At 58.7% G+C, this 57,671-nt stretch carries 47 protein-coding genes and 1 riboswitch (1 of these 48 only partly in view); of the genes, 18 read left to right on the top strand and 29 right to left on the bottom strand.

Features of this window, described 5'->3' with window-relative positions; genetic code table 11:
- The first annotated feature begins 117 nt into the window (after positions 1 to 117).
- The 4 genes from VH599_19025 to VH599_19010 all read left to right on the top strand — a co-directional run bounded on the left by VH599_19025 (position 118) and on the right by VH599_19010 (position 6,030).
- On the top strand, positions 118 to 837 hold the full coding sequence (locus tag VH599_19025; GenBank protein HEY7350416.1) for an alanyl-tRNA editing protein: 720 nt from the start codon (positions 118 to 120) through the stop codon (positions 835 to 837).
- Positions 838 to 878: 41 nt separating this feature from the next.
- Entirely contained in the window at positions 879 to 4,184 is a 3,306-nt protein-coding gene (ileS, locus tag VH599_19020) for an isoleucine--tRNA ligase (protein HEY7350415.1), read from the top strand.
- Positions 4,185 to 4,368: 184 nt separating this feature from the next.
- Entirely contained in the window at positions 4,369 to 4,833 is a 465-nt protein-coding gene (locus tag VH599_19015) for a hypothetical protein (protein ID HEY7350414.1), read from the top strand.
- A 66-nt stretch (positions 4,834 to 4,899) separates the two neighbouring features.
- Complete coding sequence (locus VH599_19010) at positions 4,900 to 6,030, top strand: polyprenyl synthetase family protein (protein HEY7350413.1); 1,131 nt, start codon at positions 4,900 to 4,902, stop codon at positions 6,028 to 6,030.
- A gap of 22 nt (positions 6,031 to 6,052) precedes the next feature.
- Here the strand turns inward: VH599_19010 and VH599_19005 are convergent, their stop codons facing one another.
- From VH599_19005 to VH599_18985, 5 genes are all read right to left on the bottom strand, one after another.
- Positions 6,053 to 7,672, bottom strand: a complete 1,620-nt coding sequence (locus tag VH599_19005; GenBank protein ID HEY7350412.1) for a DUF4129 domain-containing protein — start codon at positions 7,670 to 7,672, stop codon at positions 6,053 to 6,055.
- Positions 7,587 to 8,969 carry a DUF58 domain-containing protein gene (locus VH599_19000; GenBank protein HEY7350411.1) on the bottom strand — a complete coding sequence of 461 codons (1,383 nt, stop codon included), beginning with the start codon at positions 8,967 to 8,969 and terminating at the stop codon, positions 7,587 to 7,589. The genes VH599_19005 and VH599_19000 overlap by 86 nt, the downstream gene beginning before the upstream one ends.
- Before the next feature lie 15 nt (positions 8,970 to 8,984).
- Positions 8,985 to 10,019 carry a MoxR family ATPase gene (locus tag VH599_18995; protein HEY7350410.1) on the bottom strand — a complete coding sequence of 345 codons (1,035 nt, stop codon included), beginning with the start codon at positions 10,017 to 10,019 and terminating at the stop codon, positions 8,985 to 8,987.
- 193 nt (positions 10,020 to 10,212) lie between these two features.
- Positions 10,213 to 11,589, bottom strand: coding sequence for an MmgE/PrpD family protein (locus VH599_18990; GenBank protein ID HEY7350409.1), 1,377 nt, complete (start codon positions 11,587 to 11,589; stop codon positions 10,213 to 10,215).
- Positions 11,586 to 12,092: a MaoC family dehydratase gene (locus tag VH599_18985; GenBank protein ID HEY7350408.1), complete on the bottom strand. Its 507-nt coding sequence runs from the start codon at positions 12,090 to 12,092 to the stop codon at positions 11,586 to 11,588. Before VH599_18985 ends, VH599_18990 begins: the two co-directional genes overlap by 4 nt.
- A 204-nt stretch (positions 12,093 to 12,296) precedes the next feature.
- Here VH599_18985 and VH599_18980 point away from each other — a divergent pair, with 204 nt between their 5' ends.
- On the top strand, positions 12,297 to 14,831 hold the full coding sequence (locus VH599_18980; GenBank protein ID HEY7350407.1) for a DNA polymerase domain-containing protein: 2,535 nt from the start codon (positions 12,297 to 12,299) through the stop codon (positions 14,829 to 14,831).
- A gap of 5 nt (positions 14,832 to 14,836) precedes the next feature.
- On the opposite strand, the gene VH599_18975 is transcribed toward VH599_18980, so the two are convergent.
- Both VH599_18975 and VH599_18970 read right to left on the bottom strand, forming a co-directional pair.
- Positions 14,837 to 15,943 (bottom strand): potassium channel family protein, encoded by a 1,107-nt coding sequence (locus tag VH599_18975; protein HEY7350406.1) that lies wholly within the window; start codon positions 15,941 to 15,943, stop codon positions 14,837 to 14,839.
- Positions 15,944 to 16,016: 73 nt separating this feature from the next.
- On the bottom strand, positions 16,017 to 18,467 hold the full coding sequence (locus VH599_18970; GenBank protein HEY7350405.1) for a xanthine dehydrogenase family protein molybdopterin-binding subunit: 2,451 nt from the start codon (positions 18,465 to 18,467) through the stop codon (positions 16,017 to 16,019).
- An 806-nt stretch (positions 18,468 to 19,273) separates the two neighbouring features.
- On the opposite strand from VH599_18970, the gene VH599_18965 reads away from it, so the two are divergent.
- From VH599_18965 to rfbB, 6 genes are all read left to right on the top strand, one after another.
- Positions 19,274 to 19,867: a TetR/AcrR family transcriptional regulator gene (locus VH599_18965; protein HEY7350404.1), complete on the top strand. Its 594-nt coding sequence runs from the start codon at positions 19,274 to 19,276 to the stop codon at positions 19,865 to 19,867.
- A gap of 54 nt (positions 19,868 to 19,921) precedes the next feature.
- On the top strand, positions 19,922 to 20,530 hold the full coding sequence (locus tag VH599_18960; protein HEY7350403.1) for a GNAT family N-acetyltransferase: 609 nt from the start codon (positions 19,922 to 19,924) through the stop codon (positions 20,528 to 20,530).
- Entirely contained in the window at positions 20,527 to 21,030 is a 504-nt protein-coding gene (locus VH599_18955; protein ID HEY7350402.1) for a PaaI family thioesterase, read from the top strand. The genes VH599_18960 and VH599_18955 overlap by 4 nt, the downstream gene beginning before the upstream one ends.
- A 76-nt stretch (positions 21,031 to 21,106) precedes the next feature.
- Positions 21,107 to 24,076, top strand: a complete 2,970-nt coding sequence (locus VH599_18950) for an AAA family ATPase (protein ID HEY7350401.1) — start codon at positions 21,107 to 21,109, stop codon at positions 24,074 to 24,076.
- A gap of 2 nt (positions 24,077 to 24,078) precedes the next feature.
- Positions 24,079 to 25,197, top strand: coding sequence for a glucose-1-phosphate thymidylyltransferase (locus VH599_18945; protein HEY7350400.1), 1,119 nt, complete (start codon positions 24,079 to 24,081; stop codon positions 25,195 to 25,197).
- A gap of 35 nt (positions 25,198 to 25,232) precedes the next feature.
- On the top strand, positions 25,233 to 26,273 hold the full coding sequence (gene rfbB / locus VH599_18940) for a dTDP-glucose 4,6-dehydratase (GenBank protein ID HEY7350399.1): 1,041 nt from the start codon (positions 25,233 to 25,235) through the stop codon (positions 26,271 to 26,273).
- A gap of 125 nt (positions 26,274 to 26,398) precedes the next feature.
- Here rfbB and VH599_18935 read toward each other — a convergent pair whose 3' ends face one another.
- Together VH599_18935 and VH599_18930 are read right to left on the bottom strand one after the other, a co-directional pair.
- Positions 26,399 to 27,769, bottom strand: a complete 1,371-nt coding sequence (locus VH599_18935) for a TrpB-like pyridoxal phosphate-dependent enzyme (protein ID HEY7350398.1) — start codon at positions 27,767 to 27,769, stop codon at positions 26,399 to 26,401.
- Between the two features lie 160 nt (positions 27,770 to 27,929).
- On the bottom strand, positions 27,930 to 28,340 hold the full coding sequence (locus VH599_18930) for a VOC family protein (protein HEY7350397.1): 411 nt from the start codon (positions 28,338 to 28,340) through the stop codon (positions 27,930 to 27,932).
- 279 nt (positions 28,341 to 28,619) lie between these two features.
- Between VH599_18930 and VH599_18925 the strand changes: the two genes are divergently transcribed.
- The 6 genes from VH599_18925 (at position 28,620) to VH599_18900 (ending at position 34,988) form a co-directional block, all read left to right on the top strand.
- Positions 28,620 to 29,495, top strand: a complete 876-nt coding sequence (locus VH599_18925; GenBank protein HEY7350396.1) for a sigma-70 family RNA polymerase sigma factor — start codon at positions 28,620 to 28,622, stop codon at positions 29,493 to 29,495.
- A gap of 242 nt (positions 29,496 to 29,737) precedes the next feature.
- Entirely contained in the window at positions 29,738 to 30,898 is a 1,161-nt protein-coding gene (locus tag VH599_18920; protein ID HEY7350395.1) for an inorganic phosphate transporter, read from the top strand.
- A gap of 146 nt (positions 30,899 to 31,044) precedes the next feature.
- A complete protein-coding gene (locus tag VH599_18915; protein ID HEY7350394.1) occupies positions 31,045 to 32,418 on the top strand; it encodes a M20/M25/M40 family metallo-hydrolase in 1,374 nt (457 codons plus the stop codon).
- A 208-nt stretch (positions 32,419 to 32,626) separates the two neighbouring features.
- Entirely contained in the window at positions 32,627 to 33,445 is an 819-nt protein-coding gene (locus VH599_18910; GenBank protein ID HEY7350393.1) for an MBL fold metallo-hydrolase, read from the top strand.
- 285 nt (positions 33,446 to 33,730) lie between these two features.
- On the top strand, positions 33,731 to 34,126 hold the full coding sequence (locus tag VH599_18905; GenBank protein HEY7350392.1) for a TraR/DksA C4-type zinc finger protein: 396 nt from the start codon (positions 33,731 to 33,733) through the stop codon (positions 34,124 to 34,126).
- Positions 34,127 to 34,460: 334 nt separating this feature from the next.
- Positions 34,461 to 34,988, top strand: a complete 528-nt coding sequence (locus tag VH599_18900; GenBank protein ID HEY7350391.1) for a YbhB/YbcL family Raf kinase inhibitor-like protein — start codon at positions 34,461 to 34,463, stop codon at positions 34,986 to 34,988.
- Between the two features lie 131 nt (positions 34,989 to 35,119).
- Here VH599_18900 and VH599_18895 read toward each other — a convergent pair whose 3' ends face one another.
- The 17 genes from VH599_18895 to purE all read right to left on the bottom strand — a co-directional run bounded on the left by VH599_18895 (position 35,120) and on the right by purE (position 52,047).
- A complete protein-coding gene (locus VH599_18895; GenBank protein HEY7350390.1) occupies positions 35,120 to 35,683 on the bottom strand; it encodes a hypothetical protein in 564 nt (187 codons plus the stop codon).
- Positions 35,661 to 37,139, bottom strand: coding sequence for a hypothetical protein (locus VH599_18890; GenBank protein HEY7350389.1), 1,479 nt, complete (start codon positions 37,137 to 37,139; stop codon positions 35,661 to 35,663). Before VH599_18890 ends, VH599_18895 begins: the two co-directional genes overlap by 23 nt.
- A 161-nt stretch (positions 37,140 to 37,300) precedes the next feature.
- Positions 37,301 to 38,017, bottom strand: coding sequence for an HPP family protein (locus VH599_18885; GenBank protein HEY7350388.1), 717 nt, complete (start codon positions 38,015 to 38,017; stop codon positions 37,301 to 37,303).
- Between the two features lie 24 nt (positions 38,018 to 38,041).
- On the bottom strand, positions 38,042 to 38,458 hold the full coding sequence (locus tag VH599_18880; protein HEY7350387.1) for a hypothetical protein: 417 nt from the start codon (positions 38,456 to 38,458) through the stop codon (positions 38,042 to 38,044).
- The gene (locus tag VH599_18875; protein HEY7350386.1) at positions 38,455 to 38,994 is read right to left on the bottom strand and encodes a Rieske 2Fe-2S domain-containing protein; all 540 of its coding nucleotides are present in this window, start codon (positions 38,992 to 38,994) and stop codon (positions 38,455 to 38,457) included. The genes VH599_18880 and VH599_18875 overlap by 4 nt, the downstream gene beginning before the upstream one ends.
- Before the next feature lie 29 nt (positions 38,995 to 39,023).
- Positions 39,024 to 39,692 (bottom strand): 4Fe-4S dicluster domain-containing protein, encoded by a 669-nt coding sequence (locus tag VH599_18870; GenBank protein ID HEY7350385.1) that lies wholly within the window; start codon positions 39,690 to 39,692, stop codon positions 39,024 to 39,026.
- Between the two features lie 125 nt (positions 39,693 to 39,817).
- Positions 39,818 to 42,100: a formate dehydrogenase subunit alpha gene (gene fdhF / locus VH599_18865; protein ID HEY7350384.1), complete on the bottom strand. Its 2,283-nt coding sequence runs from the start codon at positions 42,098 to 42,100 to the stop codon at positions 39,818 to 39,820.
- A gap of 19 nt (positions 42,101 to 42,119) precedes the next feature.
- Positions 42,120 to 43,301, bottom strand: coding sequence for a hypothetical protein (locus tag VH599_18860; GenBank protein HEY7350383.1), 1,182 nt, complete (start codon positions 43,299 to 43,301; stop codon positions 42,120 to 42,122).
- Positions 43,302 to 43,555: 254 nt separating this feature from the next.
- Positions 43,556 to 43,996 (bottom strand): hypothetical protein, encoded by a 441-nt coding sequence (locus VH599_18855; protein HEY7350382.1) that lies wholly within the window; start codon positions 43,994 to 43,996, stop codon positions 43,556 to 43,558.
- 444 nt (positions 43,997 to 44,440) lie between these two features.
- On the bottom strand, positions 44,441 to 45,031 hold the full coding sequence (gene purN / locus VH599_18850) for a phosphoribosylglycinamide formyltransferase (GenBank protein HEY7350381.1): 591 nt from the start codon (positions 45,029 to 45,031) through the stop codon (positions 44,441 to 44,443).
- A gap of 31 nt (positions 45,032 to 45,062) precedes the next feature.
- The gene (gene purM / locus VH599_18845; GenBank protein HEY7350380.1) at positions 45,063 to 46,115 is read right to left on the bottom strand and encodes a phosphoribosylformylglycinamidine cyclo-ligase; all 1,053 of its coding nucleotides are present in this window, start codon (positions 46,113 to 46,115) and stop codon (positions 45,063 to 45,065) included.
- On the bottom strand, positions 46,112 to 47,557 hold the full coding sequence (purF, locus tag VH599_18840) for an amidophosphoribosyltransferase (protein ID HEY7350379.1): 1,446 nt from the start codon (positions 47,555 to 47,557) through the stop codon (positions 46,112 to 46,114). Before purF ends, purM begins: the two co-directional genes overlap by 4 nt.
- A complete protein-coding gene (purL, locus tag VH599_18835) occupies positions 47,554 to 49,785 on the bottom strand; it encodes a phosphoribosylformylglycinamidine synthase subunit PurL (protein HEY7350378.1) in 2,232 nt (743 codons plus the stop codon). Before purL ends, purF begins: the two co-directional genes overlap by 4 nt.
- Entirely contained in the window at positions 49,778 to 50,458 is a 681-nt protein-coding gene (gene purQ, locus VH599_18830; protein ID HEY7350377.1) for a phosphoribosylformylglycinamidine synthase subunit PurQ, read from the bottom strand. Before purQ ends, purL begins: the two co-directional genes overlap by 8 nt.
- On the bottom strand, positions 50,455 to 50,712 hold the full coding sequence (gene purS / locus VH599_18825; GenBank protein ID HEY7350376.1) for a phosphoribosylformylglycinamidine synthase subunit PurS: 258 nt from the start codon (positions 50,710 to 50,712) through the stop codon (positions 50,455 to 50,457). The genes purQ and purS overlap by 4 nt, the downstream gene beginning before the upstream one ends.
- Complete coding sequence (gene purC / locus VH599_18820; protein ID HEY7350375.1) at positions 50,709 to 51,431, bottom strand: phosphoribosylaminoimidazolesuccinocarboxamide synthase; 723 nt, start codon at positions 51,429 to 51,431, stop codon at positions 50,709 to 50,711. The genes purS and purC overlap by 4 nt, the downstream gene beginning before the upstream one ends.
- A gap of 43 nt (positions 51,432 to 51,474) precedes the next feature.
- The gene (purE, locus tag VH599_18815; GenBank protein ID HEY7350374.1) at positions 51,475 to 52,047 is read right to left on the bottom strand and encodes a 5-(carboxyamino)imidazole ribonucleotide mutase; all 573 of its coding nucleotides are present in this window, start codon (positions 52,045 to 52,047) and stop codon (positions 51,475 to 51,477) included.
- Between the two features lie 145 nt (positions 52,048 to 52,192).
- Positions 52,193 to 52,334, bottom strand: a riboswitch (purine riboswitch).
- 264 nt (positions 52,335 to 52,598) lie between these two features.
- Between purE and purD the strand changes: the two genes are divergently transcribed.
- A complete protein-coding gene (gene purD, locus VH599_18810; protein ID HEY7350373.1) occupies positions 52,599 to 53,912 on the top strand; it encodes a phosphoribosylamine--glycine ligase in 1,314 nt (437 codons plus the stop codon).
- Between the two features lie 27 nt (positions 53,913 to 53,939).
- Here purD and VH599_18805 read toward each other — a convergent pair whose 3' ends face one another.
- The 3 genes in view from VH599_18805 to VH599_18795 are tightly spaced (each overlapping or abutting the next) and all read right to left on the bottom strand, a layout consistent with a single transcriptional unit that may run on beyond the window.
- Entirely contained in the window at positions 53,940 to 55,178 is a 1,239-nt protein-coding gene (locus VH599_18805) for a hybrid sensor histidine kinase/response regulator (protein ID HEY7350372.1), read from the bottom strand.
- On the bottom strand, positions 55,175 to 56,359 hold the full coding sequence (locus VH599_18800) for an ATP-binding protein (GenBank protein HEY7350371.1): 1,185 nt from the start codon (positions 56,357 to 56,359) through the stop codon (positions 55,175 to 55,177). The genes VH599_18805 and VH599_18800 overlap by 4 nt, the downstream gene beginning before the upstream one ends.
- A protein-coding gene (locus tag VH599_18795) for a PAS domain-containing protein (protein ID HEY7350370.1) crosses the window boundary here: on the bottom strand, positions 56,356 to 57,671 show its 3' portion. It continues 1 nt past the right edge of the window; the window shows 1,316 of its 1,317 coding nt (coding positions 2-1,317); its start codon straddles the right edge of the window (only 2 of its three bases are visible, at positions 57,670 to 57,671); its stop codon occupies positions 56,356 to 56,358. The genes VH599_18800 and VH599_18795 overlap by 4 nt, the downstream gene beginning before the upstream one ends.

Genomic DNA, 57,671 nt, shown 5'->3' with positions numbered 1-57,671 from the left:
TTCTCGTAAGCGCGCCAGCGCGGAACGATGCGAATCAGGGTGGTACCGTGGGAATCAATGCCTGCCCCTGGCTGGGGCGGGCTTTTTTATTGGAATGTATCAGGCGAGGAAACCACGATGAACACCGATCTCTTGTATCATACCGACAGTTATACCCGCAATTTCAATGCCAGAGTTCTTGCCCAGCGCGAGAACGCCATCGCCCTTGATCGCACCGCTTTCTTCCCAGGCGGTGGCGGACAGATGGCTGATCGCGGCTTCGTGCGCTGCGAGGGCCGGGAATGCGCCGTCACCAGGCTGTACAAAGGCGAAGACGGTTTGACCATGTGGCATGAACTGGAGGGCGCGCTTCCAGCGGTTAGCGCCGAGGTTGAGGGCGTGCTGGATTGGGAGTTTCGCTATCAAATGATGCGCACCCACACGGCGCTGCACATTCTCTGCGGCCTGATCTTCCGCGATTATGGCGCGCAGGTTACAGGCGGCCAGATGTATCCAGACCGCGCCCGCATGGATTTCGCGCTGGAACAGTTTGACCAGAACACCGTCCGCGCTATCGAGGAGAGCGCCAACGCAGCGATTCAAGCGGCGCTGCCCATCAAGGTGTACACGCTGCCGCGTGAGGAGGCGTTCAAGATACCCGATCTGATTCGCACCAAGATCAACTTGCTGCCGCCCAACATTCCAATGGTGCGCATTGTGGAGATCGTAGGCTTAGACCTTCAAGCCGATGGTGGCACACATGTTCACGATACCTCCGAAGTCAAAGGCATCAAGGTTCTCAAGACCGAGAACAAAGGCAAGATCAATAAACGTCTGGAGATTGGCCTGGTAGATTAAAGAGACCAGAATGATAGTGTAAACACTTTTCGAGGTAGTAGATGGCACAAGCAAAAACAACCCTGTTTCAAGCCGCCCTCCCGGCCAATCGCGTTGATTATCCTGCGCTGGAGCGCGAGGTTCAGGAGTGGTGGGACACGCATGGCACGCTGGAAAAGTACCTCCAGCGCAACGCCAACAGCGACAAGCGCTTCTCGTTTATAGACGGGCCGATCACGGCCAACAACCCGATGGGCGTGCATCACGCCTGGGGCCGAACCTACAAAGACCTCTTTCAACGTTACAAGACCATGCAGGGCTATCGCCAGCGTTACCAGAACGGCTTTGATGCTCAGGGTCTCCACGTCGAGGTTGAGGTCGAAAAAGAGCTGGGTCTGAACAACAAGCGCGAGATCGAAACCTATGGCATCGGCGCCTTTGTCGAACGATGCAAAGAGCGCGTGCTGCGCTTTGCCAAACGTATCACCGTGCAATCCATCCGCCTGGGCCAGTGGGTTGATTGGGACAACTCGTATCTCACCATGTCGGATGAGAACAACTACACCATCTGGCAATTCCTGAAGCTCTGCAATGAAAAGAGCTACATCTACAAAGGCAACGATGTGATGCCCTGGTGTCCTCGCTGCGCCACCGGCATCTCCGACGCGGAGATCAGTGAGGGGCGCAAAGAGGTCATGCATACCAGCGTGTACGCGCGCCTGCCACTAGAAGGCCGCGAAAACGAGTACCTGCTCGTCTGGACGACCACACCCTGGACGCTTCCGGCCAACGTCGCCGCTGCGGTCAATCCTGATCTCACCTACGTGAAGGTACGGCAGGATGGCGTTTATTACTATCTCTCGCAGGACGTGTTGCCCAGGCTGCAAAAGCTGCGCGGGCGCGACAAGGGCGAGGTGGAAGTCGTCGAAGTCCTGGCCGGGCGCGATATGCTGGGCTGGCGCTATCGCGGCCCATTTGATGATCTGCCTGCCGCGCAGGGCGTCACACATGTGATTGTCGCCTGGGATGAAGTCAGCGCCACTGAAGGAACCGGCATCGTGCATATCGCGCCAGGCTGTGGCCGCGAAGACTTTGCCCTCTCCAAAAAGCATCATCTGGCTGTGCTGGCTCCGGTGGATGAGTCCGGCGTGTACATTGATGGCTATGGCTGGCTCAGCGGGCATGGCGTCACTGAAGTGGCCGAAGATCAGAAAACGAACGTCGTTGCCCGCTTCTTGCTTGATGACCTCAAGAAGAAGGGCTTGTTCTATCAGACCGAATCCTATAAGCACGTCTATCCGCACTGCTGGCGGTGCAAAACCGAACTGATCTTCCGGCTGGTTGACGAGTGGTTCATCTCCATGCGCGAACTGCGCTATCAGATGATGGAGATCGTCCAGCGCATCCGCTGGATTCCTTCGTTTGGCCTGGAGCGCGAGATGGACTGGCTGCGCAACATGGAAGACTGGATGATCTCCAAGAAACGCTACTGGGGTCTGGCGCTGCCCATCTACGAGTGCCCGCAGTGTGGCGCGTTTGAGGTGATCGGCAGCGAAACCGAGCTAAAAGCGCGCGCCGTCGAAGGCTGGGAAACGTTCGAAGGCCATACGCCGCACCGTCCCTGGGTTGATGCGGTTAAGATCGCCTGCGCCCACTGCGGCGCGGTGGTTTCGCGCATCAAGGACGTGGGCAACCCCTGGCTGGACGCGGGCATCGTCCCCTATTCCACGCTGGACTATCGCCACAACCGCAACTACTGGCGCGAATGGTTTCCTGCCGAGTTCATCACCGAAAGCTTTCCGGGCCAGTTCCGCAACTGGTTCTACTCCATGCTGGTGATGAGCGCTGCGCTGGAGAATACCGAGCCGTTCAAGACGGTGCTGGGCCATGCCACGCTGCTCGATCAGAACGGCGAGGAGATGCACAAGAGCCGGGGCAACTCTATCGCTTTTGACGAGGCCGCCGAGCTGGTCGGAGCCGACACCATGCGCTGGCTCTATATGAACCATCCGCCGGAGCAAAACCTGCGCTTCCCGCGCATCCCAACTGAGCAAGACGCCCAGGAGGCCCAGGCCAAAGGCCAGCCGGTGCGCCTCAGCGACCTCTGGCTCAACGTGCGCACGGCGCTGGATAAGCTCTGGAACGTCTACTCATTCTTCGTCACCTATGCCAATATTGACGGCTTTGACCCGACGCGCCACAGCCTGCCCGTCGCTGAGCGCAGCGATCTGGACCGCTGGATTCTTTCTGAGCTTCAGCAAACCATCGCCGAGGCCACGCAGGGGCTTGACCTCTTCGAGACGAAGGGGCCAGCCGGAGCTATCGGGACATTCCTCGACAACCTCTCCAACTGGTACGTTCGGCGCAGCCGACGCCGCTTCTGGAAGAGCGAGGAAGACACCGGCAAAGTAGCCGCGTACCTGACACTGTACGAGTGCCTGGTAACGACGTTGAAACTGCTCGCGCCCTTCACGCCGTTCCTGACTGAAGCGCTCTATCAGAATCTTGTCGGCAGTGTCAACCAGAACGCGCCGGAAAGCGTCCATCTGACTGAGTGGCCTGTTGTGAATGAAGCGCTCGTTGATGAGCGGTTGGCGCGCGAGACCCGTCTGGTCATGCGCATGGTGAACCTGGGGCGCGCAGCGCGGGAAAAAGCGCAGATTCGGGTACGCCAGCCGCTCTCGACGCTGTATGCGCGCGTCACCACCGCCGACGAGCGCGCCAGCCTGGCGCGGCTGGCCGATCAGGTGTTGGAAGAACTGAACATCAAGCGGCTAGACTTCTTCCCTGAAGACAGCGACATGCTCGTCTACACGCTCAAGCCGCGCATTAGCGTGCTGGGGCCAAAATATGGCTCGCGCATGAAGGCGCTGCTGGCGTCCATCAACGCGCTGGATGTTGGCGCCACTGTGCGCCAGCTTCAGGCAGCAGGTCAGGTCACGCTTGACGTTGACAGGCAAAGCGTGGCGCTGACTGAGGAAGAGCTAGAGGTGGTCGGCGCCGCCAGGACCGGCTACGTCGCCGCTGAAGAGGCTGGCTATGTCGCCGTCATCGAAACTAGCCTGACGCCTGAACTCCTCGAAGAGGGGCTGGTGCGCGATCTGACGCATTACCTGCAAGATATGCGCAAAAAGGCCGATTTCCTCATCGAAGAGACGATCAGCGCGCGGCTGGTCACGGACAGCGAATTGGCCGAAGTCCTCAAACGTTACGCCGACTACATCAAGGACGAAACCCTGGCGCGCGAACTGGCGGTGCTGACAGAGGAAGCGCCTGATGCAAATGGGGCCGGAGCGTTTACTGATAGCATCGCCCCGGCCAAACTGGGTGGGCATCAGGTGCATGTCACCCTCAAACGACTTTCTTGACCGTGCGCTCTAGCGCACGCCGGGGTGTCTGCTCTATAATGAAGGGAGACATTCCGGCGCGCGCTTTAGAACGCAGTGTAGGACTCTTGTCCAGAACAATTGACCGGCCCATGTCCCAGTGGTATACTCAGCAGTATTGCTGGCTCAGCCAGAGCCAGACTACATAATCAGGCGGTGTACTCTGATGTTTCAGCAATACATGGAGAAAACCTGCCACATTTGTGAACAGGTGGCTGCGGGACGTTGCCCACAGTGCCGTCACCGCTACTGCATCGAGCATTTTCCGCTCGATCAGCACCAGCCATGCAGCCAGGTGCAGGAGCGCAACACCGAGCGCCACGTCTGTTATGTCTGCGGCGCGCTGGTACGTCCCACCCAATGGTCGGCTAATCTGGTCGCGCATTATTTTGATACCGGACTCTGCCTGGGCTGCAAACGCTACGTCTGTGACGAGCATCATACCCGACGCAAGCAGGAGCGCATGGTGATTGAGCGCGACGGTATGTCCAGCCATCGCTACCACTACATCTTGCGCTACTGCGATCTCTGCTCGCCGCTGCGTCAGATGCAGGGGTTGCTGGGCATGGCACAGTGGCTCATGGCCGGTCTCGCCGTGACGCTGGGCCTCTTTTTCTGGTTTCATCACTAGCGTATCTATCGGTCCCGGTTGAGGCAACTGAGAGATTCCGAGCTATCAAGTAGACGGGGTGGTGTTATGGCCGTTGGGCTGAACATCGAAACAGTTCTGAGCAAATATCGTCTGATGGTGGGCAACGAGCTTCGGCGCTTTCTCGATCAGGCAGAACAAGAGGCTCAGGTGGAGATGCTCTCCCCGTTTTATGGGCAGATGCGTTATCACCTGGGCTGGGCACATGCTGATCTCAGCCCGATTGAAGATAAGCCTGGCAAGTTCCTAGGCAAGTTCCTGCGGCCCACCCTGCTGCTGCTGGCGCATCAAGCCTCGTTCCCTGCCCAACCTTCCTCGGACGATACCAGGGGGCTTCCCTATCGGCTTGAGCAGATTCTTCCAGCCGCAGTCGCCGTTGAACTGGTCCATAATTTCTCATTGATTCACGACGACATCGAAGACAACGACCCTCTGCGTCACCATCGCCCCACCCTCTGGAAGCTCTGGGGCCAGCCACAGGCCATCAACACCGGCGACGGCCTCTTCTGTATTGCTCGCCTGGCCCTGTGGGAACTGGCGAAGAACGGCGTTGATGCCCACACGATCCTGACACTTGCCCGTATCTTCGACAGCGCCTGTCTCGCGCTCTGCGAAGGTCAGCACCTGGATATTAGCTTCGAGCGCCAGCGCGAGATAACTGTTGCCTTGTACCTTAGCATGATTGGCCGCAAGACTGCCGCGCTGATGCAGTGCGCCACTGAAATGGGCGCGCGGCTTGCCACCAGCGATGCCAGCCAGATTGCCCGGCTTTCTACGTTTGGTCGCTCGCTTGGCATTGCTTTCCAGCTTCGTGATGATCTTCTGGGCGTCTGGGCCGCTGAAAACGAACTGGGCAAAGCCCCTGCCGGAGACATCCGCCGCAAGAAAATGAGTCTGCCGATTATTGACGCGCTGGAGCATGCCGCGCCCGCGCAGCAGGACCGCCTGCGCGCGATTTACGCCGAAGAGGGCCAGGCCAGCGATGAGCAAGTCACTGAGGCGCTTGCCATCTTTGCCGCCAGCGGTGTTCGGCTTCGCTGCCAGAAACGGCTTGCTTCGGCTATTCTGAGCGCACAACAGGCGCTCGAAGCGATTGCCTGGAGCGAGTCTGGCGAACAGGCCCAGCATGAACTGAACGCCCTGCTCACTTTCCTTGCCCGTGAGGCGCATCGTTCATAGCCGCTTCAAGTAACAGCGGCCCTCAACCCAATCTGGTCTGGCTCTGCGCCAGCCGTTGAAGCAGCCGATCTACATCTGATGTGAGCGCCGACACCTGCGCCGCTGATGGCTCGGCATTTCCATAGCGCGCCTGTTCATACGCCTTGGTCAGCGCCTCCAGGTCCGGGTCAGAGACGCCCGGCGCTTCGGCTGCTGCTCCTTCCAACGGCGTGCCTGACGCATCAAGCGATGATGGCTCTGGCAGCCTCGCCAATCCTGGCCCCAGGCGCTGAGCAAACTCCTGGGGGGTTTCAGTGGCGCGCCGCCCCAATCCCTGCGCGCTGGCCTGACCCAGCACGCGCCGATAGAGCGCCCGCACCGAATGCTGCGATACGCTGTCAAGGTCTTCTTCAGAAGGGCGCTGACGCTGAAAACGCGAGGTCAGGCTGGCGAGCAAAGCGCGCAACTGCGCCCCCAGGATGCCTGCCGCTCCAAGGTCTTCTCTTTCTTCATCCCCCGCCTCTTCACTGCGCCGCGCCGCAATCCCTCGAAAGATGCGAATGAAGATGATCAGAAGAATGATGATGCCAATACCAATCAACACCCAGCGACCAATCACGAGCCATTCCACCGGCAAGGACGCGCTCCCTTTGGGAAGCTGCGGAGGTTTCGGCTGTGGAGGCTGGCCTGAAGGTTGATTAGCAGGGGCGATTTTGTCAAAAGCCGCTTTTATCGCCGACACAAATGGGTTGAGCAGCCAGAAGAGGATATAGCCCACCCCTACAGCGATCCAGCCCAAAACTGCGCTGATCCCATCCCAGGCCGGTCTCAGCGCAGAAACCACTCCAAGTAAGGCACGATAGGAGAATGCCTGCTCTATGCCGAGCAGAACGATCACCAGCGCCCCACTGAGAGCCAGCATGCTGATAAGCCAGGAGCGCGTTGGGTCTGCCTGAGACGCTCCTTGGCGCCGCCCACGTCGAATCTCGGCCAGCCGCGCCAGAGAAAGGGACACGAGGCCAACAAACAGAAATAATGGGAGCGTCAGCCCCAATTGTTCTACCAATCCTCCTTGCACAGTGGGGCGGACTGTGCCAATAAGCAGCGCCGCCGCCACCAGCGCCGCAAAGCCGACTTTGAAGCTTCTGGCGACTGGTTCAGCTTCAATCTTGTCTCGCCCCAACCGCAGCCCACGCCACCACAGCAGCGCCAGCAAGATGCCCACGCCAATCGAAGCTTCGACGCGCGCGTTCACTGACTGGAAGTCATGAAACAATGCGCTGATCCAGGCTCCTTGCCAGAGAGGTCCGTTGGCAGAGTAAAGGCGCAGATACCAGGCTAGCAGAAGCGTGGCAAGCGCGCCTATGCCGCCCCACAATATTATCCACCCTCTGATCGCCGGTTGCCTTACCAGCCAGCGAGCCAGATAGTACGCTTCTAGAAGCGCGACCAGCAGCGCCCAGGTTGGGAGCAGCGCCTGGCTCGCGTCGTTCGTTGTCCATGCCGCGCCCAATTGCAGGAGCGCCCCCAGCGGCAGCGCCTGCAAAATCAGCAGACCAAGTGGCAGCGAGACACTTTCAAGCCAGAATGAACCTGTACCCAGCCTCAGAGTCCTCTGGCGCTGGGGAGATGTCGCGCGCTGCTGCCTGGGCCATAATTTCATGCCAGACCTCCTCGGCTCCCAGCCGATACACGAGCAAACCCGGAGCCTCAATCGGCTCATTCCCCGCAACAAGCAGTGCTACCGCATGCCCACGCGCCCGCGTCTGAGTCAGCGCCTCGATCAACACAGGCGTCACTGCGGCGGCGGTACTCACCAGCACAATCGTTGTGCCAGCGGGAAGACGGGTCTGCTCTCTCAGAAAAAGCTCCTCAACAGGCGAACCCCAAAAAGGAACGAGGCGAGCCAGCGCCTCCAGCACGCGCGGAAGCTGTTCTGGCCGACTGGATGGCCGCAGACGGACTCGCGCCGCCCCAATTCCCTCTTTGGAGGGGTCGGCGCCAGTGGCCGGGGACAGGTCGTCCACATCCGTTGTCGCCTGCACCCCATTAGCGAAGAGGCCCACCGCGTAGCCCTGCTCGACAGCCCAGGCCGCTACCGACGCGGCAGCCGTCATGGTCAGTTCGAGCAGGTCCGGGTTCACTCCCAGGGCTGGATTGGCAAAACTGTTGACGTTCAGAAAGAGCGCCAGCGTCCAGGTCGTCGTTGGTTCATAAACCTTACTCTGCAAAGTCATCGCTCGCGCCGTCGCCTTCCAATGAACCCGGCGCAGATCATCACCAGGCAGCCAATCACGCGCTCCAACCACACGCAGTGGGTCTTCTAGCAGGCGGCGCTGCGCAGCCCGCTCTCCAAATGGATGGCGTGAGGGCAGACCAAAACGTTCGATGGGCAGGATGGGCGGATAGACCAACAGCGTATCAAGCTCTTCGAAACGCTGATCGCGGACCAGCAAGCCGAATGGATCGCCGCTGCGCAGCCGCACCGGACCCAGCGTAAAAATGCCGCGCGCCACACATTGCACCTGATAGCGCCTGCTGACCCGCTGAAACCACCAGAGCGAGAGCGCCGTCGCAAGTATCATGCGCCGTGGCTTGTAATGCGGTCCCAATCTTCCACCGTGAAGCTTCAGAGGTTCAGGAAACTCGTCTTCGACCTCCAGCCAGGGCAGGGGCAGGCCCTTGCGGTTTTCCACGCTTAGTCGGAATGTAATCGTTTCACCGAAAAAGGCGCGCCGCTCCTCTAGCTGCCTGCGATAGATCACTCCCGCAAAGCAAAACCGATACCAGAGTTCCGGGACCACCGCCAGCGTCAGGGCCAGGAGTCCCGCGACAAAAACCAGGGGTTGATGGAACACGACACTGGCGATCAACAGGACAAAGGCCACGATATACCAGGGGCGGCGCGCCCGCAACTGTTCATCAGATAACCAGGCTCCCTCATCAACTCCCGCTTGCATGGCTCACCTCTGCCTTTACTGATCGCTGCCAGCCGCAACGGGAGCATCCAGGCCAATCGCCTCAACCGGTGTCGGCACAGACTCTAGCAGTTCTGTGATGGCCTGCTCGGCGGCGCGTCCGCGCAAGCGTGCCTGGGCGCTCAAAATTAACCGATGCGCCAGAACGGCTGGAGCCAGCCGCTTGATCTCATCCGGTCGCACAAAAGAACGCCCGTTGATAGCTGCCAGCGCCTGGCTGGCATGCTCCAGCGCCAGCGCCGCGCGCGGGCTAGCCCCCAGTTCAATCACCTTCTGGCTGCGCGTAGCACGCGCCAGATCAAGCAGGTAGGTTTCAACTGGCTCAGTCACCATCACCCCCTTCACCATTTGCTGCAACGCCAGCAATTCCTGGGCGTCGAGGACCGGCTGAAGATCAAGCAGCGGCTGCTCGTGGCGAAAGCGCCGCAGCATCGTGCGCTCTTCTTCCATTTCGGGGTAGCCAAGCCGCAGGCGCAGCAGGAAACGATCAAGCTGTGCTTCCGGCAGCGGAAACGTCCCCTCCAGTTCGATGGGATTCTGCGTGGCAATCACCAGGAAAGGGCGCGGGAGAGGCATGGTTTCACGCTCAACGCTGATCTGGCGCTCCTCCATCGCTTCCAGCAGGGCTGATTGCGTGCGTGGTGTCGCCCGGTTGATTTCATCTGCCAGCACAATCTGCGTCAACAGTGGCCCTGGGCGAAAGGCAAAATCGCTGGTTTTCTGGTTGAAATAACTAATGCCGGTAATGTCCGATGGCAGCAGATCAGGCGTACACTGGATGCGCTGAAAGGTGCAGCCAAGCGAGCGCGCCAGACTTTTCGCCAGCATTGTCTTCCCAACCCCAGGCACATCCTCAATCAGCACATGCCCCTCACAGAGCAAAGCCACGAGCAGTAAATCAATCTCGGCGTCCTTGCCAACAATGACCTGCCGAATATTCGCCCGGACCAGATCAGCCGCCCGGCGAACCCGATCTACCCCCGCCTGCCATGTTTCACGTGAAACACTGGCTTCTTTTTCCATTGGTTCCATTGACGATTCGCTTTGATTCAACGAGACCCCCTTATAACTATCTCGTAGAGATATAGTTCAGTTCTCTATATACTATACGCTCTTTGCAGCATTTTTATCCTCATGTCCGTCTCACCAGTAGCGCCGCCCGGAAGGCGGCGCTACTGGTATAACGCTCCTCTTCAATTGGCCGCTCAGCGGGAGACCTATTCTTTCAGGTGGGCAGCAAGTCACGCACATGCGGCTCTTGATCGAGCCGCCAGATACGCGCAATCACCTGCTCTATCTCCTCGCCTGACGTGCCCTGCTGGTAGGATGCCAGCCGACGAGCTTTGTCTTCAAGCTCGGCGCGGCTCAGGCTGTTGCCAGGGTCGCCCTTGGGGACATCAACACGGGAGACGAAGCGGCGGCCATCAACGGCCTCGATCTCTACCAGCCCGATCCAACGCTCTGGATACGCGCCATCAATCTCAGGGTCCAAAGTCATCTCCACACGGTCCAGAAATGCGCGAATCTGTGGATTGCGCAGGGCATCATCGGTAAAATCCGTGACTCCAGCGCGGCCATAGAACGCAATCAAAGCCAGCACAAAGCCCATCGAAAACTTGGCTTGATGCACCGTTTGCGGGTCTGTCACCGGACCAAGCACATCAATAGCCGCCTGATGCACACGGGCGCGCACGCGCGCGATTTGACTGGCGGGCAGATGGTGGTCTTGCATCGCCTGAAGCAAGGCATCCGCCGCAGGATGCGTATGGCGGCAGGAGGCGTGGAACTTGAAGGACGTTTCCAGCACCGCCCAACGCTCGCCCAGGTCGGCGGTAAGCCTGCCCGAGTCTGCATCGCTGGACATCCCAGCCGCCATGCCCTGCTCGCCTTCCAGAATCCGCTTGGCTCCCGTAAAACCATCGCGGGCAATATACGCTGCGAGCAAGCCATCCGCAGCGGCCTTCGCCGTGTGCAGTTGCTTCGAGTCGGCTGCGTCGCGCAGAAACTCCCAGAGGCCAGCGGCCTGCGTTCCCGCCGACCCCAGCGCGTGCAGCATCATTGGTTCGTCTGCGCCCAGCACATGCGCAGCCCCTGCCGCGGCGGCCAGTGTGCCTGCTGTGCCGGTGGTGTGAAAGACGCGATAATGCGAGCGGCCCAGAAAGGCTCCAACCCGCACACCCGCTTCGTAGCCTGCCACCGCAGCAGCCAATACCTCGCGCCCTGATGCCCCGCGCGCCTGCGCTGCCGCCAGGACAGCAGGAAAGACCACCGTTGCGGGATGGAAGACCGCGCCGTTATGTAGGTCGTCCTGTTCGACCACATGCGAAGCGGCTCCATTGACCAGCGCGGCAAACAGCGGCGAGATGCGGCGGCGCGAAACCAGGATTTCGCAAGGGCCATCGTTCGGCCCCATCAGATCGGCGAACCGCTCCAGAACCTGGACAGGCTTCGCGTTACGCCCTGCCAGGGCTGAGGCAACCCAATCCAGAAAGAGGTCTTTGGTTCTGTTGATCGCGTCGGCGGGAATCCGCTCAAAGCTTAGGCCAGCCAGAAAGGAGGCCAGCCCCTCGGTTGCCCTGGTGGTCGTCGTGGCGGTAGTCATTTCGGCTCTCCTGGCGTCAGGCGCGCGATCTGCGGGGCCAGGCCGCGCTTATAGATCAGCGCCGTTCGCTCAAACGTAATCACAACCTTGCCATCCTGATTATAGCCCGTCGTCTTGACAGTCACGATGCCAACGTTGGGCCTCGACTTCGATTCGCGCTTCTGAAGCACCTCTGATTGCGAATAAATGGTATCGCCCTCAAAGACCGGATTGGGCAACCGCACCTGATCCCATCCCAGGTTCGCAAACACATTCTGGGAAATATCAATCACGCTCTGGCCCGTCACCAGCGCCAGCGTGAAGGTGGAGTCAACCAGGGGCTTGCCAAACTCCGTCTGCGCGGCGTAGTGATGGTCGAAATGAATCGGGGCCGTGTTCTGCGTCAGCAATGTAAACCAGATATTGTCGGTGGTGGTTACGGTTCTGCCCAGCGGATGCTGATACACATCGCCAACCTCAAAATCCTCAAAGAACCGGCCTCGCCAGCCCTCTTGCGTTGGCATCAGCGTTGCCCTCCTTGTTGCTCGGCCTGACGGATAGCGTCTGTACTGGCATGCTAACGAAATGAGGAGGCGTTGTCAAGGAAGGCGCTGCATGGTATCATTGGAACAAAGGTTCTTTGAGAGGTTTCAACCATGAACACACAACCATTCAAAGATGGCACATGACCTATGTCTAGAAGGTTTTAAGGAGGTTTGCCGAAGATCATGCCTTCATCTCTTCCTGCACTATCTGAAGACGCCCTTGAAAACACGAAAGATGAGCGCCTGTTTGGCTGGGATCAGACGCCGGGGATTATCTCTGTCTGGGCCAGCCGCGAGGGCAGCGCCGTTATCTGGCGGCGCGTCGGCAGCCAGGTCGTGTGCGAGACTGAACGCTTTCGCCCCTGGGTCTTTGCCGCCACACTGGCCGACCTGAAGCACCTGGGGCCAGCGGTGATCTCCGCCAGCGCCCCTGGAGGAGCCGATGCTATCGTCTGCTATCAAGAATTGGAGTATCCCTCCAGCGCAGGCCCCGAAACGTTCTATCGCTATTTGCTCTCCGCCCGCGATGGGCGCTATCTGGAGCGCGCCATCGTTTCCGGGGCGTCGCGCCGCCTGGGCCGCCAGATTACCAGTCTGAACGATCTCGAAGACGACTATTACCACGTTGGCCCTGTTGAGCAATATATGATGCGCACCGGGCGGGTCTATTTTCGCGGCCTGGCCTATGAAGACCTGCGCCGCCTGCAATTCGATCTGGAGACTACCGCCCTTGACCCTGATCGCGGGCGCATCTTCATGGTCGCCATCCGCGATAGTCACGGCCTTGCGACTGTGCTTGACGCGCCAGCGCCCGAAGACGAGGCAGATTTAATTGAACACCTGTGCGCGCTGATTCGTGAACGCGACCCCGATGTGATCGAGAACCATAACCTCTTTGGCTTCGATCTTTCGTTTCTGGAGCGCCGCGCGGCTGTCCTTGGCGTGCCGCTGGCGCTGGGCCGCCCTGGCGCGCCGATTCTGTTAGAGCGCCGCCAGGAAACGCTGGCAATTGGGCCGGAGGCCCGGCGACGCATGCGCTATACTCTGGCTGGGCGCGAACTCATTGACACACTCGATGCAGTGCGCCGCCATGATTTTGTCTACCGCGATATGCCCGGCTATGGCCTGAAAGAAGTGGCGCGCTATTTTGGCATCTCCGCGCCTGATCGCGTGTACCTGGAAGGCGCGGCCATCTTCGATACCTACCGCCAGAACCCCGATCTGGTGAAGCGATACGCCCTGGACGACGTTGCTGAGGTTGATGGCCTCTCGCGGCGGCTCCTGGGAGCGCCCTTCGCGCTGGCGGGCATGGCCCCGCGCCGCTACGAGCGTCTGGCCTCGGCGGGTCCGGCGATGGGCATTCTGGAGCCAATCCTGGTTCGCGCCTATCTGCGCGCTGGCGCGGCATTGCCGCGTGGGGCCGCCAGCCAGTACGCCGAAGGCGGCCTGCACGAAGGCGGCGCGGTGCATCTCTTCGCTGAAGGCATCGCTGAACACGTCGTCAAAGCCGACGTAGCCTCGCTGTATCCCTCGCTGATGCGCACCTACCAGATTGGTCCGACCTGTGATCGCTTAGGCGTCTTGCTGGATATTCTTGGCCGCCTGACCGATCTGCGCCTGCATCATAAAGCGGCGGCGCGCGCCGCCGCGCCCGGCTCGGTGGAAGCCAACCATCACGACGCAACCCAGGCCGCCATGAAAATCCTGATTAACGCGGCTTACGGCTATATGGGCGCTGGCTCGATGGCGCTCTTTGCCGACGGCCTGGCGGCAGGCGAAGTAACCCGCCGAGGCCGCGAAGTGCTGTCTCAGGTGCTTGACGCCCTGCGCCAGCGCGGCATGGCCCTGATCGAAGCCGATACCGACGGCGTATATTTTGCCGTTCCTCTTGACTGGACCGAGGAACAGGAGCGCGCGCTTGTCGCCGAGATAGGCGCAGAACTGCCTGCGGGCATTCGCCTGGAATACGAGGGCCGCTACCGCGCCATGCTCAGCCACGAAGTCAAAAACTACGCCTTGCTCACCTACAGCGGGCGCTTAGTAGTGCATGGCGTGGCGCTGCGTTCCAGCCGCGCTGAACCATTTGGCGGGCGCTTTCTGCGCCAGGCGCTGACGTGCGCCATGACTGGCGATATTTCTGGCGTTCGCCAGGCGTATCTGGATATAGTAGCCGCCTTGCAGAGCCGCGCACTCACAGCCGCCGATGTCGCCGCGCGCGTGCGCCTCTCAAAAACGCCCGAAGCCTATCTGGCGGCCCGCGCCGGACATCCCGAAGCTCCTTACGAGGCGCTGCTGGCCGCCGGGCGCACCCGCTGGTCCCCCGGCGAGCGCGTGCGCTTTTATCGCGCTCGCGGCGGCGGGTACATCTGGCTGCCGGAAGAAGCCGATGAAGCGCCCGCTGGCGCTGCCTGGGAAGCAGGGGCAGAGGGTGAAGAAGATGAGGAAGAACTGGCCGCCATCTCGCCTGCTGCTTCGACAGTCCCAAAAAGGCCAGGCGCCAGACCATCACGCCGGGAGATCATCGGGGAGCGCCGCGACTACGACGTGAATCACTATCTCCAGGCGCTGGTCACATCCTATGCCGCGCGGCTGCGCAAAGCCTTTGCCCCCGATGATTTCGAGCAACTGTTCCGCCTGAACGGTCAGCCTGGCCTTTTTGATCGCCCAGTTGAGGTCATTCAGCCACGCTGGATTCGCTGCCAGGAAGTCGAGAAGTAGCAATCCTAGACTGGCAAGGCGCTGGTATGCTGCCAGACGCTCGTTTGCCAATCATCCACCGCATTTTCGGAAGGCAGCCAGGGCGGCAAGGGCATCATCAGGCGATCCCCAAGCGCCTTTACATACGGCTCGTACATGCCGCGCAGCTTCTCGAACTTATGGTTGGCCTCTTCGCCATCACGCATCCGCACGCCAGCTTCGGCCAGCGCCGCTCGCAGCGTGACCATATCAATTGGGCGCAGGTTCCCCGAAGCGTTCATGAGAGGCTTTGTATCGAAAATCTGGCTCAGATCAACGGCAGCATGGCGCGCCATCGCAAACGTCAGCCGCGCCGACTGGAGCGGAACGCCGTCAATGCCAACCATCACCAGCGCGCAGACATCCAGAATGGTCGCCAACCCCGCTACCCAGGATTGGTGTTCGTGCTGGGAACGGAAATAGCCCAGCGACGGATACGAGAGATGGCTTTCCATCAACTCCGCTGCCCAGGTTTCCCAATTTTGCAGCAGTGGGCCAAGCCCTTGCAGATTCTCGCCCTGGCCGTAGCGGCGCAGCAGTTCCACCGCGCTGGGAGGCGAACCGGCGCGCGCGTCCAGCAGTGTAATATTCACCTCGCGCCGCGAAAACGCCTGATAGAGAATCGGCAGATAACTGATCACCAGCGCCAGGATAAAAAAGCCCGTTCCTGCTTCCACCACCGTCACCACGCGCTCCAGAGGCGTGCTTGGCGCAACGTCGCCCAGCCCCAGCGTAAAGAAGGTCGTGCCGCTCATATACACATCCGTGCCAAAGCCGGAGGAGCCATCAGGGGTAATGAGGTGCGAGCCACAGGCCCATTGCAGCAGCGCAAACCCCAGGATTAACGAAGCCGCCCAGGCCCCCAGCAGCAGCAACAACGTAAGCGGCCCGTAAAAACTAAGAAACGTTTCTCGCCTGCTGCTCTGGCGCATCCGTTTCACCGCCGCCAGGTACGGCTGCCACGTAAGACGATAGACCAGCACCGTCACCCGCAGCCGCCGGGTCACACGGCGCGGCAGAATGACGGTCTCAAAGGCATCCCAGAGAACAGCCAGGATCAGGAGTACGGCGCACATGGCGGCAAAAACGGCCATCCTACTACTCTCCGTTACTCATATCAAAAACAACTTTGAGGTATCAGTGTATCACCTTGAGAACCTCTATTTGCTACTCAAAATCGGGTACGTCTCCCTGCTGCGCTTCACCGGCGTGGTTGAAAATGGCAGGCGCGACAGGATCAGGCTGCTCCAGCGTGCCATTTCGCGCTGCCTGAATCAGCGCCCAGATTTTCTCCGGCCTCAGCGGCATATCAATGCTTTTGATGCCAAGCGGCGCGAGCGCATCCAGCACAGCGTTGACCACGGCAGGCGGCGCAGCGATAGTGCCGCCTTCGCCGATGCCCTTCACGCCCAGCGGATTGCGGGGCGAGGGCGTCTCCAGCAGATCGGTCACAAACGCCGGGAGTTGTCTGGCGTCTGGCAGCGCGTAATCCATCAAGGTACCTGTGAGCAGTTGCCCTTGCTCATCATAGACCACTTCTTCATAGAGCGCCTGCCCGATGCCCTGTGCCAGCGACCCGTGTATCTGCGCTTCGACCAGATAGTGATTCAATATCCGTCCGCAATCATCAACGGCTATATAGCGCAACAGGTCTACCTCTCCGGTATCAGTGTCCACCTCAACTACCGCCAGGTGCGCGCCGGAAGCGTAGGTAGAGTCTGGCGGGCTAAAATCACGCCAGGCCGCCAGCCCTTCAATCGGCTGGCGATTTGCGGGATTGGGCGGCTCATGCTCGATGAGATCAGGCTGTTCTTCAACCAGGCGGGCAAGCTCGCCTAGTGTCACAGCGCGTGTCGGGACGCCGCGCACCTGAACGCGCCCGTCCTCCAACAGCAGATCGGCTGGGGCAGCCTCCAATACCTGCGCGGCGACATGCAGCGCCTTCTCGCGTGCTGCCTCGGCGGCCAGCAGCACAGCAGAGCCGCCGGTTAGTGTCACGCGGCTTCCAAACGTGCCAATGCTGAAAGCTGGCAGCGCGCCCTCATTCATCTGCACTTCTATCTGCGAGCCAGGCAGATGGAAGACCTCTGCCGCGATCTGAGCAAACGCCGTGAAATGCCCCTGGCCGTTATGTGCTACACCACTCTGTACCAGAATGGTCCCATCGCGGCGAATCCGCACCGTCGCGGCTTCCTGCGGCATGCCAGGCGCGCTCATAGCGCCGCCAGCACTTTCAATAAAGGTAGAAAGGCCCAGGCCCAACAACAAGGAGCTTCCCGCCTCGCGGCGCTCCCGCTGTTTTGCACGCCACTGCTCGTAGTCGGCAAGCTCAACCAGGCGGTCAAGCCCCGCCTGATAATTGCCGCTTTCATATTGCAGGCCCGTCACAGTCCGATACGGAAATGTATCCGAGGCGATGAAGTTCCGGCGGCGCACCTCAACGGGATCAAGGCCCAACTCATGCGCGATGCGATCCATCGTTCGCTCCAAAATATAGGCCGCTTCTGGCCGACCCGCGCCCCGATACGGTGCCGTCGGCGCTTTATTAGTAAAGACGCTCGCTATTCTACCCTCCACCGCCTGAATCTGATAGGGACCGCTAAGCAGGTAGATGGTGCCATTGGGGATCATCGCCCCCATGCCAAACAGAAACCCTCCCAGATCGCCAATCGTGCGCACCTTCAGGCCAAGCAAGCGCCCGTCCTTTCGGCACGCCGCCTCAATATAGTTGATCTGGCCGCGCCCCTGCGCCTGTGCCTGCAAGTTCTCGCGGCGTCCCTCAATCCATTTGACAGGCCGACCGAACCTGACCGCCAGCGATGCCGCCAGAATCTCTTCGCCAAGGAAGGTCGTCTTTGCGCCAAAGCCGCCGCCGACCTCCGCGTTGTGAATCTGGATATGGCTACGCTCAATGCCCAGGAAGCTGGCAAACGTTTCTCGCGCCCGGAATATTGATTGGCATGAGAGCCAGGCGGAGAGACTACCACTCGCTGTATCAAAGTCAATCATGCAGGCGCGCGCTTCAAGAGAACTGGGAGCCAGCCGCTGGTTCACCAGGCGCAGACGAAAGATATGATCGGCCTGGTGAAAAGCCGCTTCAATATCGCCGCCACCAGCCGGGACGATAGCAGCCACGTTCGAGCCAAACTCCTCGTACAGCAGCGGCGCATCCGAGGCCAGCGCCGCTTCTGGATCAGCTACCGCAGGCAGCGGCTCGTAATCAATCTCCAGCAGATTAAGCGCGTCCTCGGCAATATAGCGGTTTTCAGCCAGCACTACCGCCACCGGATCGCCTACATAGCGCACATGCCCTATTGCCAGCGGACGGCGCTCTGGCCTTTTGAGATTGGGCATCATCATAGCATCAAGGCTGCGCATCCCCTGGACCAGTTCCGCGCCATCATACGCGGCCACAACTCCCGGCAGCGCCCGCGCTGCATCCAGTCGGATATACTTCACCCTGGCGTGCGCATACGGGCTGCGCGCCACTGCCATATGCAAAGCAGCGGGCCGCCCTTCAGGCGGCCTTACATCATCTACGTAGTGACCCTGGCCGGTAATCAGCCGATAGTCTTCTCTACGGCGCTCCAGCCCAGCCGGTAATTGTGTGTTGCTCATGAAGCGGCCTTTCTTACCCCTGCTCACCTGGGGTTCTCAGAGTGAGTACCCTATCAAGGATAGGCGCTTTTAGCATAAACCAAAAGGAGGGGCAAGCGCAATCTGGCTGTGCCAGTGAGTTCTAGCATAAATGAGGGATTGGCAAGCGAGGCATGGTACTTGTAGCGCCGCCTCCCTTCGAGTAGGGCTTCGCCAGAGCCGCTTGACCGCGCTGGGCGCGGCCATGCTCGCTCGGCTGCGCCTCGCTCGCGCGTCTCTGCTGCTTGCCTCCCCCTGCGGGGAGCGGCCCTTGCGGGAACCTGGCCTGCGGCCTGGGCTGCTTGCCTCGGCTGGTGCCCCGTCCTCTCGCTCCCGTTGGTCGCTCGCGCAGCCCAGTTCCCGCATTCTCCCTCGCTGCGCTCGGTCGCGGGCCGCTGCTGTTGCCCCGTCCTCTCGCTCCCGTCGCTCGCGCGTCCCTTCCAGGCGGCCAACGCTTCGCCCTGGCGAAGCGTTCGCCCTCTAGCGCCACGTACAGGCAAGCCAGCGTTGAGCCGCCAGGAGGGACGCGCTACAAGTGGCGTCTGCCCTCCAGCGCCAGCGGACCAGCAGGCCAGCGTTGAGCCGCCAGGAGGGACGCGCGAGCGAGGCGCAGCCGAGCGAGAATGGCCGCGCCCAGCGCGGCCAAGCGGCCCTTCCCGAAGGGGGCGGCGCTACAAGTGGCGCCCCCGATAGGTGGTGGAACCGGCAAATGCCTCGCCCTTGACAAGAAAACGAGCGCAAGATATACTTTTATCAGACCGAACGGTCTGAAACAGAAAGGCAAAGCGATGAGTAAAGGCGAACAAACCCATCAGATGATTCTGGAACGCGCCGCGCAGGTCTTCAGCCGTCAGGGCTATTTTGGCTCCTCGCTCTCCGATCTGATGCGCGAGACCGGGTTGGAAAAAGGCGGCATCTACAACCACTTTCGCAGCAAAGACGATCTGGCGCTGGAAGCGTTCGATTACTCTATCGCCCTTGTCTGGCGGCAAGTAGAGCGGGAACTGGTTGGCAAAACAAACGCCGTTGATCGGCTCGTGGCAATGCTCACCGGCTACCGCAGCCTTATCGAAAACCCGCTCTTACCAGGAGGCTGCCCGCTTCTCAATACCGCCGTCGAATCCGACGACGCGCACCCGGCGCTGCGCAGCCGCGCCCAGGAAGCGATGAGCCGCTGGCGCAAATGGATTCGGCGTCACGTCGAACGAGGCATCGCCGCCCATGAGGTTCGCCCGGAAGTTGATGGCGAACTGCTGGCAACCATCCTCATCACCACTGTCGAGGGCGCAGTAATGATGAGTAAGCTGTACGGAGATACCATCCACTTGCAGCGGGCCATTGACTACCTCATCGGGTATCTCCAGGTGAATGTTCGGGCGTGATCTATTTTTTTCGTCTATAAAAAGACCAATCGGTCTGAAATAGGAGATACAGCGATGGCATCTCTCGCTATACCAGCAGAAAACAGCCAGAGGGTCGGCCTACCAGCAATCGTTGTCTTGCGCGATGGCTCATCTATACTGATTCGGGCCGCCATCTTGACTGATGGCGAGCGACTTCAACGGATGTTCTATCGGCTTTCGCCAACCACCATTTACCGCTGGTGCTTCCTACCTGTGCCCAGCCTGCCACGCTGGGCACAGACCTTAGCCAATATCGCCAACGTTGATTACCAGAACCAGTACGCGATGGTTGCCAGCTATGCGGGCGAAATCATTGGCATCGCCCGCTATGACCGGAACCCTGCCAGCCAGGAGGCCGAGTTTGGTATTGTGATCGAAGACGTCTGGCAGCGGCGCGGCCTTGGCAAGCTGCTCTTCGGCAGGCTGATCGCAGAGGCCAGACGCCATCAGGTCGTTACCTTCACCGCTATGATCCTTGGAGAGAACCGGCCTGCCCTTCGCCTGGTATCCTCTCTTTTCGATAAACTCACCATCCACTGGCACAGCGGCGAATGCCAGGTCTCTGCCAGTATGGATACATTCAAGCCAGACGCCCACACCGCCTGTGCGATCTCTTGGGACTATCTAAGGAGTTTTGGATGAGCGACATCGAGACATCTGCCCGCACCCGGACCATTACCTGGGAAGACCCCATGCCCACAGCGCAAATTGGCCGCGCAATGAGCGGCTTAGACTATCTGCGCGCTATGCAGTCTGGCGAAGTTCCGCCTGCGCCCATTGCTGTGCTGCTGGGTATGTCCTTCGTTGAAGTGGAAGAAGGGCGCGTCGTCTTTGCCGCGCAGCCAGCAGAGTATCACTATAACCCGATTGGTGTCGTGCATGGCGGGCTGGCCGCCACTCTGCTCGATTCGGCGCTCGGCTGCGCCGTCCATTCCGCACTGCCTGCTGGCACAGGCTATACAACACTGGAGATCAAGGTCAACTTCGTTCGCCCCATCACCCGCGATACTGGCGAGATACGCTGCGAGGGGAAGATCATCTATCAGGGAGGCCGCATCGCTACGGCTGAGGGCAGAATCACCGATGCGGAAGGCAAACTCTACGCGCATGGTACCACCACCTGCATTATCTTCCGGCCCTGAAAAACCCTTCGGGCAAGCTCCCCTGTTGTACTTTCAGACATCCTAACCTATAATAGCCGCCGGACGGAGGTGCTGTATGTCCCGCCTGGCGCTATTTTTGCTTGGCGCTCCGCGCATCGAGCGCGATAACCTGCCCATCAGCGTTGATACACGCAAGGCCATTGCGCTGATCGCCTATCTGGCTGTCACCCACGAACGGCAGAGCCGTGACAGGCTGGCGGCTTTGCTCTGGCCGGATTATGACCAGACCCACGCGCGCGCGGCCCTCCGCCGCACACTCTCGACGCTCAACAAAGCCCTCGCCGGAGAGTGGCTGAACCTGGAACGAGAACAGTTGAACCTGCATCCTGGTCCCGACCTCTGGCTAGACGTCGAAGTCTTCTCTCACTATCTGGCGGCCTGCCGAACACACGGCCACCCATCATCCAAAGTCTGCCCGGCCTGTATCGGTCCTCTTGCCGAAGCCGTGTCGCTCTACCGCGATGATTTTCTGGCGGGCTTCAGCCTGCGCGACAGCCCCGATTTCGATGATTGGCAATTTTTTCAGGCCGAAAGTCTGCGCCGCGACCTGGCTGGCGCGCTGGAGCGGCTGGTCTATGGATACAGCGCCCTGGGCCAGTTCGACGCCGCTATCACTACGGGTCGTCGCTGGCTGGCGCTTGATCGCCTGCACGAGCCTGCCCATCGCTATCTAATGCAGTTATACACCTGGGCCGGACAGCGCGCTGCCGCCCTCCACCAGTACCGCGAATGCGTGCAAGTGCTGGAACAAGAACTGGGCGTAGCCCCGCTGGAAGCGACGACCCAACTCTATCAAGCTATTAAAGAGAACCACGCGCCGCCGCCACCGGAGCAATGGCAGACCTCCAGCGCGGCTCCAGAAGACAACGCAGCCAGCGCCAGGAACCCAAAACCAGCCACCGCGACTGGCCTGTCCGTCTCTTCGCCCCCCAACAATACATACTCTGCGAGCGGCTATCCCCTGGTCGGGCGAGCAGCGGAATGGTCCACGCTGACCAGGAGCTACGCCGCCAGCAGCGCCTGCGGCCAACTCATCGTCATCGAAGGGGAAGCAGGCATCGGAAAGACACGCCTGGCTGAAGAATTTCTGGCGTCTGTCCAGAACAAAGGAGCAGCCGTGAGCGCGGCGCGCTGTTATGAAGGCGAAACCCACCTGGCCTATGGCCCTATAGGCGCCGGACTCCGCGCCGCCATTGTCCAGCAGGGGCGCCTCCAGCGACTGGAAGGTCTATCGCCGCTCTGGTTGAGCGAGGCAGCGCGCCTCTTGCCAGAGCTTGGCAGCCTGCGGCCAGACACGCCACCAGCGCCGCCGCTCGATAGCCCTGGCGCGCAAAGCCGCTTCTTCGAGGGACTTAAGCACGTTATCCAGGCGCTGTGCAGCGATGCCCAGCCTGGTCTGCTCTTTCTGGACGACGCGCATTGGGCAGATAGCGCGTCACTCGACCTGCTGACGTATCTCACCAGAAGGCTATACGAAAATCGCTTCAGCCTCATCTTCACCTGGCGCAGCGAACTGGTTCCCCCTGGACACCGCTTGCAACATCTGCTCTCCGAAGCGCAGCGATCAGGCAACGCCACCATTCTCTCATTGGCACGCCTCAGCCAGCCTACCGTCGGCGAGTTGGTGCGATCCGCCACAGCAGGTGACGCGGCGCTGGTAGATCGGCTTTACCAGGAGACCGAAGGGCTACCATTTTTCCTGGTAGAATATCTGGCGGCGTTGGCAAACGGCGTGCTGACCGCCGAAAGCGAAAACTGGTCCTTGCCTGGCGGCGTGCGCGACTTGCTGCGTTCGCGTCTGGTCGCGGTGAGCGAAACTGGATGGCAATTACTCACCGCCGCAGCAGCCATCGGGCGCTCGTTTGATTTCGATACCCTGCGCGAAGCCAGCGGGCGCAGCGAAGAAGAAACCGTCACCGCCCTGGAAGAACTGCTGACACGGCGCTTAGTTCGAGAGGTCCAGGGCGGAGCAGGTGAGCAGGCGCTTATTTATGACTTTAGCCACGAGAAGCTGCGCGAACTGGTCTATGAAGAAACCAGCCTGGCGAGAAGACGGCTGCTTCATCGGCGTATTGCTGAAGCGCTGGTCAGCCGGACACGCGGGGTGCGCGAAAGCAGCGCCCTGACCGGGCAGATTGCCCGTCATTATCGCCTGGCCGGGACCGAAAGCGCCGCCGCCGAATATTTCAGGCTGGCAGGCGAACGCGCCCGTAACCTCTACGCCAACACCGAGAGCCTGGAACACTTCCAGACGGCGCTGGCGCTGGGGTACCCTGAGCCTGCCGCGCTGCACGTATCCATTGGTGACTTGCACACCTTATTAGGAGAATACAGCGCGGCGCTGCGAAGCTACGAAACAGCGGCGGCGCTCGCTGAGCCAGGCGCTCTGGCAGGTATCGAACACAAATTAGGCGCTGTCTACGAGCGGCGCGGCGATTGGGAACTGGCCGAAAGTCATTTCGAGGCGGCGCTAGCCGCCCTTGGCGAAACCGGCGCTACAGAGACACGTTCCAGCGTCTACGCTGACTGGAGCCGTACCGCCCATCATCGCGGAGAAACAAGTCGGGCGCTCGAGCTGGCCCGCCAGGCACTCGATCTGGCCGAAGTAGCGCAGGAGAGGCGGGCGCTGGCCCAGGCACACAATATCCTGGGCATCCTCACCAGCAGCCAGGGCGATCTAATCCAGGCACAGCGCCATCTGGAAGAAAGCCTCGCCTTGGCAGAGCAGTTGAACGACCAGAGCGCCCGCGTGGCCGCGCTCAATAATCTGGCGCTGGTCTGCCGAACCAGCGGCGCGATTGACCGGGCGATAGAACTGACCAAAACGGCCCTGGCGCTCTGTGCCGCGCAGGGAGATCGTCACCGCGAGGCCGCCTTGCACAACAACCTGGCCGATCTCCTGCATAGCTCAGGCCGAACCGAGGATGCCATGCCCCATCTGAAGCAGGCGGTGAGCCTCTACGCTGAAATCGATCTGGAGGCAGGCGCCCTTCAGCCTGAAATCTGGAAATTAACCGAGTGGTGAAGATGAAAGGATTGATTTTGAGCGGCGGCAAAGGGACACGTTTGCGCCCGCTCACCTATACACGCGCCAAGCAATTGCTTCCGCTGGCGAACAAGCCTGTCTTGTTCTATGCTATCGAAGCGTTGATCGAAGCTGGTATCTGCGACATTGGCATTGTCGTCGGGGATACCCACGCAGAGATCGAAGCAGCGATTGGAAACGCCTCTCGCTGGGGGCCGGAAATCTCCATCACCTATATCTATCAGCCAGCCCCGCTTGGGCTGGCGCATGCTGTGAAGATTGCGCAACCGTTCTTAGAGAACCAGCGCTTTGTAATGTTCTTAGGCGATAACCTCATCGGCGAACCGCTAACACCCGTTATCAGCCATTTTGCCGCCCCGGATTGCCCGTATCAGTGCAGCATCCTGCTGGCCGAAGTGCCTAACCCCCAACAGTTCGGCGTCGCCGAGATAGACACTACATCTGGAACACCAGACCCCAAAATGATGCGCGTGCGGCGGCTGGTGGAAAAACCGCTGCATCCTCCCAGCAATCTCGCGCTGGTGGGCATGTATTGTTTCGACCCTACTATCTTTCAAGCAGTAGAGAGCATTCAACCATCGGCGCGCGGCGAATTAGAGATCACCGACGCTATCCAATGGCTGATCGATCATACCTATCAAGTCCACGCCCAACTGCTGGCTGGCTATTGGATCGATACCGGCAAGATGGAGGATATTTTAGACGCGAATCGGCAGATACTGCTCGGCATTTCCCCTTCAATCGCCTCCAGCGCAGTAGTATCGCCGACCTCGGTCTTATCCGGCGCTGTTGTCCTCCAGGCAGACTGTGTGATAGAAAACAGCGTGGTGCGTGGCCCAGCCATTATTGGGGAGCGTACTGTTCTACGCAACGCCTACATTGGCCCATTTACCTCTGTCTATCATGATGTAGTCGTTGAAGCAAGCGAGATAGAATATAGCATTCTACTGGAGCATAGTAAGGTAATTTCGGTACGGGGGCGCATCGAAGAAAGCCTGATTGGCCGATACGCGGAGGTTCATACCTCATCAAGAAAGCCACACGGCCATAAATTGATATTAGGCGATCATAGCCGGGTAGGTATTACCTCGCCTGGGTAGCAGAAGGTGGCAGCCTGAATAGAAAGACAAGAGCAATGCGACACACACTCTTAGTCACCGGCGGCGCTGGTTTCATCGGCAGCAATTTCGTCCGCTACATCTTGCGCGCGCTGCCAGACGTGCGCGTCATGGTGCTGGACAAGCTGACCTACGCGGGCAATCTGGATAACCTCATCGGCGTAAGCGCGGATGAGCGTTACACCTTTGTTCACGGCGACATATGTGATCCCGCCCTTGTCGCGCAGACCATGAGCGCCTGTGACTGGGTTGTCAATTTCGCCGCAGAAACCCACGTTGATCGCTCCATTCTGGATGCAGGCGCGTTTATCCGCACCGATGTCGAGGGCGCTTTTGTCTTGCTCGAAGCCGCCCGCAAGCAGCGCGTCTCGCGCTTCATCCAGATCAGCACCGATGAAGTCTACGGCAACGCCGAAGCGCCAGACGGAACGAGTCGCCCCTCCCTGGAAACCGACGCGATCAAGCCGCTCTCGCCTTATGCCGCCAGCAAAGCCGGGGCAGACCGCCTGGCCTTCTCCTATTGGGCCACCTATGGATTGCCAGTCGTTATTACACGCTGCTCAAATAATTACGGGCCATATCAATATCCAGAGAAACAGATCCCGCTCTTCATCACCAATGCGCTGGCAAACCGCCCGCTCCCTGTCTATGGTGACGGCAGCAACACCCGCGATTGGATTCATGTTGATGACCACTGTTCGGCTCTGCTGGCGCTCTTGCAGGCTCCGCCAGAACAGGTATTAGGCGAAGTCTTCAACATCGGCACAGGTGAGGAGCGTTCTATCCTGCAAAATGCCCGCGTGATCTTGGACCAGCTTGAGCTTCCCGAAAGCCTCATCACTCTGGTCCCTGATCGCCTGGGGCATGTGCGTCGCCACGCCGTTGACGCCAGCAAACTCACCGAGCGCCTTGGCTGGACGCCAACCGTCTCTTTTGCTGCCGGAATCGTGGAAACCATTACCTGGTATCGCACGCATGAGGAATGGTTGAGACGCCTGCTCACCCGTCGTGATGGCTTTCTGAAGCAGGCATTGTCTCTTGGGGCGCACAACCCTTGAAGAATCGCTGGTACTTGCAGCGCCGCCTTCCAGGCGGCTTGACGACTGGCCGCCTGGAAGGCGGTGCTACAGGTGGTGCGCAGGCGGGATAAGTTTTCATCCCGCCTGCTGCTATTTCAAGAGGGCTATGAAACGACCGGCAGGCGCTGCTGGGCAGCGGCTACCGCTTCGGTGGGATATTCATAGTCCTGTAACTCCCCAGCAAAATACTTGTCATAGGCAGACATATCAAAGTGGCCGTGTCCCGACAGGTTGAAAAGGATGACCCGCGATTGACCGGCTTCCCTGGCCTCCAGAGCTTCATCAATCGCGGCGCGGATCGCGTGGCTTGACTCTGGCGCAGCGATAATACCCTCGTTGCGCGCAAACAGCGTCGCAGCCTCAAAGCAGGTATTCTGATGGTACGCCTTTGCCTCAAGAATCCCTTCTTCATGCAGCAAAGAGACAACCGGCGCCATCCCATGATAGCGCAAGCCTCCAGCGTGAATGCCCGGCGGAACAAATTCATGGCCGAGGGTGTGCATCTTCACCAGGGGAGTCATCCCGACTGTATCGCCAAAGTCATAGGCATATACGCCCTTCGTCAGACTTGGACATGACATCGGCTCCACCGCCATGAAGCGCGTCTTCAGCCCCTTCTTCCTGGAGTTGCCAAAGAAGGGGAAGACCAGGCCAGACATATTGCTGCCGCCGCCCGCGCAGCCGATCACCACATCGGGATAATCGTCGGCTTTTTCCATCTGGAGCAGCGCCTCTTGCCCGATAACCGTTTGATGCAGCAAAACATGATTCAAGACGCTGCCCAGCGAATACTTGATCGTCCCTCCGCTTTTCGCCGCCACTTCAACGGCTTCACTGATGGCAATGCCCAGGCTTCCCGGCGATTCCGGGTCTTCCGCCAGAATCTTGCGCCCTGAGTCGGTCAGGTTGGTGGGACTCGCATGCACCGTCGCCCCGTAGGCTTGCATCATATTACGGCGATACGGCTTCTGCTGGTATGAAACCTTGACCATAAAGACTTCAACGTCAATGCCAAAGTAGGCGCCTGCCAGCGCAAGAGCCGACCCCCATTGCCCAGCCCCCGTCTCGGTTGACAGCTTTTTGACGCCCTCCTGCTGGTTATACCACGCCTGGGCTACGGAGGTATTGAGCTTATGGCTGCCAACGGGCGACCAGCCTTCATACTTGTAATAGATGCGGGCCGGAGTCTGAAGGGCGCGCTCCAGCCGCCGCGCGCGGAAAAGCGCGCTGGGACGCCACTGAGCGTAGACCTCGCGGATCGGGTCCGGTATCTCGATCACCGGGTCCATGCTGACTTCCTGCATAATCAGCCCCATAGGGAACAGCGGAGCAAGATCACCCGGACCCACCGGCTGATGTGTCCCTGGATGCAAGACGGGCGCGGGAGGCTTGGGAAGATCGGGCAGAATGTTATACCAGACCCTGGGCATCTCGTCTTCACTCAACAGATACTTCGTGTGCTTAGTATCAGGCATGCTTGACTCCTCTTGAACGACTCAGACATGTAAACGACAACACACCATCAATAGATTGGGGACTGTGCGCTGCCTGGTCTCCCCTTGACACCATGATACATGCTCTGGCAAGCCCCAACATGCCTGGAAACATCAGAACGCAGGGCCAACGCATCTCCATTTACGCCTGGTGGAGAGTGACCATCCAGTTTATGCCGAATTTGTCCGTGAGCCAACCAACCTCAGCGCCCCAGGGCTGCCTGGTCAGCGGCATCTTGATTTTGCCACCTGCGGCCAGGTCGTTGAAGATGGTGCTGAGCCGGTCTTTGTCCATGCCCCCCAGGGCAATCGCCATATTCTCGCCAACTGTGGCAGGGTAGTCGGGGTGGCCGTCCGAGGCGAGAATGAGCGCGCCCTCGGCCTCAAGCTGCGCGTGCATGATGCGCTCTCCAGCGCCAGCCGACTTGGATACGCCCTGCTCGTTTACGGTTTGCAGATCGAGATGGCCGCCCAATACCTGGTGATAAAACTCCATAGCCTCGCGGGCGCGGCCCTGAAAATTGATATACGGACTCAAGTGGATCTTACTCATCAGTATAGCTCCTTACTGTCTTGCTGAACTAAGATGCTACCTATCCCGGTTTCGATAGGCATGACGCGCACAACGAACTTGACGGGGTTGCCCAGGTGCGTTCCAGAGGAGATGATCTCCCGGTCACATCGGGTGGGTTTCGCTCGTCACTCCCATGACGGAACACGACGAAGAAATGTGACCGATGGATGAGGGCTTTCCCTGCATCTTTGTCGAATGACTGCGCTGAGTAGACAACGATTGAGGGACAACAGAGACACCAACTGAGGGAAACGAGCAATGAACGAACATCAATGGCTGGCGGAGCAATTCGAGGCCGAGCGTCCCCACCTGCGGGCAGTGGCCTACCGGATGCTTGGCAATCTTACTGAGGCAGAGGACGCTGTGCAGGAGTCCTGGCTGCACCTCAGCCGCTCCGACACGAGCGGCGTCGAGAACCTGGGCGGATGGCTGACGACGGTAATCGCGCGGGTATGCCTTGATATGCTGCGCGCGCGCAAGGCGCGGCGTGAGGAGCCGCTCGGCGAGGACGTGCCTGAGCCGATCATGAGCCGCCAGGACGGGAGCGACCCTGAACACGAAACGCTTCTGGCCGACTCGGTTGGCCTGGCGCTGCTCGTGGTCCTGGACACCTTAGCTCCTGCCGAGCGCCTCGCGTTTGTGTTGCACGACCTCTTCGCGGTGCCCTTCGACGAGATTGCGGGAATAGTGGGACGCTCTCCGACCGCGGCCAGGCAACTCGCGAGCCGCGCACGCCGACGGATGCAGGGGGTGGAGACGGTGCAGGGCGCCGATCTCACCCGCCAGCGAGAAGTGGTCCACGCCTTCCTCGCGGCCTCGCGCAACGGGGATTTCGAGGCGCTGCTCGCGGTACTCGACCCCGACGTTGTGCTCCGCTCCGACCGCGCCGCCGTGTCCGCGGGCGCATCGCGGGAGGTCCGCGGAGCATCGGCTGTGGCCCAGCAGTTCTCCGGGCGTGCGCGGTTCGCACAACTGGCTCTGGTGAATGGAGCCGTGGGACTCGTGTGGGCGCCGGGCGGGCAGCCGCGTGTCGTCTTCGGTTTCACGATTACGAGCGGCAAAATCGTTGCTATTGACCTGGTCGCCGACCCCACGCGACTGCGCCAACTCGACCTGGCGGTCCTGAGCAACTGACCGGCCAGCTTCCGCTGGAGGAGGTTAATAGCAAGCCCGGCAGCAGCACTTCTAGGCAGCAAGAGGCATCTCTGGTAAGCTCTGAAACGTTGATGGAGCAACAACTTATGAGACAATCAGACTATAAAAAGAGCAGCGCCCCATATGCCGTTTTTTGTGGCAAAAAAACGGTATGAGGCCATGCTATACAACCTCTGGTATACTCCCTGAAAAAAGGCCGCTCACAAGACTGGAGAAACCCTTTGTCTACACCACGACAGCGGGGCGCCATCGTCACTTTGGGCGCGGCTGCTGTGCCAACAGGCAGGCCGTTGAAATGGCAGACGTTGATTTGGTCGCGCCAGGTCTGGATTGGCCTCCTTACAGCAATTGTTATTCTGATTGCCGCTATTACTTCGGCCCCCGGGCGAGATTTCCTTCTGCCAACAGGGATCAGCCTGATGGTGGCGCTGGCCTATGTCAATGGGGCCAACGATGTCTCCAAAGCCATCGCCACGCTCGTCGGTAGTGGCGTCACAAACTATCGTCGGGCTATTCTGTGGGGCACTCTCTGCACCGGCCTTGGCTCCCTCTTTTCGGCCTTGCTTGCCTCTGCCCTGATTGGAACCTTCACCAAGGGATTCCTTGACACGGGCGTCCAGCAAACCGAGTTGTTTGCGCTGGCCGTCCTGCTAGGCGCCATCCTCTGGGTCTTCCTTGCTACTCATACTGGTCTCCCAGTCTCCACGACCCACTCCATTACCGGGTCGTTAGTGATCGTGGGTACCTTTGCGTTTGGGGCCACACATATCCAGTGGAGTACACTGCTCCAGAAGGTTGCCCTGCCCTTGCTGCTCAGCCCCTTCTTGTCGCTCGTTCTATCCTTGCTTGCCTATCTGCCCATCCGAGTGACGCTGAGGCGCACGCCCCAAACCGTTTTGAACTGCTTGTACTGGCTCTCCAGCGGCACCGCCAGCTTCGCGCGTGGCTTGAACGACACGCCGAAAATCGTCGCGCTCGGTGTCGCCTTTTACCTCATCACGAACCAGAGCGCCACTTACCAGGCTCCCTTCTGGCTCTTTGCCCTGGTGTCGCTGGGGATGGTGGTAGGCAGCTTTGTTGGGGGAGGAAAAGTGACCGAGACACTGGCAGAGAAAGTGACCAGGATGGATCACACCGAAGGCTTCTCCGCCAACCTGACCACCGCCATCCTGGTGGCAGGAGCTTCGAACCTGGGGCTGCCAGTGTCTACCACGCACGTCAGTTCTGGCGCAATTATCGGCATTGGCGTGCGCAAAGGCGCCAGCAAGATTAACTGGAAAGTGGTGCGCGATATGGCGCTGGCCTGGGTTGTCACACTGCCCGGCGCGGGCCTGTTGGGTTTGGTGTGTTTTGTAGTGTTACAGGTGGTACATGGATGGTAAGATCCCCTGGCGCGGTTCTAAGCATACGAGCGGAAAGCTACTAAAACCAGGATTTTAGCAGCAACACCAGATGCGGCGCTGATCTTCCCCCGGCACTATGGGCGACCCAAGAAGTTGACGTTCCATACACCAGGAAGGCAAAGACGATGGCGATCCCACCAGTTGACTTGAGCAAGGTATTTATGCATGTTGACCAGCACGAGGAGAGCTTTCTAGCGCGTCTGGTAGATTATCTGCGTCGGCCAAGTATCAGCGCCTATGGCGAGGGCATAAGTGAGGTAGCGGCCTATATTGCGAACGTGATGCGCCAGATGGGCCTGAGCGTGCAGATCATGCCCACCTCTGGCTGGCCGATGGTCTTTGGTGAATATACAGCGCGACCCGGAGCGCCCACAGTTCTGCTCTACGGCCACTACGATGTGCAGCCGCCTGATCCCCTGGAGTCGTGGATCACGCCGCCCTTTGAGCCGAGCATGCGCGCCGGGCGACTCTACGCGCGTGGAGTCGGAGACAACAAGGGGCAGCACTTCGCGCAACTCCTGGCTCTGGAGTCATTGCTGGCCTGCTATGGCGAAATCCCATGCCATGTCAAAGTACTGCTGGAGGGTGAAGAGGAAGTAGGTAGTCCCCATATGCCGGAGTTTATTCGTGAGCACCGAGACGCATTGCAGGCGGATCTGGTCATTGTCAGCGATGGACCTGTACATGAGAGCGGGCGCTCCATCATCAGCTTTGGCGTCCGTGGCGTGCTTGATCTCGAACTGCGCGCACGGGGAGCCAACCAAGACCTCCATTCGGGCAATTGGGGCGGCATTGTACCCAATCCTCTCTGGACTCTAGTCCACTTGCTCGCCACGATGAAAAATGCACGCGGCGAGATTACCATCGAGGGCTTCTATGAGCAGGTACTCCCCCAGAGTGCCCTGGAACGCGCCGCACTGGAGGAGTTGCCCATTGATATTGAGCAGGTCAAACAAGCCCTTGACCTGCAACGGCTGGATGAGCCACAGGAGCGCGGCTACTTCGAGCGTCTTTCGGCGTGGCCGACTCTGACCATCAATGGTATACACGGTGGCTACGGCGGACCGGGTTCCAAGACTGTCCTGCCGCATGAGGCGGTCGCCAAGTGCGATATTCGTCTTGTCGAAGCGCAAACGGTGGATGACATCCTGGACAAAGTAAAAGCGCATGTCCAGCGCCATGCCCCCGAAGTCAGTGTTATCAGTCATGGAGGAATGGACCCCTCGAAGACGCCACTGGACTCGCCTTTCACCGACCTGCTGCGCCGGGCAATCACCGCAGCACAGGGAGAGGAGCCGCTGTTGGCGCCTGCTATGGGCGGCAGTTTGCCCAACTACGTCTTCACAAAAACGCTGGGCATTCCAGCGTTTGGTGTCCCCTATGCCAACGCTGACGAGGCCAACCATGCCCCTAACGAAAACCTGGAGATTGCTCGCTTCTTCAAGGGCATCAAAACCGGCGCAGCCATGTTGAGGTACCTGGGCACGCTCGCCAGTTAGGATAACTCATGGGCTTGGGTCATGACGCATCTTCTTGTTCTATCAGCTATACTCAAGCCATCATTCCTAATCGAAACGTATTGAAGAAATCATGAGATGCCAGGTTGCCAGTATACGAGGCATGATTTGGCTGGCTCGCTGCCGAGAGTCCAGCAAGCCAGACTCCGCTGCTTCGTTCACGGTCAACCCAACAGAGAGAGAACTGCATATGGAACGATGGATTTGTCGAACATGCGGAACCCAGTTTTCGCCGAGCGAGCAACCGCCAGCATCTTGCCCCATTTGCGCTGATGAACGCCAATATATTGGCTATCAGGGACAGCAGTGGACGACGCTCGCCCGCATGCGCCATAACGGCTTTCAGAACGAATTTAAGGAACACGAGCCAGGACTGATCGGTATTGGAACCTCGCCCACCTTTGCCATCGGCGAGCGTGCCTTGCTGCTGCAAAGCGACCAGGGGAATGTATTATGGGATTGCATGAGCTTCATAGATGACACCACCGTTGCAGAGATCGAACGATTAGGTGGACTCACTGCTCTGGCTATCTCGCATCCCCATTACTACACGACGATGGTCGAATGGGCCGAACGGTTGAACATTCCCATCTATCTCCATGAAGCAGACCAGGAATGGGTGATGTTTCCAAGCGAGCGTATCCGATTCTGGACTGGCGAAACGCACGTCATATTGGATGACCTGCTCTTAATCCGACTGGGGGGACATTTTCCTGGGGGTACGGTTCTCTATTGGAAGCGCGGATCAGGCGGGAAAGGCGCACTCCTTTCAGGGGATATTATTCAAGTGGTTGCAGATCGTCAGAGGGTCAGTTTTATGTATAGCTATCCCAACCTGATCCCGCTTCCTGCCAGCGAAGTACAGCGCATCAAGGAGACGATTGCGCCCTACCAATTCGAACGCTTATATGGAGCCTGGTTCGACCGGGTCGTCACCCATGATGCCCATGAAGTTGTCATGCGCTCGGCTGATCGGTATATTCGCGCTCTCGGGTTCGCTCCGCAATAAGGGATAAGCAAGAGCTGAAAGCGTCGGGCACGCTGGGCTGGCTGAAGCGCGCCTGAGTCATAATCAGCGATATTTGCTGTGCCAGTTTTCTGTTAGCATCCTTGCCTGGTCCCTTATACGCCTGGCACAAGGGCTGCGAGGTTTTCAGATACCTGAGGCGCTTCTGGAATTTCAGGCGGCTCCGGTGTGCCCACTAGTGAAGGCCCAGTAAGAGACTGGCTTGAGCCGAGCATCATGACCAGTGTGACGAGTGCAGATGGTGAGTCAGTTAGGGAGAAACAGATCATGAATGAGAAGCTATCACCCGGTATCCTGGCAGAACTGAAGGAGCGCCTGGGAGAGCAGCACAAACGCTTGGAGACCGAGATCAGCACGCTGCGTCGGGCAGAGGGTGTCGGAGGCAAGCAAACTGACGATCCCAGTACCGAAATCAAAGGCGATCAAGGAGATGCCAGCGTTGAGATAGAAGCCTGGGCTATCGCTCACCAGCAGGAACTGAATCTGCGCGATCAACTGGGCGAAGTTGAGCATGCCCTGAGCAAGTTTGCGCTGGGCACCTATGGTCGCTGTGAGCAATGTAGCCAACCGATCCAGCTTGCGCGGCTACGGGCGTTTCCTGAAGCTCGCTATGATGTGGTCCATCAGGCTGAGGTGGAGGCAAGGGTACGAGGCATGCAGTGATAAAGGTTTTCAATGAGGCGCAACATTGGCTCACTGCCCATAATGGTATGGCCCTCCTCTCAGGAACGGCGTGATGCTACCTGAGCCGCTCACCCAGAGCAGTTCGCGGGCGCGGGTCATAGCGACATACAGCAGCATTCATCAAAATCAGAAACAGTCTTCCTTTTCTTCAGCGTCCTGAAAACGCAGACCCCTTGTGATGCGCGTAATGACGTTGCAGTGACGCCTTGCAGCTATACTGTAAGAGGAAAATCTGCGGCGATGAGCATGATTGACTCGCCTCTTCTATGAACGGATTGGCAAAGGAGCCAGCACCAGCAAAAGGAGACATGCAATGAGTTACAACCCGTATGAAAATCTGCCGAAGGTTCAGTCGTTTTCCGTGACGAGCAACGATGTGCGAGACGGCGAGAAACTGCCTCTGCCGCAGGTCAGCGGTATCTTCGGCGCTGGCGGTGAGGATATTACACCCCATTTGTCCTGGCGTGGATTTCCAGAGGGCACAAAAAGTTTTGTCGTCACCGTCTACGACCCTGATGCGCCCACTGCGAGCGGCTTCTGGCACTGGGCCGTCGTGGACATTCCGGCAAATGTCACTGAACTTCCTCGTGGGGCTGGGGACGAGAACGGCTCAGGTCTTCCGCAGGGCGCATTTCAGCTCCGCAATGATGCTGGATTGGCTCGCTATATCGGCGCGGCGCCACCTGCTGGACATGGGAAACATCACTACTACTTCGTGGTCCATGCGGTTGACGTTGAGTCACTTGGTCTGGGGAAAGACGCAACGTCGGCATTTCTGGGCTTCAATTTGTTCAGCCACACGCTGGGCCGGGGTATGATTGTCCCCTGGTATGAATCATAAGCCACTGAGATTGAGCTTCTGTTTGAGGCAGCCCGTAGCGTGCGAAAATCCCATCCACTTCTTTTCATTCTTCCGACTTACTCAAGGGTTCAATTTGAATTTTCACACGCTACGGGCTGCCTCCATCCATGCTAGCTGCCATAGTAGAAGTTGATTTGGACTCCCCGCAGGTCGGCGACCTCCTCCGCCCCTGTCGCAGCTTTGATTTCGCTCAGCAGGAATGTCTCGGCTGGCTGCCTCGCCTGGTCCAACCGCTGCGCCAGGGCGCCAGGGGTCGCGGAGTCCCCCTTGCGGAAGGCGCGGATGAGGTGCTGCCCGGCCCGCCGCTGCTCGTACCCCTGAAACGTACCCACATCCGCCACCATCCCCGCGCGTGTGGCCCCTTGGTTCGCCGCCTGGCGCAACACGCGCTTTAACCGGGCGGCACTGAGTTGTTTGGGGCGATAACTGGTGATGCGCCCCTGGGCATCTCGGATGATCCGTTTTTGATGTTCCGCCTTGGGTACAGTGGCGCTCGGCATTCCCCCCAGCAACCCCTGGAGCGGCCCCACCAGATTCGTCCCAGGCCGCTCGCCGCGCGCCACTCTGCCCAGAATCGCTGGATCATAGCCGCCCAGCGCGTGGCTGATCTGCGCGTTGGTCATCCCACGCTGATAAAGCTGCTGCATCAAATCACCAGCCAGAGAGCGTGCCATGCGTGGTCGTCCTTTCTGCCACCTCTTTCAAGCGACGCAAGTCCTCTTCTGTGCGCGGCGCGGCCAGCGGCCCGGCCAGGACGCCCTTGGAGCGAAACGAGCCGGGTGTGCCATCATCGGGCCAGCCAGGGTCCACAGTGACGTAGATCGCATCCGTATTCACTCCCAGAATCGTTGCGCGGGGCAGACTGAGCAGGCGCCGTGTCAGTAGTACCCGGCAATATGCCCACACATACGCGCTCCATTCGGGTCGCAGCCATTTGGTCTCCCGCCCACTGAGGGGCCGCTTCGCTACATACGACATCACACCCGTCTCGCGCTGATACGCGCTCATCTGCTCGTCGGCGCTCAGCGAAGACGCCAGGCGCGTCCATTCGTCCAGGGTGAGAGTACGTTCTTCTTCCCATGACTGCATATGCCAGCGTCCCACCGCATGCAGCAGGATCTCCCGAATGGCTCCGCTGACCAGGGGGCGGAGGTTTGGGGCCAGGCGCTCTGCATCGGCGCGCATCCTGACCAGTCGCTCCTGCCAGGTGCGTAGCACTTTTTGCCCCGCAAAGAGCAGGCGCTCGTGAATAGTGCAGGCCCAGCCCTGCTCCAGCGCGAGCCGCAGTTCCGGCTCACTCACCCACAGGTCAGCGAGGACGGCCCCAGGGGTCGCCGGCCAGGTCCAGGGTTTCTCACTTCCCATCCGCTCACCTGGCACTGGCAGCAGGCCCACCTGCTGCCAATCAGCGGGGATCGTGGCGGTGATGCGATACCAGCCAGGCCGATAGCGTTCAAACTGGTCGAGGCAATCACGCTCTGGCGAACCAACTGGAAAGGAGTAGATCAGGCACGCCGCATACATCCAGCGCCCATCCAGATAGTGAAAGCCTGGGATGTGTTCCAGAGTAGAGGCTGTCAAGCATTCCTTCCGGGGTTGAGGGCTGTGCGTGTGCAGGAGCGCCCGGATCGCTTCGCTCTGCACCGGATAGGAGGAGCCTGCGGGCAGGAGCCGTTCGAGGAGCGCGAGGCCGATGCTGCCTGGACTCCCCAGCAGGGGTAAGCCGCCGCCATGCCGCCCGACGATCTGCCGCAAGGCTTTCCAGGCGCGCGTCACTATCGCCAGATCAGCACCATCCTTGAAAAAGGAGGCGCTAGCCAGCCGGATTTCGATGGTCCGGTCCCCGCGCCGCGCAGTGGCAGTTCGCTGCTCCATGCTAAAATGCGAGAGAACCCAGCCCTGCGCGTGTGCAGCTTCAAACCAGGAACGAGGCACGTCGGCCAGGGCGGCCACGAGCATCAGGCGTGGGGTGTGGCACTGCTCCAGCACTTCGGCCAGAGAGACACCAGGCCGCGTGTGGTGGGTCGTATCATCCGGCCTGACCAGGAGGCCGCTGCGCGGATCGGCAAACGTCGTGAGGTGTTCTTTCAGACCACCCTGATAGAGACGCGTGAGTACTACACTCGTCAATGCTCCTCCTCGCTCTCTGATCACTCTTACTTTCAGCATCGTCAATGTGGGGTTCCCTGAGCGCGTGGCTCACGACCCTGCGAACCAACAGTAGACGCAGCCAGGTCTATCTTACCACCAGGGGCGGCACGCCGCACAACCTGCCAAAACCAGGCTGCTGATCAATGGTGCTCCCCTTTTGGAGTCTCGTCGCCCTTTCCTGGCTGCCAGAATGGATAGGGAATACCTGCCAGGCGATTAATAGCCAACGCTTGTAGGATCAGCAAGATCACCGCTACCATCAGGATAACCAGTTGTATAGGCTTGGTCAGAATACCTAGCGAGATAATCAAAGTCGTCGCGCCAGCAGGCGGGTGCGGTGCGTGCAGGAGTACCATCAATCCGGCGGTCAGCCCCAAGGATAGAGCCGCAGCGGCCACGCGCGGCCCTGTCACTCCCACCGCCAGCGCCGGTCCTGCCGTTGTCAAGCCAGTCACGAGCAGGCTGAAGTAGCCAGCCAGCACCCCAATGCCATGACCGAAGAGGGTATTACGAGGGGATGCCGCAGGTGCGGTTGGTGTATAGAAGAAGAGGAAGGCAGTTGGACCCAGAGATGGAAAGACGAACGGGCTGCCAGTCACCAGCGCCAGTCCAGCCATGATTCCGATGCTGATACAGCCATTGATAAAGCTGAACAACGCCAGCACCGGCGTGCGAGCATAATGGGCCAGCAGCCAGGACAGCCGCGCACGCTGGACTAGCCCGCGCAGCACATCCGACATCTCGCCGCCCAGTGGGTGTTCACGATCAATGCGGTAGCGCGGACCGGTGTTCCTGGTTGGCTCTGGCGTGGGCGTTGCCCCGGTAGGGTCCGCCTGTGACCCTTCCTCTTGCCCCACTACTAGTCTCCTCTCTGCACTGGCTCATCTGCCCTTCACACGCTGGCGCGGCCAGAGCCAGACAATGAGCGCAATCACGAAGCCGATCCCACTGGCAAGCGCGAGCCACCCCAGACGCTCTGTTCTGCCAGATAGAAACTCATAGAGCGCGTCAGTCACTAACCAGAGCTGCGCAATCAAGATCAAGCCAACGATAAACACCTGGCCCTGCACAATGGCAACACGCCCAGGTGAACCTGATTCACGTGGCCCCGGCAATGGCCCACGCGGGCCGCGCGGCGGCTGATGGACCGGCCAGTCATCAGGGTTGGCAACCTTCCGACGCTGCTCAGCAAATTGGCGCTTGGAGACGCCATCAGCAGGCACGTCTGAACTGCGCTGGATGGTTTCTCCCCTGGTATCGCCTTCTGCCCCATCGTAAGCATCTTCGATCTCACTCATCGAGACACCTGCTTCACGGCATAAATCATCCCGTCGTGGATCGCAAGCTGGATAAGCGGCAACGGGCGTGTTGGCGGCCCGGCCAGCACCTCACCTGTCGCAGCATCGAATAATCCATCATGGCAGGGACAATGCAGATTGCGGTCGCCTGGTTGATAAAGCACGGCACAGGAAAGATGGGTGCAGACATCGCTATAGGCAACCAGCCCCTTGCCAGGCAGGTTAATAAGAATACCCTGAGCATACTGATCGGGGAAGGTAAACACACGCCACTCGTTCTCAGCCAGTTCGCCCACCTTTGCAATTGGAACTGCCTGAACCTGCTGCTCAGAGGGAAGATGGCCGACTATAGCAAGCGCCCCAGTTGCCAGGAAAAGCGCGCATGAGCCACCGACCAGAAAGCGCAAGGTATCGCGCCGGGTGACGAGATCATCTTCTCGCCAGGGATAGGGGAACTCCTCGCGCCACTGCTCATCCGATGGCGGGTTCCCTTCCCCCGAAGAACGAGATGGTGGCTGTTTTGTTTCATTCATCATAGCTGACCTCTCTCACCAGGCACTGCACATCAGCGTTCAGTGCCTGGCAAGGCTGATGCTGGCGAATGCGCAGGTTCAGGCTGTGGCAGCGTGCGCGGTGTCCAGGGCTGTGGCGGCGCTGCGCGCTGGGGAATGCCTGCCGCTTCGGCATCCACCCATTGGGCAGCATTGTATGCTGCTGTGGCTTCCGGCATCGCTTCCCGTTTACCCAGACTGGCTGCTTCAACCATTGCCATGAGGTCCAACGCCTCATCCTCTTCGGTCATCACCACATAGTTGCGGGTTTGCACACGCTGTCGGCCAAAGTAGAAGACATTTACCGGCTTTGCTCCCTGCTTTCCACGGCCCGCAGCTAGCCATTCCTCATACGTGCCGTAGAAGATCGCCTGCGTTGGGCAGACAGTAGCACACATCGGCCCTTTGCCCTGGCTCGTCCGGTCATAGCACAGGTTACACTTGCGCATATAGTGGCTTTCCACGTTGAACTTGGGCACCCCAAACGGGCAGGCATAGACACAGTTGCGACAATAGATACAGCGCGTCTCATCGGCCTGATGCACCACCCCATCCGGGCTGACCAGAATGGCCTGCGCTGGGCAGACCTGCGCACAGGGAGCCAGCGGATCTTCACAGTGCATACAGAGCGTGGGCGAAGTCGCCACCGTATCATGGCGCTCGATGAAATCTATATAGATCATGCTCTCGCCCTTGTGCGTGTCACATTCCCGACACGCCGCCACACATGAGCGACAGCCGATACAGCGCGAAGGGTCCAAAAAGATTCTTTTCACAGCCATTACTTTGTTCTCTCAAATATCCAACGCTAACGTAACGTTGGGTTCGGCTTTGCCCCAGCCGCTGGAAGCTCATGCAGCCGGGCCAGGGCTGCGGCGGCCTCCGCTGGATTATCCGCCGCCCAGGTCGGCGGTTGGTTCGCTTTGGTCAGAGCAGCGGCACAGACTTTGTATTCAGGTATCTTCATACGTGGCTCCAACACCGGATTGGTAAGCTGGTTAACAGCCTCCGTGTGTCCATAGTGATAAGGGATGAAGAGCGAGTCGGGACGAATCGAGCGCACCACCAGCGCGCGCAGCGTGATCTCCCCGCGACGCGTGCGAACCGTCACCCAATCGCCATCACCAACGCCTAGCCGCCCAGCCGCTTGCTCATGAAGTTCAACCCAGGGATGGGGAGCCTGCTCCTGGAGGAAAGGCACCCGCCGTGTCTGCGTGCCGGAGAGGTAGTGGTAGACAACACGCCCCGTCGTCAGTACCAGAGGATACTCCTCGTCTGGCTCTTCGGCTGGCGGGAGATAGGTAATCGGATGGAAGCGCGCCTTGCCATCAGGAAAGCCGAAACGTTCTTCATACAGGCGCGGCGTGCCGGGATGATCTTCTGATGGGCAGGGCCAGAAGACGCCGTTTTGCTCCTCGATCTTTTCATAGGTAATGCCCCAGTAATCCGACTTAGCTCCCCTGGTGCAGAGCCGCAGTTCATCAAAAATTTCACGCGGCGAATGGAAGTCAAAATACGCCCCTTTGCTCAGGCGGCGCGCCAGATCACACATAATCTCCCAGTCAGTACGTGCCTCCCCTGGCGGATCGACAGCCTTATTGTATTTGATGACCCGCCCCTCTAGACTGGTCGTAGTGCCCTCATCCTCTGCCCAGGTGGTCCCAGGTAAGACCAGATCGGCCAGTTCCGCCGTCTCGGAGAGGAAGAAATCCGTGACAACGAAGAAATCCAGCCCGCGCAGGGCACGCTCAACCGTGTGTTGATCAGGGAGCGAGACCATCGGGTTCGAGCAGAGCAGATAGCAGGCACGAATCTCCTGACGCAGCATGGCTGGAATCATCAGCGTGGCCGGATAGCCGGAATGTGGCAAGTCCTTCTCATCAATACCCCAAATCGAACAGATAGAAGCGCGATCTTCAGGATGGTCAATCTCGCGGCAGCCGGGCAATTGTGAGGCTTTCTGGCCCACCTCGCGGCCACCCTGCCCATTCCCCTGGCCGGTAAGTGTCCCACAGCCAGCCCCAGGCCGCCCGAAGTTGCCCGTTGCCAGGGCCAGGTTAATCGCCGCGACGGCATTATCCACGCCTTTGCTCTGATGTTCGATGCCGCGCGCATGATAAATCAGCGCGGCCTTTGCCCGACCATAGGTCAGCGCCGCTTCAATAATCGCTTCCGGGCGCAGGCCACAGACCTTCGCAACCAACTCTGGCGGATACTGCTCCACCAAGGCTCTGGTTTCCTCCCAGCCCACCGTGCGCGCGCGGATAAAGTCCTCGTCAATCAACCCCTCTTTGAGAAGAACGTACAGCATTCCATTCAGCAGGGCCGAATCGGTGCCGGAACGCAGGGGCAGAAAGATGTCCGAAGTGCGCGCAATCGGCGTCTGGCGAGGGTCAGCGACAATGAGTTTGCACCCCTGATCGCGCGCCTGCCAGAGATAGCTGGTTACAATCGGGAAGCATTCACCTACATTCGCCCCAATCACAAAAATGCAATCAGCATGCAGCATATCGCTGATGGGGTTGGCGGCACGGTCAATGCCCAGCGAGAGTTCATTCGCTCCGGTAGCCGACGACATGCACAACCGCCCGTTGTAGTCGCAATGCCGTGTACCCAGGGCTACACGAGCGAACTTGCCCGCCAGATAGCACTTCTCATTGGTCATTGACGAGCCGCTAAAGACCGCCAGCGCATCTTTGCCATGTTCGGCCTGAATCGCCTGAAAACGCCGCGCTATCGTATCCAGCGCCTCATCCCAACTCACCTGCTCCAGCGGGCTGTTTTTGCCCCCACGTCGCAGCAGCGGGTGCAACAAGCGATCAGGGTGATTGACTGTCTGATAGGCTGTAGCGCCCTTCGGGCAAAGCATACCGTGATTCAAAGGGAAATCTTCGCGCGGTTCCACGCCCACCACCTGGCCGTGCGCTACTTTGAGATACATACCACACTGTACGCCACAATAACAGCAGTGCGTTGGCACATAGCGATCTACTTGCTCAGTGGATTGCCAACGCGCTGGCTGCCGCTCCCCTTGATAAAAATCGAAGGTATCAACCTGTTGATGCCGAAACAGATGTTTATCAACACTCATGAGTTAGTGTCCTTGGGTTCTAGAGAAAGCGATTTCCATCCCGACTAAGCGCGGCCAGATTGGCCTGGGCGCGCATGACCCGTTTGCATTCTGGACAGAGATCCTGCCACCAACCTGTACTACTTGTGCCAGGTTGTGTGGAAGATGGAGACGGACCTGCAACCTCCCGCTGGCCTTGATCCGCTTCCAGACGGTAGTCTTCGCCCACTTCAGCAAGGGTTTTCTTAAGATCCTCAATGAACCGCACAGGCGCAAACTCCTGCCCACAGCGCACACAATGCTGCATCTCGGTCCCCTCGCCAGTGCGCCAGTAGAGTTCAATACCTACAGTGGCCGGACGCTCGATGAGATGGAAGAACTTGCCAAAGGGCAGAGAGATCAACCACAGCACCACGACAGCCTCGTGGGTGAGAGAGACATACCAGTAATAGGCCCCGCCAAGCCAGGCGCTATCAGCCGTGAGCGCCAGGCCAGTTATGACAATCGCCAGGAGCAGGGCTAACGGAACCAGATCAAAGCGGAAGCGCTGAACAGCAATGAGCGCCAGATCATGAAAGCGGCGGTGAAAAGCCAGCACCAGACCGACCAACAAGAGCAGCGCCGTTAAATCCAGCGCATGGAAGATCAGAAAGCCAAAGGGCGAGTCTGATGAAAAAGAGAAAAGCGAGAAACCAAAGAACCAGAGGAGATAGGAGCCATCGAGCGTCTGCGTGAAGCGCAACCAGCCAAACGTGAGTGGAAAGGTGATTGCGCAGGAAAGGAGTACACCCCAGAAAATACACTGATGGGTGATCCAGCGATAAAAGCCACGCTTCCGAATAAATTGTTGTGTCGCCAGGTCGGCAATCAATGCCTTGGGAATGAGTGAGGTGTAGCGCCGGAAATTGGCATACGAGAGGAACAACTGCCAGCTACGCCGCCAGTAGCGGCTTGTCGGCGGGCGGGCAAGCCAGAAGGTATATTTGTACGTCACAGCAGCGGTGGCAAAGATTGTCGCCACAGCATAGCCGATCAGTGCTGCGTCAAACCAATGAAAGCCCCGCGAACCAATGGCGATTAGCGCGGTGAGCAACACTGCGGCTACAACACCAAACAAGATGGAGCGTGCCCGCAGGTTACCGCTTTTGGCGGAAACTCGCGCAAAAATGGAGTTCGCAGGCGGCGGTGATGGGGCTTCTTCAGGCGCCGAAGTCACACCCATTCGGTTCCTCTCTTCACTCTCTTACGGCGAGATACCTCGCATTCTCTATCTCACCAGGATTACGCCATGTATTCTCTCACAGCAGATAGAGTATACCCCATCCCTCACACCACAACCAAACTCAACCGAAGTATCGCAGACCCGGCGCCCAGAGAAATAGGACTTTTGTCACACCTCATTCCTTCGCAGTATAATTGATATATGCTCGCTCGCAGAAAGCAAAGGCATCTGACAAGCCAGCCATGATCGTTTGGTCAGAAGCGATTCTTCAAAGACTGGTCCCTTGGGATGGTCTCGGACCATTCACTGCTCCGTTGCAGAGCCAGCCAGAACCCATACAGAGGGCGCTTGATGCAGCGAGCCAGGAGTTTCTTTAGGATTACCGCGTGTGCCTGCCCCTGCCGAAGCGAAGGTCGCCGCAGAGCAGCCAGCGCGAGACGAGCCTCGTCAAACTGCCGCATAACAGCACTGCGGCGGGCGTTCTCTAAGGCTATCTGTTGTTCCAGACCCGCGATCTGCTCTTTCAAAGCAGCTACCTGCGTGGCGAGGGCAGGGGTTGGACTGGGAGGCTGGTCGTCCTGGAAGTCCAGCGCCAGACGTAATCGCTCAAGGTGTTGTTGCAAGACCGCCAGGCGCTCCCGATCCGCGTGGATGGACCGGGTGAGTTCCTCACACTCTGCGTCAGTTTGTTCCATCAGGCTCCTGAGTCGAGCGATCTGGAGAGGCCTGTCCTCGGCAGTGAACTTGGGTGACATGGCCGTTTCCTTTACACACGAGCAGGAGCACGCCAGGAGAACTGCTGGCGCGTTCCGAAGTAAGCCTACGTATCAGTACTCCAATCAGCCAGCGTCAGATTAGGTTTGGTGAAGGCCAAGGGCGGATCGAGCAAACATGAAGCCTCGAACCAGACACTTGTTCCGCCCTCGGTTCTTTGCCAGCCTGATCAGGAAGCCGATCAGGCTGGCAAGTCATCAAGCGACACCATTGTCGCCTGCTAGTAAGCTACATCGTAATGCGATATAACTTACTCTTAACAATAGCACAAGAAAGCGGCATCGTCAAGGGTTTTGCGGCCTCGGACGGCAATTGAGCAGTCGTAAAGAGAGAAAAAGGAAGAGGCCCAGGCTGGAAAGTTTCCCCTACAAGGTGGAAAGATAGACTGGGCAAAAACGAATGAGGTCAGCCACTACCGCCGGATACAGGCGATGCTCAGTGGTATGGATACGCTCCGCCAATGATTCAACGCTATCATCAGGGGAGACGGGCACACACGCTTGAGCTATAGGAGGACCAGTATCAATCCCCTCGTCTACAAAATGGATGGTCACACCAGTCATGCTCGCACCCGCCTGGATGGTCTGTCCAAGAGCATCTTTTCCGGGAAAAGCAGGCAAGAGCGATGGATGAATATTCACGATATACCCTTGATAAGCCTTTAGCAGCGTCGAACCGAGAAGGCGCATATATCCCGCCAGCACAATCCAGGCGACCCCTCGCGCTCGTAGCTCTCGCAAGATGGCGCGCTCATATGCCCCCTTATCAGGAAAATCTTTGGGGTTGAAAGCGAAGACAGGGATACCAGCTTGTTTTGCGCGCGCTAGGGCATAGCATCCTGGTCGGTCGGAAACAACCAGCGCCAGTGTGGCAGGGAAACCTCCAAGGCTGGTCTCCTCAATGAAGCGTTGTAGATTTGAGCCGGAGCCAGAGGCAAAGACAGCAAAAGCACTCATGTTCCCTGGTCCTCACTCCCCAGCAGTATGCTCATCGCCATGCTCCCACTCGCCGCGCCTGGCCGGTTCCGGGTTGCACCGTACCAATGCGGCTCGCCCGCTCGCCCAGCGCCGTAGCGCGCGCTATCACGGCTTCAGCTACCTCACCAGGGACGACCATCACAAAACCCACTCCCATATTGAACGTCTGAAACAAATCAGCATCGCTCAGATTGCCCAGCGCAGCCAGCCAGGTAAATACCGGCTGTATCTCCCATGACCTTGGCGACAGGAGGACATCCCAACGTCCGTTCAGCATACGTGGCACGTTATCAGTCAGGCCACCACCCGTAATATGAGCCATACCATGAATGGGGAACTCCTGAAGTAACACCAGCAGCGAGCGCACATAGATGCGCGTGGGCGTAAGGAGCGCCTCACCCAGCGGTCTGTCGGCAGTGTTCCACCCCTCAGCCGCAAAAGGTTCGGTAAGCGATAACCCATGATCCGCGATCAGCCGATGCGCCAACGAGAAGCCATTGGAATGCAATCCAGATGAAGCCAGCCCAATGACAGCATCGCCCGCCGTGATAGTACTTCCATCAATCAGGCGATCACGATTGACAATCCCCACCGCGAATCCCGCCAGATCATACTCACCCGCAGCATAGATACCTGGCATTTCAGCGGTCTCCCCGCCGACAAGCGCGCAGCCTGCTTGCACACACCCATCCGCAACGCCTCGCACCACTTGCTCAGCAATCTTTGGGTCAAGCTTGCCAGTTGCAAAGTAATCGAGAAAGAACAGCGGCTCGGCGCCCATTGCCAGCACATCATTCACACACATAGCGACGCAATCAATGCCAACCGTATCATGGCGATTGAGCGCAAATGCAAGCTTGAGTTTGGTACCCACCCCATCTGTCCCGGAGACCAGCACTGGCTGCGGGTAGCGATCAACAGGCACAGCGAAGCCACCGCCAAAGCCGCCCAGCGAAGTCAGTACCTCTGGCCGCCAGGTCCGCGCAGCATGTGGGCGGTAAGAACGCGCCGCCGCATCGCCCGCCGTAATATCTACTCCTGCTCGGCGATAGGCATCACTCACCGCAGCGCCAGCTTTCCACTTTTCTCAAGCATATGCTTCTGCATGTTGTTATAGAGCCGGGTAGGATAATTTCCTGTAAAACAGGCATTGCAAAAAGGATGCGTGTTTGTGTCGGTAATTCCAAACGCGCCTAGCATCTGCTCTTCCGTCAGATAAGCGAGCGAATCTGCTCCAATGAACTGCTGAATCTCTGGAATGCTTTGCTGCGCAGCAATAAGCTTGGTGCGATCACTGGTGTCAATACCATAGAAACAGGGATGCCTTACTGGGGGTGAACTGATGCGCATATGCACCTCAGTAGCCCCCGCAGCGCGCACCAGGCTCACCAGCCGGGCGCTGGTTGTGCCGCGCACCAGCGAATCATCAACGATCACCACCCGCTTTCCTTCGACAACTTTACGCACAACGTTCAGCTTCAGCGCCACGCCATGCTGGCGCTGCTCCTGGCTGGGTTGGATAAACGTGCGCCCGATATACTTATTCTTCACCAGCGCGATCTCGTAGGGCATACCTGCTTCTTCAGCATAGCCAATGGCCGCAGAGATGCTGGAATCGGGAACGCCGGTGACGACATCAGCCTCCACAGGGCAGGCGCGAGCCAGTACCCGGCCCAGTTGCTTACGCACCATATGAACATTGATACCATCAATATCCGAATCGGGGCGAGCAAAGTAGATGTACTCGAACGTACAAAGCGCCTTGTTCTTGGCCGGAGCGAAACGCTCGCAGCGAACACCGCTATCGTCAATGACGAGCATCTCACCCGGTTCAATGTCGCGGATGAACGTTGCTCCAATGGTGTCAAAAGCGCATGTTTCCGAGGCAACTACATAAGCCGCCCCAAGCTGGCCCAGCGCCATCGGGCGCAGGCCATTGGGGTCGCGCAGCGCGATAAGCTGGTCATTAGTGAGCAAAACCATCGCATAGCCGCCCTCTACTACGCGCATGCTTTCACGGATGCTCTCAATAAAATCTGCGTAGCCCGCCCGCGCAATCAAATGCGCAACAACCTCCGTATCAGAGGTAGATTGGAAGATGCTGCCTTTGCGCTCCAGCTCATCATGCAATTGTTCAGCGTTGATCAGGTTGCCATTATGCGCCAGCGCCAGATTCCCCTGGCGAAAAGTGAAGACGAGCGGCTGCGCATTGGCAAGGTGACTAGAGCCGGTGGTAGAGTAGCGCACATGGCCGACGGCGGCCCGTCCATGCAGCCCGGCCAGCGTTCCGGGGGTAAAGACTTCATTGACCAGACCCATGCCACGATGATGAGGCATTTCAGCCCCATCAACGACGGCAATTCCAGCACTCTCCTGGCCGCGATGCTGAAGGGCGTAGAGCGCGTAGCTGGTAATCTGGGCCGCATCGGGATGGTTCCAGATGCCAAAAACCCCACACTCCTCATGCCACTCATTCAGAATGGAATCCTCTAATGCCTGGCTCATACAAACGCTCCTTCCCACTGCGCTTTCAATGACGCGACTGAAAGGCTCAACGTTGCTCCCTCTTGCTGCTCGCCTCGCTGCTGATCGCGGGGCGGCAGGGCGATACGCAGCAAATCATCGTCAACCACGCGGCCAAGTATCAGGCATGATCCAGCAATCCTCTCAAAGTGATCCATGTCCTTTGGGTCAACCTCTACCACGATACGTGCCGCGCTCTCGCCAAAAAGGGCTATCTCCGCGCAGCCCTCGATCTCCCAGCCAAGTATCGCGCCCTTATCGCCTGCAATACACATCTCGGCCAGCGCAACGGCCAAACCACCATCAGAGACATCGTGTGCTGAACGAACAATGCCAGCGCGGATAAGCTCCAAACAGGTGGTCTGAACGCGCGCCTCCAGATCGAGGTCAATAGGCGGCGTCGGCCCAAGCGCCTTGCCTCTTTTCATAGCGGCATATTCGCTGCCCCCCAAGGTCGTCGCTCGTTCCGCGCCCAGCAGAATCAAGAAGTTCCCCGCCGTTTTCAGGGCTGGCGTCGTCAGGTGATTCAGGTCATCCACAACGCCAACCATGCCGATAATCGGCGTGGGGAAGATGTCCTGACCATTCGTCTCGTTGTAGAAGCTGACGTTGCCGCTGACTACCGGCGTCCCTAGCTTCAGGCAGGCTTCGCTGATGCCCTGAATGCTTTCAACAAATTGATAGAAGATACCGGGCTTTTCAGGGTTGCCAAAGTTCAAGCAATCCGTAACGGCCAGTGGTCGTGCGCCAACGCAGACCAGATTGCGCGCTGCTTCGGCAACTGCGTGCATCCCGCCCGCGTGTGGGTTCAGATAGACGTAGCGGCCATTGCCATCGGTCGTCATCGCAATTCCCCGCCGGAAATCGGGCAAGGCCACCACTGCCGCATCACTGCCAGGGCGAACGACCGTCGCCGCGCGCACCATTGAATCATACTGGCGATATACGTAGCTTTTACTGGCAAGGGTTGGTCGCGCCAGCAGCGCCAGCAAATCGGCGGCGAGATCAGCCGATTCCGGCAGGGCATCGGCGCTCATCAGCAGAGCATTATCAAGATAAGCCGGGCGCTCCGCCGGACGGTCATAGATGGGCGCATCATCCACCAATGCCACAATCGGCAGATCACCAGCGATCCGCCCACGCTCCAGAATACGCAGCCGCCCGCTGTCCGTGACCTGCCCAACCTCAACAGCATCCAGCCCCCATTTGGCAAAGATGGTCTGCGCTTGCGCCTCGTGTCCACGTCGCATCACAACTAACATGCGCTCCTGCGTTTCCGAGAGCATCACTTCATAGGGCGTCATACCCGTTTCGCGGCGCGGAACCAGCGCCACATCAATGTCAATGCCGCTTCCTGCGCGGCTTGCCATCTCAGCACTCGAAGACGTGAGACCAGCCGCCCCCATATCCTGAATGCCAACCACCGCGCCGCTCTCGATCAGTTCCAGGCAGGCTTCCAAAAGCAGCTTCTCCATAAACGGATCGCCCACCTGCACTGCCGAGCGTTCGCGGCTGTGGGGGTCTTCAACCGAGGCAAACGTAGCGCCATGAATGCCATCGCGGCCAGTCCTGGCGCCGACCACCAGCACCGGGTTGCCCACACCCTCAGCCATTCCGCGCGCGATCTGGTCATGGCGCATCAGCCCGACACACATAGCATTTACCAGCGGATTATGGGTGTAAGCTTCGTCGAAGATCACCTCGCCGCCAACTGTTGGGATGCCAACACAGTTCCCATAACTGGCGATGCCCGCTACAACCTGCTCGAAGAGATACCTGTTGCGTTCCTGATTGAGCGAGCCAAATCGCAGGCTATCCAGCAGAGCGATAGGCCGCGCGCCCATCGTAAAGATGTCGCGGATAATGCCTCCTACGCCGGTGGCTGCCCCCTGAAATGGTTCGATTGCCGATGGGTGGTTATGGCTCTCCATCTTGAAGGCCACGCCCAGGCCACCACCAATGTCAACGATTCCGGCGTTCTCTCCTGGCCCCTGAAGCACCTGTGGCCCTTTGGTTGGGAGCACGCGCAGGCGCCGCTTTGAGCTTTTATAGCTGCAATGCTCTGACCAGAGTACGCTGAAGATGCCGACTTCGACATAATTTGGCAGGCGTCCCAAGCGGGCGCAGATGCGCTCGTACTCTTCATCACGCAGACCAAAATTGAGATAAAGGCGTTGCTCCTGAATCTGCGTGGGCGCTGGCTCAGGCATAGACCGCCTCTTTCCAAGAACGCAGCAGCGAGGTAAAGATCGGCGCGCCATCGCTTGACCCCAGGAGCAGATGAATAGCGCGTTCTGGATGCGGCATCATACCCAGCACGTTGCGTTGTCGGTTCACGATGCCCGCGATGTTGTCCACTGAGCCGTTAGGATTCCCCCCCAGGTAGCGAAAGACGATCTGGTCATGCTCGCGTAGCTCTTGCAGCGCCGCGTCATCGGCGAAGTAGCTGCCCTGGGCGTGGGCAATGGGCAGGCGAATCTGCTGCCCGGCGCGATAGTCAGCCGTGAAGGGTGTGCGCGTGGTTTCCACCCGCAGACCCACGATGTCGCAGCGGAACTGTAGATGATTGTTGGGAAGCAGCGCCCCCGGCAGCAGGCCAGCCTCGGTTAAAACCTGGAAGCCATTGCAAATGCCCAGGACCGGATGGCCCGCCTGCGCAAGCCGCTTTACCTCGGTAATCACAGGCGCAAAGCGAGCAATGGCTCCTGCGCGCAGATAATCTCCATAGGCAAAACCGCCTGGAATAATCACCGCATCGTAGCCCTCCAGCGAGGCGGTCTGATGCCAGATTAAGTCCACCGGCTCATTCAGCACACTCTTGATAGCGCGCAACGCATCCTCGTCGCAGTTTGACCCCGGAAAGACAACCACCGCAAACCTCATGCTTCCTCCTGTGCAAGCGTGAATTCATAACGCTCGATCACCGGATTGGTCAGCAGCGTCTCGCACATTCCAGAAACCCGCTGGCGGGCTGTCGCTTCGTCGTGCGCGGTCAGGCGCACTTCCAGGTACTTGCCGACGCGCACATCCGCCACTTCATCGAAGCCTAACGTTCCCAGCGCGCGCACGACAGTAGCTCCCTGTGGGTCAAAGACGCTCGGCTTCAGTGTGACATGGATTTGGGCGCAAAAGGTCATACGAGACCTCCCACTCGATGCAACATCTCCTGATACGCTCCTTCGACGCCGCCAAGATCGCGGCGGAAGCGATCTTTATCCAGTTTCTCCCGCGTCTCCGCATCCCAGAACCGGCAGGTATCCGGCGAGATTTCATCCGCCAGCAGCAAGTGCCCTTCGGCATCAGCGCCAAACTCCAGCTTGAAGTCCACCAGCAGTACCCTGCGCTGCGCCAGATGCTCCCGCAAAATCCTGTTGATGGTCAACGCATAGGTGCGCATCTGCTGAAGTTGCTCTGGCGCCGCCAGCTTCAACGCGGCAATATGGTCTTCATTGATCAGCGGGTCGCCCAGTTCGTCATTCTTGTAATACCATTCCACAACGGGTTGCCGCAGTTCTTCGCCTTCCGGCAGCCCCAGCCTTTTGGAGAGCGAGCCTGCGGCAATGTTTCGCACAACGACCTCAATGAGCACAATCTTCACTTTCTTTACCAACTGCTCGCGCGGGGAGAGTTGCTGGATAAAATGAGTAGGGATGCCTGCTCGCCCCAGCACCTCAAAGAAAATGGTGGTCATCCGATTGTTCAATTCACCCTTGCCAATAATTGTGCCGCGCTTCTCACCGTTGAAAGCTGTCGCATCATCCTTATAGAAGACAACCACCTGATCTGGCCGCTCAGTAGCATAGACCTGCTTGGCTTTACCTTCGTACAGTAGCTCGCGTTTCTCCAAAGTGCTCATCCTCTCTGCTTGCCATTTCAGTCACCCCCTCAAGGGCTGGTAATTATTCGCTCTTTTTTTGCGTCAGATACCCTGTAACGCCTGCTTCGCTCAGCCGCCGGTCCTTTGCCTCGACTTGTTCTGCCAGCCTGTGGCGGTAGGAGGCGAGGCGTTCGGCCAACTCATCGTCACTTATGGCTAGCATCTGAGCCGCCAGTAATCCCGCGTTGTAGGCGCCATCAATAGCGACAGTCGCCACAGGAATGCCGCGCGGCATCTGTACAATCGCGTAAAGCGCGTCCACTCCATTAAGAGCGCCCGATGCAATCGGAACGCCGATTACTGGTAAAGTCGTGGCAGCGGCAAGCACGCCTGGCAGATGAGCAGCGCCACCAGCCCCCGCGATCAAGACGCCGTACCCCTCCGCTGCCGCAGTTGCGGCCAGGCGCATCGCTTTCTCTGGCGTGCGGTGTGCAGAGGCAATATGAATTTCATACGGAATGCCGAGTTCAGACAGCGCCTCGACAGCGCCTTTCATAACTGGTAGATCGGAATCGCTGCCCATAAGAATCAAGACGCGGCGCACTGGTTCAACCCTCCAAACAACAAGAAGCCCGGCCTGGGAAACTTGCCTCATGCTGTTTCAGCATCCCTCACTGACGCTGAAACACACTACAGGTGAAGCTTCCCGACCGGGCTGAAAACCAATCGGTAACGCAGCCACGCAAAGCGGCTGCGCAGGGCCTTCTGATCCAAAGGCATGCACATTGCAGCCAGCAGAGCATAAGACCCCATTCACCCGTAGTCCCATGATTTTGGTTCGTTCAGCCCTCCAAAAAGTGGCTGAAAGCGAACACCGGTCACAGGGTAGAGACACCTGAGCCATATTCCCAGGCATATACGGGCATCTCTTCAGTTGTGCTTGCTCCTCTCGCTCTGGCTCATGGCAGGCAGCCCTATTGTTGGGAATCCTGCCTGAAGGCAAGCAAAGCGCGAGAAGCCCCTATCACGCAACCAAAGCATACAACACGGTCGCAGCATTTAGCAAATAGGCGCGCCGCGCCCTTGCTGCGCATCCACTGCATATGCAAAAAGCTAGCCAAACCGGGATATAATAGGGCAATTGAGGCGTATCGAAGAGGAGCAAGCTCTTGTTAGCGCCCGGAAAGCGCGTCTAGAATAGGTAGCATGCTTATGAATATTCTGGTAGTCGGCAGCGGTGGACGCGAGCATGCGCTGGTCTGGAAGCTGGCGCAGAGTCAGCATCAGCCGCGCATCTTCGCTGCGCCTGGCAATCCAGGGATGCGGCTATCTTCTCTTACTACGGGCGAAAGACCACTCGCAACACTGGTACCAATAGCAGCCGATGATATTGAGGGTCTGCTAGCGTTCGCCCGTGAGCAGCACATAGATTTGACCATCGTCGGGCCAGAAGCGCCGCTGATGCTGGGTATTGCTGATCGTTTTCGCTCCGCAGGGATGCGCGTCTTTGGTCCCCAACGCGCCGCCGCGCAATTGGAGGGAAGCAAAGCATTTGCCAAAGAGGTGATGAAACGCGCAGGCATCCCCACTGCGCGGCATGCCACCTTCAGCGATGTGGCTGCGGCGCGTACCTACGTAGAGCAGCAAGGCGCCCCTATTGTGATTAAGGCGGATGGCCTGGCGGCAGGCAAGGGCGTGACCGTCGCCAAAACAGTGCTAGAGGCATTACGAGCGCCAGAAGAAATGATGGAGCGACGTATCTTTGGCGAGGCAGGGGATAGAGTGGTTATTGAGGAGTTTCTGGCTGGAGATGAACTGAGCGTGATGGCGTTGGTTGCAGGCGATAGCTACCAGTTATTGCTTCCATCTCAAGATCACAAACAGGTATTTGATGGCGACCTGGGGCCGAACACTGGCGGAATGGGGGCATTTGCCCCAGTCCCCTGGGTGGACGGCCCCCTTATCGAAGCTATCCGCGCGCACATCTTTGCCCCGCTTCTGAAAGAACTGGCGCGATCCAGCCTCGACTACCGAGGAGTCCTTTACGCCGGATTGATGATAACCAGGGAGGGGCCGAAGGTAATCGAGTTCAATGCGCGTTTCGGTGATCCTGAAACACAGGTCGTGCTGCCACTCCTGCGATCCGATCTGGTTGATCTCTGCCTGGCTGTGGCTGATGGATCGCTTGATCGCGTAAGCCTGATAAACGATCCGGGCGCAGCGGTGAGCGTGGTGCTGGCGTCAGAGGGCTATCCCGGCAATTACATCACCGGCCACCCAATCACCTGCCCGGCGACCTTGCCAGCAGAAACGTTCGTCTTTCATGCTGGCACGCGGGAAGTGGAGGGGCAGTTGGCGACTGGAGGCGGTCGGGTACTCAACGTTGTCGGACTGGGGCCAGACCTGGAGTCTGCACGCAGGCGGGCCTACGCTGCCGCCGAGCGTATCAATTTCTCTGGCAAGCATTATCGCCATGACATTGGGCGTCGTCCACGCTCTATAGGAGATATGCGCCTTTGATCAGCCGATTGGATCAAGATCACTTCCTCAATCTCTTCCAGTGGCTTTGCTGTTGGTCGCCTCGCTGCTTCCCACGCTCTGAAAACTCTGGTTGAGCGGATCACTCGACGGGCCAGCTACTGGCAGCGCAACATAGAAGGCGCTGCCGCTCCCACTGGCGCTCTCAGCCCAGATCTGGCCGCCATGCTGCTCCACTATCTCACGGCAGATATGCAGGCCCAGCCCCAACCCAACCCCTGAGCCGCTCTGCACCTCGATGCCTGGCGCTCGATAGAAGCGATCAAAGATATGCGGAAGCGCGTCGGCTGGAATGCCAATGCCTTCGTCACGCACACAGAGGATAACCATATCCCCAGTTTGCTCTAAAGTCAAGAAGACTGGCGCTGTCGCTGGCGAATATTTCAGCGCATTGGAGAGCAAATTCGAGATAACCTGGCTCATGCGATCAACATCCACCTCTACCTCCAGAGATCCCTCTGGGGCAGAAAAAGTGATAGCACGATTGGTTGCTATCATCTGCTCCTCTACAGCTTGCTGGCAGAGGGCTGCGAGAGAGCTTGGCTCCAGACGCATCGTCAGCTTGCCTGCCTCGATACGAGAGACATCCAGCAAGTCGTTAATCAACTGCTCCATTCGCGCGATAGCGCGCCCCATGCGCGCCATATGTGACGCCATCGGGAGACCAGCCCGCTCAAGCTGGCGCTGAGTCAGTTGGGTCAGCAGCTTCATCGAGGTGAGCGGCGTGTGCAGTTCATGCGAAGCGATGCTCATAAACTCTTCTTTTGCCTGGTTGGCCTCCAGGAGTTCACGCGTCCGTTCCTGCACGGTCTGCTCTAACAGAGCAGCATGTTGCTCCAAAGCCAGGCGCTGCTCCTGCACCTGGCGGCTCAGTTGACGCGCCTCAATGGCGCGTTTCAACGACGCTGCAAGGTAATCGCGTTCGATAGGCTTCTGAATAAAGTCATAGGCGCCGCCACGCAGAGCTTGTACCGTTAACTCGTGTTCACCATGCCCGGTAATCAACAGAGTAGGCGTCGCCGGGCGCAGTTCCTTGATTTTGCTGAGCAGTGCCAGCCCATCCATTCCTGGCATTTTAATATCCGTGATAACAGCGTCGTAATCAGTGGTGGCAATCGCCTCAAGTGCTGAAACGGCTGATTCAACCGTATCAATCTTCAGACCTTCCATACGCAGATGTAATGCTTCTGGCAGCGCCTGCAAGAGAGCAGAATCATCATCAACAATGAGAATCTGTATTAAGCTCATACGAAATCCTCGCCTCCTTCCACATTGGGTTGCGCCAACGGGAGTTGGACGAAAAATGTGGCCCCTTCGCCTGACTGGCTTTCAACCCAAATTGTTCCTCCATGCTCTTGTATAATACCGTAGGTGATCGAAAGGCCCAATCCAGTCCCGGCCCCCACATCCTTGGTGGTAAAGAATGGGTCGAAGATGCGCTGCTCAAGCCCTGGTGGAATCCCGGCTCCGGTATCGCGGACTTCCAGCGTGAAGATGTCTTGTCGCAGTGTTGACGTGATCGAAATGTTTTTGCGTGATGCGTTCACCAGCGCGTCGCGCGCATTGGTCAGCAGGTTAATGAAAACTTGCTCCAGTTGGATGGCGTTGCCGATCACCACAGGATCCTCTGGTCCGAGCGCAAGCACGACCTCGATCTGCCTTAGCCGCATTTGCTCGCGCATCAGCGAGAGCGCCCGCTCGATCACAGGCTTGATTGCCACTGGTTCGCGGCTGAAAGTAGCCGCCCGCCCGAACGTGCGCAGATGAGAAATAATCTCGCCAGCCTTGCGAACCTGCTGCATAGCCTGGCGAAGCTCGGCCAGAATCTGTTCCTGATCGCCTTTGCCCAACTCCAGCAGGTCCATAGCATTACCAACAAATAGACCAATATTGTTCAGTGGATTGTTGAGTTCATGCGCCACTCCTGTGGTAAGTTCACCCAACGTAGCAAGCTTCCCTGCCTGTACCAATTGCTCTTGCTTGTCGCGCAACTCTTGCTCGCGGCGCTGCATCTCAGCGGTGGTTTCGCTCAGATCACCCATGATGTGAATCATAGCCTTGCGGCTGTTTTCCAGGCGCAGATTGGACTGGTGTATATCTTGAAGAATATGCAGGAGGGCGCGCCGCGAATTATCCAATCGCCCGGTTTGTCGAACCAGCCGCCGCCGGTCCTGTTCATAGTCTGCCAGAATATGGAGCATAGCCTTGCGCTGGTCGGCCAGTTTTTTGTTGAGTTGATTCATATCGTCCATGATATGGAGCAAGGCGCGACGACGCTCTTCTCCCTTGCGCACGCGCACTTCAAGTTGGTCTTTTTCCTGGTGCAGGCGTTCGTGCGCTTCAAGGAGCGTTTGCAGGTCGGCCTCTTCAGCCCGGATGGTCCCTTCGGCGAGCAAGGGCGATAGGCCGGTTTCCAGCGCCTCGTTCATCCAGCCCGCCCCCGCTCTGTTCGGGCTTTTTCCAAGTCCTGCTTCAGACGCTCGATCTCTTTCTCCAATGTAATCATCTTGAGTTCGCGGCCTACCACCACCTCTTCAAATTTCTCCAGATCAAGAATCTTCTCCTGTAATTCGCTCTTGGACTGCTCCAGGTCATGAACCACGCGCTCGTAAGCGCGCATATCGCGCAAGATGCCGATAGCGCCAATCACTTTGCCATCGGAATCACGCAACGCCGAGGCGTTCAGCGTCGTGGGGATGACCTCTCCAGAGGCGCTGCGCGGGGTGAGCCGGGCATTGCGGGTGACACCGCGCTCAATCACCTCGCGCAAGGCAGCCAGAAACTCACGAGTTTCTTCCGGGCTAATAAAGCGGGAGAGTGACTGCTCCAGCACCTCATCGGGCCGGAATCCCAGGAGCGCATAAACAGCATCATTGGCTTGCAGAATCTTACCTTCCAGATCGCTAACAAACACTGGATCGGGCGCATTGTTAATCAAGCCTTGCGAGAAAGCACGGGCTTTATCCAGTTCGCGCATATCGCGCAAGATGCCAATCGCGCCAATGACCTCGCCATCTCCATCACGCAGGGCCGAAGCGTTGAGGGTGGTAGAAATGACCTCTCCAGAGGCGCTGCGCGGATTGAGGCGCGCATTGCGCGTCACGCCGCGTTCAATGACTTCATCCAGCGCGGCCATAAACTCACGAGTTTCTTCCGGGCTAATAAAGCGGGAGAGCGATTGCTCCAGCACCTCATCGGTGCGGAAACCGAGCAACTCATACACCGCATCGTTGGCTTGCAGAATCTTGCCTTGCAAGTCTGAAACAAACACCGGGTCCGGCGCGAACTTAATCAGACTATCCGCATAAGCGCGGGCCTTATCCAGTTCGCGCATATCACGCAAAATACCAATAGCGCCAATGACTTTCCCATCAGCATCACGTAAAGCCGAAGCATTGAGGCTGGTGGGAATAACTTCACCAGAAGCACTGCGAGGGTTGAGGGCAACATTGCGCGTTACGCCATGCTTCACCACCTCGCGCAAGGCGGCGGTAAATTCGTGCGCCTCCCTGGCGCTGATGAAACGAGAGAGCGATTGCTCCAACACTTCATCAGGCCGAAACCCCAGCAGTTGTGAGACGGCGTCATTGGCTTGCAGAATCTTGCCTTCCAGATCGCTGACGAACACTGGATCGGGCGCATTGGCGATGATAATGTCAGCATCCAGTGCGCCAGGCGCTTTGGCGTTATGAATCTTGATCGGTCCCCTGGGGACACTGCCAGGCAACGTAGTGTCAGCCA

It is taken from the genome of Ktedonobacterales bacterium (assembly GCA_036557285.1).
In the GTDB taxonomy this organism is placed as follows: Bacteria; Chloroflexota; Ktedonobacteria; order Ktedonobacterales; family DATBGS01; genus DATBHW01.
This window is presented reverse-complemented; position numbering and strand designations above follow the sequence as displayed.

Bases quoted from the DNA above. Each gene is read 5' to 3' on its own strand.
- VH599_19025 (HEY7350416.1), top strand. From the start codon at position 118: ATGAACACCGATCTCTTGTATCATACCGACAGTTATACCCGCAATTTC.
- ileS (HEY7350415.1), top strand. From the start codon at position 879: ATGGCACAAGCAAAAACAACCCTGTTTCAAGCCGCCCTCCCGGCCAAT.
- VH599_19015 (HEY7350414.1), top strand. From the start codon at position 4,369: ATGTTTCAGCAATACATGGAGAAAACCTGCCACATTTGTGAACAGGTG.
- VH599_19010 (HEY7350413.1), top strand. From the start codon at position 4,900: ATGGCCGTTGGGCTGAACATCGAAACAGTTCTGAGCAAATATCGTCTG.
- VH599_19005 (HEY7350412.1), bottom strand. From the start codon at position 7,672: ATGAAATTATGGCCCAGGCAGCAGCGCGCGACATCTCCCCAGCGCCAG.
- VH599_19000 (HEY7350411.1), bottom strand. From the start codon at position 8,969: ATGCAAGCGGGAGTTGATGAGGGAGCCTGGTTATCTGATGAACAGTTG.
- VH599_18995 (HEY7350410.1), bottom strand. From the start codon at position 10,019: ATGGAACCAATGGAAAAAGAAGCCAGTGTTTCACGTGAAACATGGCAG.
- VH599_18990 (HEY7350409.1), bottom strand. From the start codon at position 11,589: ATGACTACCGCCACGACGACCACCAGGGCAACCGAGGGGCTGGCCTCC.
- VH599_18985 (HEY7350408.1), bottom strand. From the start codon at position 12,092: ATGCCAACGCAAGAGGGCTGGCGAGGCCGGTTCTTTGAGGATTTTGAG.
- VH599_18980 (HEY7350407.1), top strand. From the start codon at position 12,297: ATGCCTTCATCTCTTCCTGCACTATCTGAAGACGCCCTTGAAAACACG.
- VH599_18975 (HEY7350406.1), bottom strand. From the start codon at position 15,943: ATGGCCGTTTTTGCCGCCATGTGCGCCGTACTCCTGATCCTGGCTGTT.
- VH599_18970 (HEY7350405.1), bottom strand. From the start codon at position 18,467: ATGAGCAACACACAATTACCGGCTGGGCTGGAGCGCCGTAGAGAAGAC.
- VH599_18965 (HEY7350404.1), top strand. From the start codon at position 19,274: ATGAGTAAAGGCGAACAAACCCATCAGATGATTCTGGAACGCGCCGCG.
- VH599_18960 (HEY7350403.1), top strand. From the start codon at position 19,922: ATGGCATCTCTCGCTATACCAGCAGAAAACAGCCAGAGGGTCGGCCTA.
- VH599_18955 (HEY7350402.1), top strand. From the start codon at position 20,527: ATGAGCGACATCGAGACATCTGCCCGCACCCGGACCATTACCTGGGAA.
- VH599_18950 (HEY7350401.1), top strand. From the start codon at position 21,107: ATGTCCCGCCTGGCGCTATTTTTGCTTGGCGCTCCGCGCATCGAGCGC.
- VH599_18945 (HEY7350400.1), top strand. From the start codon at position 24,079: ATGAAAGGATTGATTTTGAGCGGCGGCAAAGGGACACGTTTGCGCCCG.
- rfbB (HEY7350399.1), top strand. From the start codon at position 25,233: ATGCGACACACACTCTTAGTCACCGGCGGCGCTGGTTTCATCGGCAGC.
- VH599_18935 (HEY7350398.1), bottom strand. From the start codon at position 27,769: ATGCCTGATACTAAGCACACGAAGTATCTGTTGAGTGAAGACGAGATG.
- VH599_18930 (HEY7350397.1), bottom strand. From the start codon at position 28,340: ATGAGTAAGATCCACTTGAGTCCGTATATCAATTTTCAGGGCCGCGCC.
- VH599_18925 (HEY7350396.1), top strand. From the start codon at position 28,620: ATGAACGAACATCAATGGCTGGCGGAGCAATTCGAGGCCGAGCGTCCC.
- VH599_18915 (HEY7350394.1), top strand. From the start codon at position 31,045: ATGGCGATCCCACCAGTTGACTTGAGCAAGGTATTTATGCATGTTGAC.
- VH599_18910 (HEY7350393.1), top strand. From the start codon at position 32,627: ATGGAACGATGGATTTGTCGAACATGCGGAACCCAGTTTTCGCCGAGC.
- VH599_18905 (HEY7350392.1), top strand. From the start codon at position 33,731: ATGAATGAGAAGCTATCACCCGGTATCCTGGCAGAACTGAAGGAGCGC.
- VH599_18900 (HEY7350391.1), top strand. From the start codon at position 34,461: ATGAGTTACAACCCGTATGAAAATCTGCCGAAGGTTCAGTCGTTTTCC.
- VH599_18895 (HEY7350390.1), bottom strand. From the start codon at position 35,683: ATGGCACGCTCTCTGGCTGGTGATTTGATGCAGCAGCTTTATCAGCGT.
- VH599_18880 (HEY7350387.1), bottom strand. From the start codon at position 38,458: ATGAGTGAGATCGAAGATGCTTACGATGGGGCAGAAGGCGATACCAGG.
- VH599_18875 (HEY7350386.1), bottom strand. From the start codon at position 38,994: ATGATGAATGAAACAAAACAGCCACCATCTCGTTCTTCGGGGGAAGGG.
- VH599_18870 (HEY7350385.1), bottom strand. From the start codon at position 39,692: ATGATCTATATAGATTTCATCGAGCGCCATGATACGGTGGCGACTTCG.
- fdhF (HEY7350384.1), bottom strand. From the start codon at position 42,100: ATGAGTGTTGATAAACATCTGTTTCGGCATCAACAGGTTGATACCTTC.
- VH599_18860 (HEY7350383.1), bottom strand. From the start codon at position 43,301: ATGGGTGTGACTTCGGCGCCTGAAGAAGCCCCATCACCGCCGCCTGCG.
- VH599_18855 (HEY7350382.1), bottom strand. From the start codon at position 43,996: ATGGAACAAACTGACGCAGAGTGTGAGGAACTCACCCGGTCCATCCAC.
- purN (HEY7350381.1), bottom strand. From the start codon at position 45,031: ATGAGTGCTTTTGCTGTCTTTGCCTCTGGCTCCGGCTCAAATCTACAA.
- purF (HEY7350379.1), bottom strand. From the start codon at position 47,557: ATGAGCCAGGCATTAGAGGATTCCATTCTGAATGAGTGGCATGAGGAG.
- purL (HEY7350378.1), bottom strand. From the start codon at position 49,785: ATGCCTGAGCCAGCGCCCACGCAGATTCAGGAGCAACGCCTTTATCTC.
- purQ (HEY7350377.1), bottom strand. From the start codon at position 50,458: ATGAGGTTTGCGGTGGTTGTCTTTCCGGGGTCAAACTGCGACGAGGAT.
- purS (HEY7350376.1), bottom strand. From the start codon at position 50,712: ATGACCTTTTGCGCCCAAATCCATGTCACACTGAAGCCGAGCGTCTTT.
- purC (HEY7350375.1), bottom strand. From the start codon at position 51,431: ATGAGCACTTTGGAGAAACGCGAGCTACTGTACGAAGGTAAAGCCAAG.
- purE (HEY7350374.1), bottom strand. From the start codon at position 52,047: ATGAGGCAAGTTTCCCAGGCCGGGCTTCTTGTTGTTTGGAGGGTTGAA.
- purD (HEY7350373.1), top strand. From the start codon at position 52,599: ATGCTTATGAATATTCTGGTAGTCGGCAGCGGTGGACGCGAGCATGCG.
- VH599_18805 (HEY7350372.1), bottom strand. From the start codon at position 55,178: ATGAGCTTAATACAGATTCTCATTGTTGATGATGATTCTGCTCTCTTG.
- VH599_18800 (HEY7350371.1), bottom strand. From the start codon at position 56,359: ATGAACGAGGCGCTGGAAACCGGCCTATCGCCCTTGCTCGCCGAAGGG.